General features: G+C 51.1%; 54 protein-coding genes, 1 other RNA gene and 1 riboswitch (2 of these 56 running past the window's edge). Of the genes, 29 read left to right on the top strand and 26 right to left on the bottom strand.

The annotated features are described in order from the left end of the window. Nucleotides 1-339 carry the 5' portion of a cupredoxin domain-containing protein gene (locus BLU57_RS00845; protein WP_090315042.1) on the bottom strand. It extends 114 nt beyond the left edge of the window, so 339 of the gene's 453 nt are visible here — the first part of the coding sequence; the start codon lies at nucleotides 337-339; the stop codon falls past the left edge of the window. 159 nt (nucleotides 340-498) lie between these two features. Between BLU57_RS00845 and ttcA the strand changes: the two genes are divergently transcribed. After that, the gene (gene ttcA, locus BLU57_RS00840; protein ID WP_090315039.1) at nucleotides 499-1,407 is read left to right on the top strand and encodes a tRNA 2-thiocytidine(32) synthetase TtcA; all 909 of its coding nucleotides are present in this window, start codon (nucleotides 499-501) and stop codon (nucleotides 1,405-1,407) included. Here the strand turns inward: ttcA and BLU57_RS00835 are convergent. From BLU57_RS00835 to cutA, 5 genes are all read right to left on the bottom strand, one after another. Then, nucleotides 1,402-1,773 carry a DUF2784 domain-containing protein gene (locus BLU57_RS00835; protein ID WP_090315037.1) on the bottom strand — a complete coding sequence of 124 codons (372 nt, stop codon included), beginning with the start codon at nucleotides 1,771-1,773 and terminating at the stop codon, nucleotides 1,402-1,404. The two genes, ttcA and BLU57_RS00835, sit on opposite strands and share 6 nt — an antisense overlap. Before the next feature lie 127 nt (nucleotides 1,774-1,900). Beyond that, complete coding sequence (locus BLU57_RS00830; RefSeq protein WP_090315034.1) at nucleotides 1,901-2,236, bottom strand: BON domain-containing protein; 336 nt, start codon at nucleotides 2,234-2,236, stop codon at nucleotides 1,901-1,903. 359 nt (nucleotides 2,237-2,595) lie between these two features. Continuing rightward, nucleotides 2,596-3,183, bottom strand: a complete 588-nt coding sequence (locus BLU57_RS00825; protein ID WP_090315278.1) for a TlpA family protein disulfide reductase — start codon at nucleotides 3,181-3,183, stop codon at nucleotides 2,596-2,598. Nucleotides 3,184-3,340: 157 nt separating this feature from the next. Further along, nucleotides 3,341-5,275, bottom strand: coding sequence for a protein-disulfide reductase DsbD (gene dsbD / locus BLU57_RS00820; protein ID WP_090315032.1), 1,935 nt, complete (start codon nucleotides 5,273-5,275; stop codon nucleotides 3,341-3,343). Between the two features lie 16 nt (nucleotides 5,276-5,291). Beyond that, on the bottom strand, nucleotides 5,292-5,621 hold the full coding sequence (gene cutA, locus BLU57_RS00815; RefSeq protein ID WP_090315030.1) for a divalent-cation tolerance protein CutA: 330 nt from the start codon (nucleotides 5,619-5,621) through the stop codon (nucleotides 5,292-5,294). 143 nt (nucleotides 5,622-5,764) lie between these two features. Here cutA and BLU57_RS00810 point away from each other — a divergent pair, with 143 nt between their 5' ends. Next, nucleotides 5,765-5,956 carry a hypothetical protein gene (locus BLU57_RS00810; protein ID WP_090315028.1) on the top strand — a complete coding sequence of 64 codons (192 nt, stop codon included), beginning with the start codon at nucleotides 5,765-5,767 and terminating at the stop codon, nucleotides 5,954-5,956. Nucleotides 5,957-6,170: 214 nt separating this feature from the next. Here the strand turns inward: BLU57_RS00810 and BLU57_RS00805 are convergent, their stop codons facing one another. Beyond that, nucleotides 6,171-7,139: an ornithine cyclodeaminase family protein gene (locus BLU57_RS00805; protein ID WP_090315027.1), complete on the bottom strand. Its 969-nt coding sequence runs from the start codon at nucleotides 7,137-7,139 to the stop codon at nucleotides 6,171-6,173. A 119-nt stretch (nucleotides 7,140-7,258) separates the two neighbouring features. On the opposite strand from BLU57_RS00805, the gene typA reads away from it, so the two are divergent. Then, nucleotides 7,259-9,073: a translational GTPase TypA gene (typA, locus tag BLU57_RS00800; RefSeq protein ID WP_090315026.1), complete on the top strand. Its 1,815-nt coding sequence runs from the start codon at nucleotides 7,259-7,261 to the stop codon at nucleotides 9,071-9,073. A gap of 68 nt (nucleotides 9,074-9,141) precedes the next feature. Here typA and BLU57_RS00795 read toward each other — a convergent pair whose 3' ends face one another. The 9 genes from BLU57_RS00795 to panB all read right to left on the bottom strand — a co-directional run bounded on the left by BLU57_RS00795 (nucleotide 9,142) and on the right by panB (nucleotide 21,893). Then, entirely contained in the window at nucleotides 9,142-10,200 is a 1,059-nt protein-coding gene (locus BLU57_RS00795; protein WP_090315024.1) for a PD40 domain-containing protein, read from the bottom strand. 66 nt (nucleotides 10,201-10,266) lie between these two features. Next, a complete protein-coding gene (locus tag BLU57_RS00790) occupies nucleotides 10,267-11,673 on the bottom strand; it encodes a Fic family protein (RefSeq protein WP_090315023.1) in 1,407 nt (468 codons plus the stop codon). 180 nt (nucleotides 11,674-11,853) lie between these two features. Further along, entirely contained in the window at nucleotides 11,854-13,704 is a 1,851-nt protein-coding gene (locus BLU57_RS00785; protein ID WP_090315021.1) for an ATP-binding protein, read from the bottom strand. Next, on the bottom strand, nucleotides 13,701-14,879 hold the full coding sequence (locus BLU57_RS00780; protein ID WP_090315018.1) for an SIR2 family protein: 1,179 nt from the start codon (nucleotides 14,877-14,879) through the stop codon (nucleotides 13,701-13,703). The genes BLU57_RS00785 and BLU57_RS00780 overlap by 4 nt, the downstream gene beginning before the upstream one ends. Nucleotides 14,880-15,009: 130 nt before the next feature. Then, nucleotides 15,010-17,430, bottom strand: coding sequence for a DNA topoisomerase (ATP-hydrolyzing) subunit B (gyrB, locus tag BLU57_RS00775; RefSeq protein WP_090315016.1), 2,421 nt, complete (start codon nucleotides 17,428-17,430; stop codon nucleotides 15,010-15,012). 83 nt (nucleotides 17,431-17,513) lie between these two features. Beyond that, nucleotides 17,514-18,629 (bottom strand): DNA polymerase III subunit beta, encoded by a 1,116-nt coding sequence (gene dnaN / locus BLU57_RS00770; protein ID WP_090315013.1) that lies wholly within the window; start codon nucleotides 18,627-18,629, stop codon nucleotides 17,514-17,516. Nucleotides 18,630-18,817: 188 nt separating this feature from the next. Continuing rightward, a complete protein-coding gene (gene dnaA, locus BLU57_RS00765; protein ID WP_218131618.1) occupies nucleotides 18,818-20,191 on the bottom strand; it encodes a chromosomal replication initiator protein DnaA in 1,374 nt (457 codons plus the stop codon). A 51-nt stretch (nucleotides 20,192-20,242) separates the two neighbouring features. Continuing rightward, nucleotides 20,243-21,088 (bottom strand): pantoate--beta-alanine ligase, encoded by an 846-nt coding sequence (panC, locus tag BLU57_RS00760; protein ID WP_090315009.1) that lies wholly within the window; start codon nucleotides 21,086-21,088, stop codon nucleotides 20,243-20,245. A gap of 13 nt (nucleotides 21,089-21,101) precedes the next feature. Further along, nucleotides 21,102-21,893: a 3-methyl-2-oxobutanoate hydroxymethyltransferase gene (panB, locus tag BLU57_RS00755; protein WP_090315008.1), complete on the bottom strand. Its 792-nt coding sequence runs from the start codon at nucleotides 21,891-21,893 to the stop codon at nucleotides 21,102-21,104. A gap of 279 nt (nucleotides 21,894-22,172) precedes the next feature. On the opposite strand from panB, the gene BLU57_RS00745 reads away from it, so the two are divergent. The 4 genes from BLU57_RS00745 to BLU57_RS00730 are packed head-to-tail and all read left to right on the top strand — an operon-like array spanning nucleotide 22,173 to nucleotide 26,915. Next, on the top strand, nucleotides 22,173-22,376 hold the full coding sequence (locus BLU57_RS00745) for a hypothetical protein (protein ID WP_090315005.1): 204 nt from the start codon (nucleotides 22,173-22,175) through the stop codon (nucleotides 22,374-22,376). Between the two features lie 24 nt (nucleotides 22,377-22,400). Beyond that, on the top strand, nucleotides 22,401-23,459 hold the full coding sequence (locus tag BLU57_RS00740) for a radical SAM protein (protein ID WP_090315003.1): 1,059 nt from the start codon (nucleotides 22,401-22,403) through the stop codon (nucleotides 23,457-23,459). Between the two features lie 17 nt (nucleotides 23,460-23,476). After that, nucleotides 23,477-24,724, top strand: a complete 1,248-nt coding sequence (locus BLU57_RS00735; RefSeq protein ID WP_090315001.1) for an HlyD family secretion protein — start codon at nucleotides 23,477-23,479, stop codon at nucleotides 24,722-24,724. Between the two features lie 7 nt (nucleotides 24,725-24,731). After that, on the top strand, nucleotides 24,732-26,915 hold the full coding sequence (locus BLU57_RS00730) for a peptidase domain-containing ABC transporter (protein WP_090315000.1): 2,184 nt from the start codon (nucleotides 24,732-24,734) through the stop codon (nucleotides 26,913-26,915). Nucleotides 26,916-26,923: 8 nt separating this feature from the next. Here the strand turns inward: BLU57_RS00730 and folK are convergent, their stop codons facing one another. From folK to BLU57_RS00705, 5 genes are all read right to left on the bottom strand, one after another. Then, nucleotides 26,924-27,424, bottom strand: coding sequence for a 2-amino-4-hydroxy-6-hydroxymethyldihydropteridine diphosphokinase (gene folK / locus BLU57_RS00725; protein ID WP_090314998.1), 501 nt, complete (start codon nucleotides 27,422-27,424; stop codon nucleotides 26,924-26,926). Nucleotides 27,425-27,436: 12 nt separating this feature from the next. Continuing rightward, nucleotides 27,437-28,825 carry a polynucleotide adenylyltransferase PcnB gene (pcnB, locus tag BLU57_RS00720; protein ID WP_090314996.1) on the bottom strand — a complete coding sequence of 463 codons (1,389 nt, stop codon included), beginning with the start codon at nucleotides 28,823-28,825 and terminating at the stop codon, nucleotides 27,437-27,439. An 80-nt stretch (nucleotides 28,826-28,905) separates the two neighbouring features. Beyond that, nucleotides 28,906-29,206, bottom strand: an RNA gene (rnpB, locus tag BLU57_RS00715) — RNase P RNA component class A. Nucleotides 29,207-29,253: 47 nt separating this feature from the next. Further along, a complete protein-coding gene (locus BLU57_RS00710; RefSeq protein WP_090314994.1) occupies nucleotides 29,254-30,603 on the bottom strand; it encodes a TolC family outer membrane protein in 1,350 nt (449 codons plus the stop codon). A gap of 88 nt (nucleotides 30,604-30,691) precedes the next feature. Further along, nucleotides 30,692-31,345, bottom strand: a complete 654-nt coding sequence (locus BLU57_RS00705; RefSeq protein ID WP_090314990.1) for a protein-L-isoaspartate O-methyltransferase family protein — start codon at nucleotides 31,343-31,345, stop codon at nucleotides 30,692-30,694. 64 nt (nucleotides 31,346-31,409) lie between these two features. Then, nucleotides 31,410-31,515, top strand: a riboswitch (TPP riboswitch). Nucleotides 31,516-31,550: 35 nt separating this feature from the next. Here BLU57_RS00705 and thiC point away from each other — a divergent pair. The 4 genes from thiC (at nucleotide 31,551) to BLU57_RS00685 (ending at nucleotide 36,003) form a co-directional block, all read left to right on the top strand. Next, complete coding sequence (thiC, locus tag BLU57_RS00700) at nucleotides 31,551-33,446, top strand: phosphomethylpyrimidine synthase ThiC (protein WP_090314986.1); 1,896 nt, start codon at nucleotides 31,551-31,553, stop codon at nucleotides 33,444-33,446. Nucleotides 33,447-33,480: 34 nt separating this feature from the next. Then, entirely contained in the window at nucleotides 33,481-34,305 is an 825-nt protein-coding gene (locus tag BLU57_RS00695; protein ID WP_090314984.1) for an undecaprenyl-diphosphate phosphatase, read from the top strand. A 139-nt stretch (nucleotides 34,306-34,444) separates the two neighbouring features. Continuing rightward, entirely contained in the window at nucleotides 34,445-35,044 is a 600-nt protein-coding gene (locus tag BLU57_RS00690; RefSeq protein WP_090314981.1) for a CHRD domain-containing protein, read from the top strand. Between the two features lie 278 nt (nucleotides 35,045-35,322). After that, nucleotides 35,323-36,003, top strand: coding sequence for a PEPxxWA-CTERM sorting domain-containing protein (locus tag BLU57_RS00685; protein ID WP_176776334.1), 681 nt, complete (start codon nucleotides 35,323-35,325; stop codon nucleotides 36,001-36,003). 88 nt (nucleotides 36,004-36,091) lie between these two features. On the opposite strand, the gene BLU57_RS00680 is transcribed toward BLU57_RS00685, so the two are convergent. Continuing rightward, entirely contained in the window at nucleotides 36,092-36,544 is a 453-nt protein-coding gene (locus BLU57_RS00680; RefSeq protein ID WP_090314976.1) for a rhodanese-like domain-containing protein, read from the bottom strand. Between the two features lie 102 nt (nucleotides 36,545-36,646). Between BLU57_RS00680 and BLU57_RS00675 the strand changes: the two genes are divergently transcribed. From BLU57_RS00675 to BLU57_RS00640, 8 genes are all read left to right on the top strand, one after another. Then, complete coding sequence (locus tag BLU57_RS00675; RefSeq protein WP_090314974.1) at nucleotides 36,647-37,387, top strand: pseudouridine synthase; 741 nt, start codon at nucleotides 36,647-36,649, stop codon at nucleotides 37,385-37,387. Between the two features lie 25 nt (nucleotides 37,388-37,412). Next, on the top strand, nucleotides 37,413-37,640 hold the full coding sequence (locus BLU57_RS00670; RefSeq protein WP_090314972.1) for a DUF2835 domain-containing protein: 228 nt from the start codon (nucleotides 37,413-37,415) through the stop codon (nucleotides 37,638-37,640). A 100-nt stretch (nucleotides 37,641-37,740) separates the two neighbouring features. Next, the gene (gene ettA, locus BLU57_RS00665) at nucleotides 37,741-39,405 is read left to right on the top strand and encodes an energy-dependent translational throttle protein EttA (protein ID WP_090314970.1); all 1,665 of its coding nucleotides are present in this window, start codon (nucleotides 37,741-37,743) and stop codon (nucleotides 39,403-39,405) included. 29 nt (nucleotides 39,406-39,434) lie between these two features. After that, nucleotides 39,435-39,695: a DUF4160 domain-containing protein gene (locus BLU57_RS00660; RefSeq protein ID WP_090314968.1), complete on the top strand. Its 261-nt coding sequence runs from the start codon at nucleotides 39,435-39,437 to the stop codon at nucleotides 39,693-39,695. After that, on the top strand, nucleotides 39,650-39,970 hold the full coding sequence (locus tag BLU57_RS00655; protein WP_256206038.1) for a DUF2442 domain-containing protein: 321 nt from the start codon (nucleotides 39,650-39,652) through the stop codon (nucleotides 39,968-39,970). The genes BLU57_RS00660 and BLU57_RS00655 overlap by 46 nt, the downstream gene beginning before the upstream one ends. A 77-nt stretch (nucleotides 39,971-40,047) precedes the next feature. Then, nucleotides 40,048-41,382, top strand: a complete 1,335-nt coding sequence (locus BLU57_RS00650) for a tetratricopeptide repeat protein (RefSeq protein ID WP_090314966.1) — start codon at nucleotides 40,048-40,050, stop codon at nucleotides 41,380-41,382. 24 nt (nucleotides 41,383-41,406) lie between these two features. Then, nucleotides 41,407-41,577, top strand: a complete 171-nt coding sequence (locus BLU57_RS16795; RefSeq protein ID WP_090314964.1) for a type II toxin-antitoxin system Phd/YefM family antitoxin — start codon at nucleotides 41,407-41,409, stop codon at nucleotides 41,575-41,577. Between the two features lie 4 nt (nucleotides 41,578-41,581). Further along, entirely contained in the window at nucleotides 41,582-41,920 is a 339-nt protein-coding gene (locus BLU57_RS00640) for a nucleotide pyrophosphohydrolase (RefSeq protein WP_256206039.1), read from the top strand. A gap of 11 nt (nucleotides 41,921-41,931) precedes the next feature. Here the strand turns inward: BLU57_RS00640 and BLU57_RS00635 are convergent, their stop codons facing one another. Next, nucleotides 41,932-43,080, bottom strand: coding sequence for a methyltransferase (locus BLU57_RS00635; protein ID WP_090314961.1), 1,149 nt, complete (start codon nucleotides 43,078-43,080; stop codon nucleotides 41,932-41,934). A 216-nt stretch (nucleotides 43,081-43,296) separates the two neighbouring features. On the opposite strand from BLU57_RS00635, the gene BLU57_RS00630 reads away from it, so the two are divergent. Then, nucleotides 43,297-44,664, top strand: coding sequence for a DEAD/DEAH box helicase (locus tag BLU57_RS00630; RefSeq protein WP_090314959.1), 1,368 nt, complete (start codon nucleotides 43,297-43,299; stop codon nucleotides 44,662-44,664). A 140-nt stretch (nucleotides 44,665-44,804) separates the two neighbouring features. Here the strand turns inward: BLU57_RS00630 and BLU57_RS00625 are convergent, their stop codons facing one another. From BLU57_RS00625 to BLU57_RS00615, 3 genes are all read right to left on the bottom strand, one after another. Beyond that, nucleotides 44,805-48,008, bottom strand: coding sequence for a multidrug efflux RND transporter permease subunit (locus tag BLU57_RS00625; RefSeq protein WP_090314955.1), 3,204 nt, complete (start codon nucleotides 48,006-48,008; stop codon nucleotides 44,805-44,807). Then, nucleotides 48,005-49,252: an efflux RND transporter periplasmic adaptor subunit gene (locus BLU57_RS00620; RefSeq protein ID WP_090314952.1), complete on the bottom strand. Its 1,248-nt coding sequence runs from the start codon at nucleotides 49,250-49,252 to the stop codon at nucleotides 48,005-48,007. Before BLU57_RS00620 ends, BLU57_RS00625 begins: the two co-directional genes overlap by 4 nt. A gap of 152 nt (nucleotides 49,253-49,404) precedes the next feature. Beyond that, nucleotides 49,405-50,802, bottom strand: coding sequence for an efflux transporter outer membrane subunit (locus BLU57_RS00615; RefSeq protein ID WP_090314950.1), 1,398 nt, complete (start codon nucleotides 50,800-50,802; stop codon nucleotides 49,405-49,407). 174 nt (nucleotides 50,803-50,976) lie between these two features. Between BLU57_RS00615 and BLU57_RS00610 the strand changes: the two genes are divergently transcribed. The 9 genes from BLU57_RS00610 to BLU57_RS00570 all read left to right on the top strand — a co-directional run. Beyond that, entirely contained in the window at nucleotides 50,977-51,183 is a 207-nt protein-coding gene (locus BLU57_RS00610; RefSeq protein ID WP_090314948.1) for an addiction module protein, read from the top strand. After that, nucleotides 51,183-51,476, top strand: a complete 294-nt coding sequence (locus tag BLU57_RS00605; protein ID WP_176776333.1) for a type II toxin-antitoxin system RelE/ParE family toxin — start codon at nucleotides 51,183-51,185, stop codon at nucleotides 51,474-51,476. The genes BLU57_RS00610 and BLU57_RS00605 overlap by 1 nt, the downstream gene beginning before the upstream one ends. A gap of 210 nt (nucleotides 51,477-51,686) precedes the next feature. Beyond that, entirely contained in the window at nucleotides 51,687-52,409 is a 723-nt protein-coding gene (locus tag BLU57_RS00600; protein ID WP_090314946.1) for a TIGR02391 family protein, read from the top strand. A 194-nt stretch (nucleotides 52,410-52,603) separates the two neighbouring features. Next, complete coding sequence (locus tag BLU57_RS00595; protein ID WP_218131610.1) at nucleotides 52,604-52,993, top strand: HI0074 family nucleotidyltransferase substrate-binding subunit; 390 nt, start codon at nucleotides 52,604-52,606, stop codon at nucleotides 52,991-52,993. Then, entirely contained in the window at nucleotides 52,986-53,330 is a 345-nt protein-coding gene (locus BLU57_RS00590) for a nucleotidyltransferase family protein (protein WP_090314942.1), read from the top strand. Before BLU57_RS00595 ends, BLU57_RS00590 begins: the two co-directional genes overlap by 8 nt. Before the next feature lie 220 nt (nucleotides 53,331-53,550). Then, nucleotides 53,551-55,449 (top strand): tRNA uridine-5-carboxymethylaminomethyl(34) synthesis enzyme MnmG, encoded by a 1,899-nt coding sequence (mnmG, locus tag BLU57_RS00585; protein WP_090314940.1) that lies wholly within the window; start codon nucleotides 53,551-53,553, stop codon nucleotides 55,447-55,449. Further along, on the top strand, nucleotides 55,446-56,126 hold the full coding sequence (gene rsmG, locus BLU57_RS00580; RefSeq protein WP_090314938.1) for a 16S rRNA (guanine(527)-N(7))-methyltransferase RsmG: 681 nt from the start codon (nucleotides 55,446-55,448) through the stop codon (nucleotides 56,124-56,126). Before mnmG ends, rsmG begins: the two co-directional genes overlap by 4 nt. Then, nucleotides 56,123-56,881, top strand: a complete 759-nt coding sequence (locus tag BLU57_RS00575; RefSeq protein ID WP_090314935.1) for a ParA family protein — start codon at nucleotides 56,123-56,125, stop codon at nucleotides 56,879-56,881. The genes rsmG and BLU57_RS00575 overlap by 4 nt, the downstream gene beginning before the upstream one ends. Before the next feature lie 24 nt (nucleotides 56,882-56,905). Next, nucleotides 56,906-57,671 carry the 5' portion of a ParB/RepB/Spo0J family partition protein gene (locus tag BLU57_RS00570; protein ID WP_090315271.1) on the top strand. 74 nt of this gene lie beyond the right edge of the window, so 766 of the gene's 840 nt are visible here — the first part of the coding sequence; the start codon lies at nucleotides 56,906-56,908; its stop codon lies off the right edge, out of view.

The following is a 57,671-nucleotide window of genomic DNA, read 5'->3' as shown; positions in this document are numbered from 1 at the left end:
GCCCGGCTCCAGTTGCAGCAGATGAGCTTCGGAATGCTCCTTATCAGGATACATGCGCCGCATATTAGCAACTTTTTTCAACTCTGCCATCGAACCCAGCAACATTTCATGCCGGTGATTGCCGCCATTTTTCACCACAAACCGGATCGTTTCGCCTTCATTTACTTTGACTTCAGCCGGTAAAAACATATTATCCACTTGTGTCAGCTTGATGATACGGGATACTTTGTCCGCATCACCCGGCCTGCCAATATCAACTTCAACATTGGAATAGTTAGTATTCGAGTAACTACTGGTTGAAAACAAGACCAAGACCACAAATGGTATAATCCCGTTCATAGAATGCTCCTGAAATAATTCCCGAACCTGTTTATCCGTCTTGATTAGAATCCGGCTATGCTAAATTGTTCCACTTTATTTGTCTAATATTCCACCACCAGTATCGTGCATTTTACCGGGTTAAAAAGGTCATTTTCATCCACTGGAATCTCATAAAGTATGCAACAAAAACAACAATATAATACCAACAAGCTGCAAAAACGCCTGCGGCGGTTGGCCGGTACTGCGATTGCTGATTTCAATATGATCGAGGCCGGCGACCGGATAATGGTCTGTTTGTCCGGCGGCAAGGATAGTTATGCTTTATTGGATATCCTGCGCAATCTGCAAGCGCATGCGCCATTGGAATTTGAGTTGATCGCAGTCAATCTGGATCAAAAGCAACCCGGTTTTCCTGAGCAGGTACTGCCCAGCTACCTGACGGAAATCGGTATGCCTTTCCGTATCGTCGAACAAGATACTTACAGCGTTGTAAAACGCGTCATCGCGGAAGGGAAAACCACGTGCAGTCTTTGCTCGCGTTTGCGCCGCGGCGTGCTTTACCGGGTTGCCAGCGAATTGGGCGCCACCAAAATCGCGCTGGGCCATCATCGCGACGACATCCTGGAAACCCTGTTTCTGAATATGTTTTATGGCGGAAAATTGAAAGCGATGCCGCCCAAGCTGGTCAGCGATAATGGCAAGCACATCGTTATCCGTCCGCTGGCTTACTGCAAGGAAAAGGATTTGGCAGCGTACGCCGCCATTGCAAATTTTCCAATCATTCCCTGCAATTTATGTGGATCGCAGCCTAACCTGCAACGTCAGGTCATCAAAGAAATGTTGCAACAGTGGGATAAAAAATTTCCCGGCCGGCTGGAAACCATGTTTCGCGCCTTACAAAACGTTCAACCATCGCATCTGGCCGATACTTCCCGCTATGATTTCTTCAACCTGAAAGCGCAAGATCAACCCTTCATCGGCGGCGACACGGCATTCGATGAAGAAACTTTCGAACCCAATATCGAAGAAATGCTTACCCCTACCGCGGAAGAAACGGATGATCATTCACTCGTTTCATCATCATGACCGGCGATTTCCGCGCACCGGCGGCACCCATTTGAAAGTCATCGCGACCAAACCGGCAAACACAATATAAATCGCTGTCAACACGCCTTCCGGTGCATCGTAAAACATGATGCGATGGAGCCAATGCTGAATAAAACTGCCGCCGGTTTCAACCTGGCGCAAGCTATTTTCCCATGCTGTCAACGGGCAAGCGACGCCCATCAAAGATTCCATCACGACCAATACAATCGCGCCAAGATGTAAATAACGAAACCATGGATTCCTGACAAAGCTCAGCTTAAACCACGTGCCCAGCCAAATGACGGGCAGGCTTCCAACCACAAACAGCACATACAAAAAATGGACGATCAGTACAATGTCAGCCAATGGCGTGTTTGATTGGGTAATTTTGCATTAACGATGACCGGCGCAACAACTCATCGCGCCATTGAGGCAGGAATGAATTGCAAGTTTTGTTTTCCATACAACTTGCAATTCATGGGTACAAACAAAATTAATAATCACCGGTTCCTTGGGTACGCATATCATTCTTGATGAATCTTATACCATTGATACTGCGTGCAACCGCCATGGCTTTATCGATATCGTCGCGAGAATTGACGGTGCCGCTAAGTTCGACCACACCCTTTACGGTTCTGACATTGATTTCGAAAGGCCGCAAGGAGAGTTCATCGATAATGGCTTCGTGAACCTTGGTGGTAAGGACAATATCATCGTATTGCTCTGCGCTTCCCTCATACTTAGGCGCCGATGTGCAGGCCGGGAAGAAAGCCATTTGCGCAATCAAAAAGAAAACAACGAAACGACTATTGCGATCAAGTTTTACCATGATGAGGTTCTCCTAAATGAATATTGGAAAAATATCCCTCGTCACATTTAGATTAAAGATCCTTGCGTTACTGCCTTCTGAAATTGATTCAATTCAAAATTAACAGTGTTATTGAATTTCCGGTAAGTATTCGCAAAATCAGAATGCGAGGTTTTTATGGACAGAGTAGCTCGCGTGCATACCAGTATAAAAAGCATTCTATTCCTGCAATAAATATTACCTGAATATCACGCAGTACAATTGTTTATTTGGAATACTTGCGCAATAGATCTCACTATAATTTTGCAGTTTTAGCGCTTAAGGCTAAGAAAAATTTCAACAGATAAATACAGCTTATGATCCTGAAGAAATCGGCACTATTAGCTGGTTTTTTCTGACGGCTGCGCTGGTAAAGTTTCCTTAAGCAATGGAAGAACCAATTTTTCCAGTTTTTTCAGATTGACCCGGCCTACATAGGTTTCCGCAATTTCACCAGAACGGTTAATGACCACGGTATACGGCAATACCGACATGCGGTTGCCAGCCGCCGCCGCCAGCGACCACGCGTCCATGCTGCCGACCAGTACGGGATAGTTGATGCCGAATTCCTGGCTGAACATTTTTACTTTGTCGGCTTGATCCAGCGCGATGCCGATAAACACCAATCCTTGCTCGCGGTATTTTTCCTGCGCCTCGACAAACTCAGGGATTTCCTCTTGGCAAGGTGTACACCAAGTCGCCCAGAAATTCACCACCAGGACTTTTCCAGACCACTGCGAAACGGCCTGATTTTCGCCGTGAATATCCGGTAAATTGGCTTCGAGAATCGCTTTTGCACCTTGCTGGCTTTCCGCACTGGATAATTCAACTTGATACGACTCCATCAATACGGATCGCAGAAATGAGCCTGCTCCCAGTGCAAATAATGCGACACAAACATACAAAAAAATCTGCTTAAATTTTGACATCACGAAATCCTTTGATAGTTTTCCAGCTTGAAGAAACTTGATATTGGGTTTTAGTGCGCGCAAATACAACGCAAGAAGTTTAGATTTTGGCATCGCTACTTCACTTCCTTAGATAATTTTCAATCTGCAGAAACCTGCTGCCAGGTTTAATGCATGCCTAAATCAAAACGGCGTTCAGCACAGTTAAGAAATCATTTTTATTCAGAAAACCGATCACTTTAATATCAGGCACATCGTTGCCCTGGCGATCGATAAATAGAATGCCCGGCGGGCCGAATAGCTTAAACCGCTTCAATAAAGCCGCATCATCCGGTGTACCGTCGGTCACATCGATTTGCAGCAGCACGACATCCTTCAAACGTGATTGCACTTTAGCATCGGACAACGTAAAACGATCCATTTCCTTGCAGGAAACACACCAATCCGCATGAAATCTGACCATAACGTGCTTGCCTTTGGATTGGCGGATTTGCTCATCCAATTCCGCAACGGTTTTTACCCCCTGAAAAGGTAAAGCCGGATAACTGGAAACTGCTGCCTCTTGACCGCTTGCCGCATCCGCTGCCAAGTTTAGTTTTGACAGCGGCTGCAACACATCGCGACTGCCGGATAACACGCCGATTAATAATGCCACACCCACCAGCAAAGCAATAACACCGATGCCTTTGAGAAATTTCTGCAAACCCGAAGCGCGTTCCGGCAACGGATCAATCGCATGCAGATAAATAGCCGAGATAATCAGCAACGCCGCCCACAGCAGCATATGCACCACGTCGTTAATAACCGGAGAGATCAACCAGATAGCGACTCCGAGCAGTAATACGCCAAAGAACCGCTTGATCGATTCCATCCATGCTCCGGCTTTTGGCAACAACGCACCGGCGGATGTGCCCAGCAACAGTAAAGGCACGCCCATCCCCAGCGCCATGACGAACAGCGCCGAGCCGCCCAGGATCACATCGCGGGTCTGACTGATATACAGTAAAGCACCGGCCAAAGGCGCCGCGACGCAAGGGCCGACGATCAATGCCGACAGTGCGCCCATGCCGAACACACTGGTCAAATGCCCGCCTTTTAGGTGACCGGCTTCTTCGGATAATTTGGTCTGCATAGCGCCGGGTAATTGCAGCTCATAAAAACCGAACATGGAAAAAGACAGCAGCACAAAAATCACTGCAAACGAACCCAGCACCCAGGCATTCTGCAATGCGGCCGACAGCATTGAGCCCGACAACCCAGCCGCCACACCGGCAATAGCATACGTAATCGCCATGCCCAGCACATACGCCAATGCCAGGATAAATCCATGACTTTTAGTCACGTGCTTGCCGCGATTGGCAATAATTCCCGACAAAATCGGAAACATCGGAAACACACAAGGGGTAAGTGACAACAACAAGCCAATGCCGAAAAATCCGGTCAGAATCAACCAGAAATCACCGGTTTGAAACATTTGGTCAATTTTGTACGCCTCGGTTTCAATGGCAGGCGCTTTGGACGGCATGCGGAACAATTCCGCGGTTGCATCCACCCCGGCCGCAGCCGCCGGGTTGCTCACGGCGTTAGCAACCGCGCCGATAGCGGCTTTCACCGCCGGTAACGTCAGATCGATGGCTTTATGAATCGGCGCGTAACAAACACCGATCGGCTCATTGCAACCCTGGTAAGTCGCCGATAGCGTCAGCGGTTGCTCGCTTGCGGAATCCACGCGTTTTAGTGAAATGATGGCTTGTACCGGACTGTAATAGACTTCCGTTTGACCAAACGTTGCGTCTTCTTTCATTTTGCCCGGCGGCAACGTCACCTTTTCAATCACCATGCCATCTTGCTTTGGCTCAAAAACGATTTTGTCGCGATACAGATAATAATCCTTGGCCGGAGTCAGGTTCGCGATCAGCGTGTTGCCATCGCGCACTTCCACTGAGAGCTTAAATGCCTCATCCGGTGGCAAAAGTTCTTGTGGATTGCTTTGCCCCAGATTGATACCCAGCCCCTGCAGTTTCTGGAACAAGCTGAAAGACCCGCTTTCCTGAGCGGAAACAGCGGTACTGGCCAAACATAAAATCAGTAACAAAAAGTGGATTGATCGCATCGGTATTCAGTCGTGTTTAATCGGAATCGGATAGTGGTGTTGTGTCGGCGATCCACTGCAAATAAGCAGGCAGCCCACCGGTTATAGGAACCATAATCACTTCAGGAAGTTCATAAGGATGCATCATCTTGATCAACTGTTCAACCCGGTCGTAGTGCTGCTTCCGGGTTTTGATCAAAACCGGAACTTCCCCGGCCGATTCGATTTTACCTTGCCAGTGGTAGATCGAAACACAGGGGCTCAGCACATTGACGCACGCTGCCAAGCGCTGCTCGATTAAAGCTTCAGCCAGTAGCGTAGCTGTTTTTTGATCGGGGAAGTTGGAGATGATCAGTACCGCTTCCATTGGCGTTATCAGTTAATACTCAATAGCTGATTTTACCTCGCTTAGCGCTGCAATGGACAGTTGTGATAGCAAACACGCGCACTGGGCATGCCGCGCCAATACGCATATACTTAAAAAATAATTAATCGCAAGGAGTAGAGCAAATGAAAGGACTATTTAACTTGGTTATAGCGCTATCGATTATTACCCCGGTCACTGTATTTTTTGGCTACATCCTCATGGATGAAGGCGATCAATTCACAACCGAGCATTATATGGTGACAGGATTAAGCACAATTCCCTTCATTTTCGCGCTGCTCGTCAAATTTCTGATGTCAGGCGCCGAGAAAGAATAACAAACCCTTCGCAAAAAAAGTCCTGATAAACTCGAGCAATTCCAGTGACAAAGTTGCACGAAAATTCTTTGCGTCAATCTCAATACCTCTCCCGGTGACTGACATTCCAACTGCTGAACTTAGGATCAGCAGTAAAATAATGCGCTTGCTGAAAGCGCTAAAATTTTAAACGGCCGCCCGTAATCTGTTTGTTAACCAAACAACCTCATTTTCTTTAATCCCCGGCTAGCGCGCCTTGTGAACATTCAAAGGCACGCTGATAAGCCAATCCGGCTACCGCCAGATCCCCTAGCGCCAATCCCCGGAACACAAACGCCGTGCGCTCGTCAGCCATGCAGCGCCCCGCCGCATCGCCCGTCACTAATCCGGTCAGATCGCCGTGCACCAGTGCCGGATCAACCAGCGGTTTGTCCATGCTGGCTTCCTGTTCCAAGTCATCGACGATAATCCGGTCAAACGCCGCCATGCTTTCTTGCAGCCACGGCGCGGCCAGATCCGTCATGGTGACAAAAACACCGGGTTTCAGCCAGCGCGCATCCAGAAAAGGAACGAGTTGCGGCGATAAGGTTATCGATGTGACAATCAAATCCGCATCGTGCATCGCTTCTCGCGCAGTTTCGCTGGCAACCGCCGCCAGTCCCATTTTTTCCGCGCTGCGGCAGAAAGTATCCCGGCTCGTCGTCCCGCGCCCAAACGCGCGAATCTCTGTGAGCGGAAACAACGCAGCCAGCGCCTGCAAATGGCTATGCGCTTGCACGCCGCAACCGATAAACGCAGCAACGGAAGCATCCGGCCGTGCCAGCCGCTTGGCTGCGGCTGCGCTCAATCCGGCAGTACGCACCGCCGTCACCCAGTTGCCGTCGAGCACCGCGAGCGGCAATCCGCTACGGCTATCGAGCAAAGTCACCAGCGAATTAATACTGGCCAAGCCATTTTTAGGGTTATCCGGATTCAACACCAAGGCTTTGACGGCAAGAAAAGGCGGATCGTCGGCCGCCGCCAGCGTAGCCATCATATACCGGCCATCCGGTGGTGTAATGACTGCTTTGGGCGCATTCCAAACTTGCTGCCGCTTACGGCCGAGCAACAGATGCTCAATACTGAACGAAATTTCCTGCGGCGTTAATTGCAGAGATTGCAATAAATCCCAAGATAAATACCGGATGTCAGAACTTTGCCGCACGGAACGTTGTCTCTGAAGATTCTATTAAGTTAATGGAAAATTAGCCATTTTCACGCTACGGCTGCTATAATACCGCCCCCGCCGCAACAACTAAAAGCTTATTTTTTGAGGAATTATTTATGTCTCGCCCGATCCGCAATATCGCCATCATCGCTCACGTTGACCATGGCAAAACCACGATGGTTGACAAACTGTTGCATCAAGCCGGCACCTTTGCCGCACACCAGCAAATTTCTGACCGTGTGATGGATTCCAACGATATTGAACGCGAGCGCGGTATTACCATTTTAGCCAAGAATTGCGCCATCGACTATGAAGGGGTTCACATCAATATTGTCGACACCCCCGGCCATGCGGACTTCGGCGGTGAAGTCGAGCGCGTGCTGTCGATGGTCGACGGCGTTTTGCTGTTGGTCGATGCCGTAGAAGGCCCGATGCCGCAAACCCGTTTTGTCACCAAAAAGGCGCTGGCGTTGGGATTGCGTCCGATTGTCGTGATCAACAAGATTGACCGCCCCGGCGCGCGTGCCGATTGGGTGGTCGATCAAACATTTGATTTGTTCGACAAACTGGGCGCCAGTGACGAGCAGCTTGATTTCCCGGTCGTGTATGCTTCGGCGTTGAATGGTTTTGCCACGCTGAATATTGAAAAACCCAGCACGGACATGCGTCCGTTGTTTGACACCATCCTCAACTATGTCCCCGCTCCCGATGAAAATCCCGATGAGCCCTTGCAACTGCAAATCAGCGCGCTGGATTATTCCAGTTTCGTCGGCCGTATCGGCATTGGCCGTATCCGCCGCGGTAAACTGAGACCCGGTCAGGAAGTCATGGTGTTAATGGGCGATAAGCCGCCGAAAAAAGCCAAAGTCAATCAAGTGCTCGGCTTCCAGGGTCTGGAACGGATTCAAATGAAAGAAGCCTTGGCCGGTGACATCGTGCTGATCAACGGCGTGGACGAACTCAGTATCGGTGCCACACTGGCCGATGTCGACAAACCCGAAGCGCTGCCGGTTCTCGCTGTTGATGAACCAACCCTGACCATGACGTTCCAGGTCAACACCTCACCATTCGCCGGCCAGGAAGGCAAATTCGTCACCAGCCGCCAATTGCGCGAACGTCTGGAAAAAGAATTGCTGACCAACGTCGCGCTGCGTATGGAAGAAACCAACGAGACCGATTCGTTTCTGATTTCCGGACGCGGCGAATTGCACCTGACCATTCTGCTGGAAAATATGCGCCGCGAAGGCTACGAGCTGGCAGTATCGCGCCCGCACGTGGTGATCCGCGAGATCGACGGCGTCAAATGCGAGCCGTTTGAAATGCTCACCGTCGACGTCGACGAAGCCAATCAAGGTGCGGTGATGGAAGCCTTGGGCGCACGCCGCGGCGATTTGCAAGATATGGTGTCGGATGCCAAAGGCCGCGTACGGCTGGATTACCGCATTCCGGCGCGCGGTCTGATCGGTTTTCAATCCGAATTCATGACCATGACACGCGGCACCGGCTTGATGAGCCATGTATTCGACGAATTCGCCCCGATGCGCCCGGAAATCCCGCCGCGCAGAAACGGCGTGCTGATTTCCGCCGAACTGGGGGAAGCCGTCGCCTATGCGTTATGGAAACTGCAAGACCGCGGCCGCATGTTCGTCAGCCCCGGCGACCGCCTGTACGAAGGCATGGTGATCGGCATTCACACCCGCGATAACGACTTGGTGGTCAATCCGATCAAAGGCAAGCAATTGACCAACATCCGCGCCTCCGGCACTGACGAAGCCGTGACGTTAATCCCGCCGATTCAGCTGACGTTGGAATCCGCGATTGAATTCATCGCCGACGACGAACTGGTCGAAATCACGCCGCAAACCATCCGCATCCGTAAACGCTTTTTGCTCGAGCATGAACGCAAACGTGCTTCACGCGCGGCTGCTTAATAGCTGATCTAAAACGCGCCGGTCTTGATCACACCGGCGCATTCCATTCTTTCCGTTGCAACAACTGATCAGTTCGCTTTTGTTGCACCGCTTTTCAGCAAATTAGGCGGTGGGCCGATCGGCTCAAAGCCCTTCAGCAGCGGCACATCGCTTTTATTAATCGAGCGGAGATCCATATCGTACGTGCTGTGCGGCCCCCAGCTACCGGTGAATTGCTTGCCATCCGGCGTGAACGTCCAGCACATATCCTCGCCGCCAGTGTTAACCGCATCACCGAGATTCACTGGCTCCTGCCATTCACCATTGGCATTTTGCCGGGCAATCCATTCGTCATGACCGCCGCGCGAACCCAAATCGGTGCGCATACTGGTGATGACCAAGCTTTTACCGTCCTTCGATAACCCCGTCCAATGCATATGGTCGCGCTGCGGTGAATTGATCTTCGGCCCCAGGCTCTCAGGCTTCTGCCACACACCGTCTTTCTTCTCGACCTTCCAGATATCGCTGTCCTGCGTCACGCCTGGCTGGTGGTAGCTGAAATAAATCAAACTATCGGACGCGATAATCGGGCAATGTTCCTCGCCTGTCGAAGTATTGATGCTCGGCAGCTCCGGTACGTCATTCCAGTTTCTGGCCGCTTGCCACACGCCATCGACTTTTTGCACCACATACAAATCGCCGGACAACATATTGCCCGCCTCGTAGCGAGTAAAATAAATCGCGTTGCCGTCATCGGAAAAACTCGGCTCCAGCTCCCACGCCGAAGTATTAATGTTCGGCCCCACCTTCGGATTGATCCCCGGCCCCAAATGAACCGGCTTCTGCCACTCACCATCGACCCAATGCGACATCCAGATATCGAAACTGTAATGACCGCCGGGCGACTGAACACTACCTTCGCGAGTCGACACAAAAATCGCCGTTTTGCCATCGGCGCTATAAGTAATCTCCATCTCCGACCCAGATGTATTGATTTTCCCGCCGATGCTGTTCGACACGCGCGGATGCTCCGTCGCCGCGCCGCTGCCGGAATCGTGCATGCCGGGCATGGCATGGGAAACGTTGTATGCCAAAGCGAATGCCAGCGGTACAAATAAAAGTTTTAGATTGATAAATTGCTTTTTCATTAATTGATCTCCTGTTTCAGCAAATATTTTTTCACAAGAATAGGCTGGTGTGTCTTGAGCTGCAATTCAATTTTCGTCGGTATTCTTTTCCTGCCAGACTGCAAATTCTAACGGCCGCAGGCCGAATCGAATGGCATTACCGGAATGCAGATTCTGAAATTCCTCCATCGCCAACGCAACGAAGCGCTCACGATCGGCCTCAACCACGGTACCGGGCACCTGGGCGCGGATCACAGCTAAGTCGGCTTTAGCGCCACTGCGGATAATGGCCGCGACTAGCGCTGACAATTGGGTACGATAGCGCAGACGCACGGCATCTGGCGGGATTAACTGCTGCCGCACGGCGACGTATTGCTGGCAGGAACGTTCATAGGCACGCACAAAGATGTCGCGTAGCAATTCCACACGATTAAGTTCATAGACACCGAGCAGAGCTTCAATGTAATCCTTCGCAGCAACGTCGATGAAGGACAGCGGCGAGAGGTTGTGCCGGATAAAAGGAATATTCGCGGCCAGCCGGGAAACGCGTTTATTGACGTCCTCGAACGGTTGCAGGTAGGGCAGATGCACCATCAGAAAGAAAGCCTGCTCAAAGGGATCGAGAATTTCACCCGCCATCTCGATAATGACACCGAACAACTCTTCGATACGCTGCGGCAGGGCAACCGGCAAATAGACACTTCCGCCGATTTCGACCGGCCGGTTACGCAAGCGGCCGCAAGTAGCCGGGTCGGGCATGAGGCCATCCGACAAAAAGGCATGCAACGCAATCACGGTTTCAGGATTAACACCCACATGCTCGGTATCGCGTACCAGATATTCAATCGCCGCTTTATGATTAAGGATCATCTGGGTTTCCAGCGCATCCTTTCCCGCGGCGGCTTGCCCGTATTCGATCAGTCGTTCGGTATCGAGCCGCGAATAGGTATTGCCTTCGAGTTGAGACGAGGCCCAGGAGAGATCGATCAACAGACGATTGAGAATGTCGCGGGCAAAAGTACCCGCCGGAGCATCTTCAACAGACGACGCGCCCGGACGACCGAGGTTGTGCAATTGCACACGCAGGGATTCGGGGAGATAGGCCGTACTGTTAGGGGTGTATTGCTCCAGAAAAGACTGCTTGTAACTGACCGGCGCCCGCTGTTGCCGGGACTGACGCACATAGCGCCGGATCTCTTCCCCTTCCAGAGATACCGGGATATCAACTTCGGTGCTCGGCGAATTCGCGGCTAAAGCCGGTTCATACGTCTGGGCGTCGATTATTTGGGATTGGCGGTAACGTAGCCCGGGACCTTTACCGAAGGTAAACACTCTCTTCTGTTCAATCAGGTTTGCAAGACGGCGCTGCAACGTGCGGCGGCTGACTATCTGCGCCAATGTCGCATGCAGCTCGTCAATACCGACACCTTCGATGTACCGAACAATCTCGGCTTCGATCCGCTCGCTCAGATCATCAGGCAGTTTTTTAGGCATAACAAGATTATTTGGCGCAATAGAAAGATTATTGTGCCAAAAGATTAACTTTATTGGCGCGATTTGTCAAAATTTGCGCCAATTAGAGATATGAATAGACATGATATCCCCGGCAAGGCTAACTTCAGCACATTACTTCAAAGCGTAAAAAGTTAATGTGTAACCCTCTTGAGAACAAACTTATCCAGCCATCCGTTTCGCGATCTTAGCAATTTCAGCCTCGGTTAAACGATCCAGAGTCCAACCCTTCGCAAATTTTGCAGTCTCCGACTTTGGAAGTTGGTCGTCTGTAAGATCACGAATTCGAACCCTCGCAGGCATTGAGGCTCCCTCCCCGACAAAGATCGCCTCTTGCTGAGCAAGATTCGGCAAAGCTTTCGTCATTCCAGACAGGCCATCCGGCAAGAAACGAGAAACATGTTGTTGGTCTGCTGCATTCGTAAGCCTCAAAACGAGCCAAGTCCCACACTGGGAAATCACTGTGCTTTCAACGTCTGCAGGTCTCTGGCTAACGAGCATTAACCCAATTCCATATTTTCGCCCTTCACGAGCGATTCGTCGTATAGCGGTTTGAGCCGCTGCATATTCGGCCTCGCCTCTGTCGGGCACATATCGATGAGCTTCTTCACAAACAAGGACAACTGGGTCGCGCTTTCTCTCGTCAGTTGTTTGGTAAACCTTATACTGAAATAATAGACGGGCTAACATGGCTGCAAGTGGCCCAGCCACTTCATTTGGAAGCCCCGAAATATCTAGAATTCGAATATCTTGATCGACACCACCGTCACTTTGGATCTGTCCGACTAACTGAGCAATAATGTGCTCAAGCGAAGGACTCTGATCGTTCCAATCCCGCATCATGAAACGAATCCGTGGATCACGTCTCAATACTGAGAGTTTATCCAAGATGGATTTAAATTTTGTTGCGAAATCAGAAGCCGTAACATTCTGAAGTTGGGTACCCTGAACGCGAGCTGCCTGCAAATAAAAAATGTGGTTGTAAAACTCTTCAAGGCTAAATGGCCGTGGTTTATCGTGATCAAATTCAATCAACTGTTCATGCGTCACTCCCTCTTTGGGCCTTGGTGCATCATGGTCAAGGCCATCGGCAGGTGCTACCCCACCAAATGCGGTCGGCGAGGGATCTACAAGTTTTGCCGTTACCATACGGGCATAGGTGATCGCCTTGTAGACGATATTATTCTGGGAAGTCGCTTCCTGCTCAGTTTTTCCAATAACCAACGTTCTGAATTCATCAGCCGACATCAGCCAGTAGGGAAGGCAGATCGGAGCGCCGGTCGTCTCTTCGTTTCCAAGTGGATCGTACGCACGATAAACGATCGCACGCTCCTTGAATGCCTGCCCGTATTCTCCGTGGGGATCAATAACAAGTATTCGTGGATGACAAGCTTTGTTCAGCTCTGGTCTGTGATCCAGCATGCTGTGAAGTAAAGCGGCAACTGCTCCAGACTTTCCCGATCCCGTCGAGCCGAGCACAGCGCAATGCATACCAAACATTTTATCTACGTTTGCTCGACAGATGGCATTGTCCGCACCGACGTAATAAGCAAATGGAACAAGTGGGCTATATTCGCCTTCATTCTGCTGTCCTTCAGCAGCAGAATAAATCTGAACGGTCTCTTCGCGAGTCAGCAGGTGCACGCTTTGACGGGGCAGCGGATAAGTTGTAACGCCCCGGACGAACCGAAGTTTTTGGTCCGCTGCGTTCCAGACCCCTTCGGCAAACAGTTCGACCTCCATCAGTCGTTGATCAGCATCCGGCGGAATGGGCTTAGCGATCTCAAGCAACTCCTCGGAACGCATGCGCAACAAGGTCACAAATCCGAACACGAGACGTCTTCCGAAATGTACTTTGACGATACTTCCTATCTGTCCTATGGGGTAGACCCGACCTTCGTAAGTTCGGGTGAGCTCCGTGACATCGCCAGATAACTCTACACGAATCGTAGTTCCAGACACTTCGACGATGTGACCGATCTTGAGGTCAGAAATAAGATCAAATCTGTTCATAGCACGCTGGCCCCCGCTCCACTGTTTAGCATTTTGGTGACTCCAGCAAACGTCCACCAATCTCGTTTTGCTTGGGCAGTCGGAGATGAATGAGGACCGTCCGCGCCGACATACAAGCCATCTCCGGTAATGACATAGACCCGTTTGCCCCACGGTCCAGTCCTCCATCTTTCAAGAGTGGAATTGAGGCTCGGAGCGAAGGCGAGAACCGTTGTTTTGTTTTCCGGGCGTTGAAGCGCTAGTTCAATCTCTTGGTTAATGTGCTCGTCCCCAAAGCTGTATCCGCAGGTTGCAAGAACATTCTCCTCCCTCGCGCTAAGTGCTCGGCGAAAAAGGTCAAATTGGGCAGCGAACGGGTCCCTTTGAGTCGCCAGGTATTTAGTCGATTGCGGGTAAATGAGAACACGAGAAGCCCTCTTTGGATATAGGTCGCCGTCGCGAACTCGCCAGACACGATCATCTTCCCCTAAATGCCAGTCGATCGACCCGTGAAGTTTAATTATATGGGCACGATCTCCGAGGCTTGGTTCTTCGTCACCATATCTGTGGCTTCTGTATGCTACAGCACCACCTGAGAAGCCGTCCCAGTAGGAGAAGCCACCGAGTGCAAGCGCATCCTCAAGGAGCGTGTCATAGTTGGTTGTGAACAGTCGCACTGCTCTCCGCCGCTCCGCGACCCCCGCTTGACTTCGATTGAACAGAGCAGAAACAAATGCTGAATGGTGGTCGATAACGACGATCCGGTTCGCATGTGTTCCGATCACCTCCTGGCCCACACTAGGGTTAGCAGGCTTATATCCCCATCGAATAGTCTCAGCAATCCATGTCAGAATCTTTTGGTGGAGTTTATCGAGTTCATCTACCGAGAGAGTTACGCTGTCGAATACGACGGTCTTGTCCTTGGATCGATCAGCAATCGCACGGTGATCCCCGAGCTGACTCAAGATGTGTTCGATATGCGAGTTATCAGAAAGCTGACTTTTCACAAACTGAAGAACCTTAATGTCGTTTGGCTCTTCTTCTGTTTCTGCCAAAGTGAGTACACGATCCGTTAGCGGCCCCATAAGGGGAATCCCAGCGTCAAGACTGATCCCAGCGCCGAATAGCCATGACTGATTGCTTGCTGCGAGAAGATTGTCGAGTTGGGCGAGAGTATCTTTTGTTGCTGGGTTCATAGTGAACATATCCTCAATTGTGTTTGACTACGAGCCCATAAGCCCTATCTTACTTATAGATCATTAGTTTCTACTCAATCATCAATGAATGACCCCGCCCCAAGGGACAGGGAATTAAACCCGGAAGAGACTAAATATCAATATTCGTCGCCCGCAACGCATTCTTCTCAATAAACGCCCGTCGCGGTTCGACCACGTCGCCCATCAGGGTGGTGAAGATTTCGTCGGTGAGGATACTGTCTTCGATTTGCGCACGCAGCAGGCGGCGGTTTTGCGGGTCCATGGTGGTTTCCCAGAGCTGGCTGGGGTTCATTTCACCCAGGCCTTTGTAGCGCTGCACGTTCAGGCCTTTTTTCGCTTCTTCTAGCAGCCATTCCAGCGCGTGTTTGAATTCACCGGCCGCTTGCTTGCGTTCGCCGCGTTGAATGTAAGCGCCTTGACTCAGCAAGCCTTCGAATACAAGCGCAGTTTTCTGGATTTGCGCGTAGTCGCCGCTGTCGAGAAAATCGTTATCCAGGTAGCTGGTCAGCACATTGCCGTGCGACATACGCATGATTTTGAGGCGGTAACGTTCGTGAAGATCGTCGTATTCTGCGGCAATTTCCACATCTTTGACGCGCGCTGCCAGGCGGGATGCGCTGTCCGCGGCTGCTTGCCCGCTACTCAAATCGACATCGGGTTTGCGCAGCAGGGCGTGCATGACATGGCTGTCGATCGCTTGAGTCATGCGCTCGATCACGGCTTCGGCCAGAATGTATTCATTGGCGATTTTTTCCAGCGTTTCGCCGGTCAATGAGGGTTTGCCGTCGCCGGTATGCAGTTCCGCGCCATCCAGCGCCAGGCTCAGCATGTATTGCTTTAATTCGTGATCATCCTTGACGTAGCGTTCCTTTTTGCCGTGCTTGATTTTATAGAGCGGCGGTTGCGCGATATAAATGTGGCCGCGCTCGATCAATTCGGGCATTTGCCGGTAGAAGAATGTCAGCAGCAGCGTGCGGATATGCGAACCGTCCACGTCTGCGTCGGTCATGATGATGATGCGGTGATAGCGCAGTTTGTCCGGATTGTATTCGTCCTTGCCGATGCCAGTGCCGAGCGCGGTGATCAGCGAAATGATTTCCTGCGACGAGATCAATTTGTCAAAACGCGCTTTTTCCACGTTCAGAATTTTACCCTTGAGCGGCATGATGGCTTGGAATTTACGGTCACGCCCTTGTTTGGCGGAGCCGCCTGCGGAATCACCCTCGACCAGATAGAGCTCGCACAATGCCGGATTTTTTTCCTGGCAATCGGCCAGTTTTCCCGGCAGTCCCATGCTGTCGAGCACGCCTTTCCGGCGCGTCAATTCGCGTGCCTTACGCGCCGCTTCGCGCGCTCTGGCGGCATCGATGATTTTGTTGCAAATCGTTTTGGCGTCGATGGGATTTTCCAGCAAATACTCGGTCAGTTTTTGCGACACGACTTCTTCCACCACCGGCCGCACTTCGGACGACACTAGTTTTTCCTTGGTTTGCGACGAGAACTTGGGTTCGAACAATTTTACCGACAACACACACGACAAGCCTTCGCGCATATCATCGCCGGAGGTTTCCACCTTGGCTTTTTTGGCCAGTTCGTTCTTCTCGATGTAATTGTTGAGCGTACGCGTCATCGCCGCACGCAGACCGGTCAAATGCGTGCCGCCGTCTTTTTGCGGAATATTGTTAGTGAAGCACAGCACCTGTTCGGTGTAACTGTCGTTCCATTGCATCGAAACCTCGACGGCAATGTTGTCCTTTACGCCGGTTGTATAAAAAATACTGGGGTGCAGCACGGTTTTGCTGCGATTGATGTACTCGACGAAGTTTTTGATACCGCCGGTGAAAGCAAACCTTTCATCCTTGCCGGTACGTTGGTCGATCAGATGGATTTTCACGCCATTGTTAAGAAATGACAGTTCGCGCAAACGCTTGGCAAAAATGTCGTAGTGGTATTCGACGTTGCCGAAAATTTCCTTGCTGGCGAGAAAATGCACTTCGGTGCCGTGCCGTTCGCTTTCTCCGGTAGCTTCTAGCGGCTTGACCGGAACACCCATGCGAAATTCCATCTGATGCATTTTGCCGTCGCGGCGGATGGTGAGCTTCAACCATTCCGACAACGCATTGACCACCGATACACCGACACCGTGCAAACCGCCGGAAACCTTGTACGAATTGTCATCAAATTTTCCCCCGGCATGCAGTTCGGTCATGACGATTTCGGCTGCGGAACGCTTCATTTCGTCGTCATGCTTAATACCAGTCGGAATGCCACGGCCGTTGTCCAGCACGCTGATGGAATTGTCCGGATGGATGGTGACGGTGATGTCGTCGCAATGACCCGCCAGCGCTTCATCGATGGCGTTATCGACGACTTCGAACACCATGTGATGCAAACCGGTACCGTCGCTGGTATCGCCGATATACATGCCGGGCCGTTTACGCACGGCGTCCAGGCCTTTCAGGATTTTGATGCTTTCGGAACCGTAATCGCTCGAACTGTCTTTAGGTACGTTGGGGTTTTGATCGCTCATGGGTCAGGATTTTCAGGGTTATGTACGTTGCAGGGAATGACTTCGATAGTTGCAGATTTTGCTGAGTTCTTGCTCACATGCGGTTAAATTCTCATCGGCATGACGATATATTTAAACGCATCGTTCCCAGGTATTGTGATCAGCACGCTGCTATTGGCATTTTCAAACGCGCACAGCACGGTTTCGCTATCGATATTGTTCAATAAATCGAGCAGATAGGTGATGTTCAAGCTGATATCTACTGCTTCTTCACGGTAGTTGATTTCCAGTTCCTCTTCAGCTTCTTCCTGTTCGTTGTTTTTGCAAACGATACGCAGGTTATTTTCACTGACGATTAAACGCACGCCACGGAATTTTTCGCTTTGATTAGACAATATCGATACGCGTTGCAACGCTTGCAAGAAGGTTTGGCGGCTAATTTCAAACTGTTTGTTGTTCCGGGTCGGGATAACGCGGTTGTAGTCGGGAAACTTACCGTCGATGACTTTGGACGTCAGGACAATGCCTGAAAAGGAAAACCGCACCTTGTTCTGGAAGTATTCAATGGTCACCGGCTCTTCGCTGTCTTCGAGCAGTTTGGATAGTTCATACACAGCCTTGCGTGGCAGGATGACTTCCTGTTTTTTCTGTGCTTTATCCAATGCCGCTGCGATGTAAGCCAGACGATGCCCGTCGGTGCCGACACTGATAAATTGCTTGTTATCCGTCAATAACAAAAGACCGTTCAGGTAATAACGGATGTCTTGTTGCGCGACGGCAAACTGGACATGGTGCAACAAGTCTTTTAATTCTTTTTGTTTCAGCGTAATTGCATCTTCCGATTCAGCTTCCTCAGCAACTTCCGGAAAGTCTTCCGCCGGAAGTATTTGCAGATTGAACGCGCTTTTGCCCGATTTGACGTAGAGATGATCGTCTTGCCGGGTTAATGTCACTTCGGCATCGGCGGATAGCGAACGCAAAATATCCTGCAGTTTTTTTGCGGAAACCGTTAAGGAAAAATCCTGTTTGGGCAACAAATCAAGGGTTGCAATCGTTTTGATTTGTATTTCCAGATCAGTGGTCAAAAAAGAGGTCTTTTCCGCATTTTGCCGGATCAGCACGTTTGATAGGATGGGTAATGTCTGACGTCGTTCGACAATTCCGGTAACCGTTTGCAACGGTTTTAGCAACGTATCTCGATTGGTTTTAATTAAAAGCATTTAAATAAAAATAGTAGTAATTAGATAATGTCGGCAATTCTTCTGTATAGTTTTTAACATCCGCTGAATATCAACGAGATAGTATAAAATTTTCGACTGTATGATAAGTGTATACGGCTTGGATAGTTTGTGGATAAAAATCGCGATCTTTTAAAAAAAAGAGTTATACACAATCTATTCAACCATTATCAACCTCTTAAAATGAGTATCAGCGCGTTGAAATCTCGGTTCACCACGGGGTCGGAAATCCGCAGTTCGTTGATCTTCCGGTAGCCATGCAGCACGGTGGTATGATCTCTGCCACCGAACGCTTCGCCGATATCCGGCAGGCTCAATGCAGTCAATTCCTTAGCGATAGCCATCGCCATTTGCCGCGGCCGTGCAACGATACGCGAGCGTTTTTTCGAGTACATTTCCGATACTTTGATTTTGTAATAGTCGGCAACGGTTTTCTGAATGTTCTCGATCGAAATCTGCCGGCTTTGCACGGCGAGCAAGTCCTTTAGCGCTTCCTTCGCCAGATCCAGCGTGATTTCCTGGCCGACAAAGCGCGAAAAAGCCAGCACGCGCTTCAATGCGCCTTCCAGTTCGCGCACATTGGAGCGGATATGTTTGGCGATGAAAAATGCGACATTTTCGTCCAGGCGCATTTTTTCCTGGAAGGCTTTCTTTAATAAAATCGCCACACGCATTTCCAGCTCCGGCGGCTCGACCGCAACCGTCAATCCCCAGCCGAAACGCGATACCAGTCGTTCTTCTAGTCCGGTAATTTCTTTCGGATAGGTATCGCAAGTAATGATCACTTGTTTATGTGTTTCAATCAGTGCGTTGAACGCATAGAAAAACTCTTCCTGCGTGCGATTCTTTCCGCCAAAGAACTGCACATCGTCCACCAGCAGCAGATCGAGCGAATGATAGTACAGCTTGAACTTGTCGAAAGCTTTGTGCTGGTATGCGCTGACCACGTCGGATACGTATTTTTCCGCATGCACGTAGCGGATCTTGGCGTTTTTGTTGTTTTCCTGCACGTAATTACCGATGGCCTGGATCAGGTGCGTTTTTCCCAGTCCCACGCCGCCGTAGATGAACAGCGGGTTGTACGCAATGCCGGGCGATTCGGCTACCTGAATTGCACCGGCGCGCGCGAGCTGGTTGGCTTTGCCAGTGACGAAATTATCAAATGTAAAATTTGGATTCAGACCGCTGGGATTTTTCCTGCCCGGCTGGTATGCGGCCTTGAGTTCCACTGGCGGCTCCTGTGGCGTTTCCACCGGCGCGGCTTTGACTATCACAGCTTTTGCATCATTTGGCTCAGCCAGTTTCAGGTGAAACTGGATTTTCTTACCGAAGTACATCAGCGCCATGTTTTCAATGTGCGCGATGAAATTATCTTTAACCCATTGCGACACGAAACGGTTCGGTGCAATCAATACAACTTCGTCGTCGCTATTCAGTTCCGGATCAATTTGTAAGGGTTTGATCCAGGTGTTAAATTGCTGTGCGTTGAGTTCTTTTCTAAAATGATCAAGGCAAGATAACCAGAAAGTATTCAGTGATTGCATCATTTTTTGTTCTTCGTCTGTCTGGTTTGGAAAAGCAGTCATAATGCAATGTTATTTTAGAAAAATCGGCGGTTCAATTTCCAGGTTATCAATTAATCGTGTCTTGTCGAGCCAGGCTGCCCCTAAAACGACTAAATCTTGATCCGGAGCTTGTGCCGGAAGTAGTGAACTGCGTCTATGGATGCTGATGTAATCAACTTTCCAGCCGCGCTGCGCTAGATTGTTGCTGGCGTTTTCCTGTAATGCCTGAAAATCGTTGCAGCCTGAAATGATTTTCTGCTTGATGCGCAAAAGCGTCTGATAAAGGTGACAGGCTTCTGCCCGTTGCGTGCCGTTTAAATACTGATTGCGCGAACTTAATGCCAGTCCATCAGTTGCCCGAACTGTTTCTCCAGCTACAATATTAACGGGTAAATTCAATTGTCGTACCATTTCACGCACTATATGCAACTGCTGATAATCCTTTTTGCCGAATACAGCCAGGTCAGGTTGAATAATATTGAATAGTTTCAATACAATCGTTGCAACACCACGAAAAAACCCCGGACGGAATTTCCCTTCCAGGATATCTGCTACAGGCGGTAATGCTAACAAGAATTCTTGTGGTGTTGGGAAAAGAATTTTTTCATTGGGTGCGAAAACGGTCTTGACATTCAACGCGGACAGCGCTCTGCAATCTTCTTCCAATGTGCGCGGATAGCGCTCGAAATCTTCGTGCGGCAAGAATTGTAGCCGGTTGACAAAAATACTGACCACCACGCAACCGGACAACCGGTTTGCCTGTTCGATCAGCGCCAGATGGCCTTCGTGCAGATTGCCCATGGTTGGAACGAAAGCAATGTTTTTTTCACCGCGCAGCGTTTCACGCAATGCGGCAATATCGGTCAGTATGTTCATACAGCGCAGGTGATCAAAATTCGTGTTCTTTAGCAGGAAACTGTCCGGTTTTGACAGCCTGCACATAATTTGCCACAGCTTCGGGTACATTTTTGGCACCCGGCATAAAGTCTTTGACGAAACGCGGTTTTTTACCCTGGGATAGTCCCAGCATATCGTGCAGTACCAGCACCTGGCCTGAGCAATCGGGGCCCGCGCCGATGCCGATCGTCGGAATAGATAATGCTTGGGTAATTTTTTTCGCCAATTTCGCTGGAACCATTTCCATGACCAGTAAGCTCGCACCGGATTTTTCCAGCGCCTTTGCGTCGTCGAGCAATTGTTTTGCCGATTTCTCCGTATTGCCCTGTAGTTTATATCCGCCCAGCTGATGAACTGATTGCGGTGTCAGACCGATGTGCGCGCATACCGGAATACCGCGCTGGGAAAGAAACTGGATCGTATCGGCCATGATGCGACCGCCTTCGATTTTAACCATCTGCGCACCCGCGGCGATAATCCTGGCGGCATGCTCAAACGCTTGCGCGGGTGAGATCTGATAACTACCGAACGGCATATCCGTGATGATCAGCGCCTTGTTGCTGCCGTGCGCGACACAGCGTGTGTGATAAATCATGTCTTCAGGCGTTACAGCTAAGGTAGTGTCACTGCCGTGCAATACATTGCCCAACGAGTCGCCAACCAATAACACGTCTACACCAGCATTTTCCAGTACGGCAGCAAATGTTGCGTCGTAACAAGTCAGTACCGCGAATTTTTCACGGTTTTCAACCATTTTTTGCAGGGTAAGGTGGGAAATTCTCATGTTTTTGTATCAATACCTGATAAAGACTTAGCTGTTACCGGATCATCATAGCGTATTTGTTGGCTTCCAATGGACGTTTCAATATCCGGAATGGATGTGCATTCCGCTGTGATTTTTCTCACTGCGATTCTGGGTCAATCGCGTTATCTTGAAACTGGATTGGTTGATAAATGCATTGGCAGCAGTTTTTGGCAGCGCCAAAACCTTATTTCAATTGCAACTTTGGGATCGATCAATCCGCCTAGTAATGTTTATTAAATCCTTCAAAGGAGAAAAATCATGTCTCATGAAATGAGCGGTTCTGAAAAACTGAAAGCCGAATGCCAAACCATGGCGAGCTTAACCCCGGAAGAAATCAGTCAAATCGCGGGTGGATTATCCGGTTTCGGTGCAGTTAATTTTAACACTTTTCCATCTTGGCTAATCAGGGGTATCCCGGTCGATATTTATCACGTTAACAATTCGATCAGTAACGGATTCTAACAGTTCATAAAGAGGGAGATAGCAATGGGACCAACCGGATCAGCCCGTATTTTGCAAATTCATCCAACACGGCAGTGCAATCTGAGTTGTCTCCACTGCTATTCTTCTTCTTCACCGCGCGCGCATGGCGCACTTGCGCTTGATCTTTTGTGTGAGGCCATTTCGGATGCAGCCGATGAAGGTTTCAATTTTGTCAGTCTTTCCGGTGGTGAACCGCTGCTTTATAAACCGTTGGCGCAATTATTACAGCATGCCCACACGTGCGGTATGCGTACCAGTGTGACTTCCAACGGAATGTTGCTGACGGCGCCCAATATCGAGCTGTTGTATGGCAACGTCGATGTGCTGGCGATAAGCATTGACGGCATACCCGAGTCGCATAATCGCATCAGAGGTTCGCAACTGGCGTTCGATACCATGAAAGCGCGCTTGCCGTTGCTGCGCGCAGCGAATCTGAATTTCGGTTTTATTTTCACATTGACGCAATACAATCTGAACGAACTCGACTGGGTCCGGGATTTTGCCATTAGCGAAGGTGCAAAATTGCTCCAGATTCACCCCTTGGAGGAAGTCGGTAATGCCGCCACGATGTTGCAAGGAAGCGCGCCGGATGCGACGGAAAGCGCGTATGCCTGGCTGCTTGCCCAGCAAAGCAATAACAGTGCGTTGAGAGTGCAAATTGATCTCGCATTTAGCGAAACCGTGAAACAACATCCTGAGCTGGTTTTTGCCAGTGCTGCGTCAGAACTCAAAATTAAACGGTTTGGCGATTTGGTTTCTCCGATCGTGATTGAGGCGGACGCCACCGTCAGTCCAATTCAATACGGATTTGCGCGGGATTTTGCCATCGGTAATTTAACCCAGGCACCGTTGCGCACACTGCTGAAAGACTGGCAAGTACAGCGCCTGCCAGCGTTTTATGCGCTCTGCCGGGATGTGTACGATGAAATTGCCTGTGCGCCTAAACCCTATTTCTTTGATTGGAACAATTTGATTGGCAAACGGGCGGAAGAAACGAATCATCCGTCTCCCATGAAAAAGAGCGGTCAATCGAATGTAGTGCATGCGCACAGCGATATTTGACGTCATCCATTGATCCAATGAAACACAACCTCTTTCGCACAGAAGCCTTATCCCACCAGCAAAACCGCCTGCATGGCGATGTTTTGATTGCCCGGTCTCCGGCGATCAGTGTGCTGGTTTGGGCAGCTGCGCTTTTTGCCATCGCGATCGCTGGTTTTGCATACTGGGGGGAATATACCCGTAAGGAACATGTGGTGGGTTATTTGTCGCCGACACAAGGCATGATCCGGATTTTCTCCCCGCAAGCCGGAACTGTGGTTGAAAAGCACGTCAGTGAAGGTCAACAGGTCAAACAAGGCGATGCATTGCTGACCATTACCAGCGAACGGACCACGTCGAATACGCGCGAAGCGCAGGCGGCGATGCTCGGTGAACTGAAACAACGGCGCGATAGTTTGCGGCAGGAGCAAGGTAAGCAGCAGCAAATCGATGTATTGACCAGCAGCAGTATTGCCGGACGGATCCGGGGATTGGAAACGGAAATCCGCGAAGCTTTGGCGCAATTGGCGCTTCAAGCCAGCCGCGTGGCGAATGCGGAACGCACGGTGGCGCGCTATGAAAAATTACTGACAGAGCGTTTTGTCTCCGATGCGGCCGTGCAGGAAAAGCAGGAGGCGCTGATCGATCAGCGTAATCAGCACGCGCAATTAAAACGCAGCATCACCGGCCTGAATCGCGAGCTGAGCGCGGCGCGCGTGGAATTATCGGCTTCCGGTTTGAAACAGGCCAATAATACCGCAGCGATCGAACGGCAAATCTCCGAGTTGGAGCAGCAACTCACGGAAGTGGATGCACGCCGTAGCGTTATTTTGACCGCACCGGCCGATGGCACAGTTACGACCATTTTGGCTGAAGTAGGGCAGATGGCGAATCCAGCCATGCCGCTGCTTTCCATTTTGCCCGAGGGCGCCGAGCTACAAGCGCAGTTATTGGTGCCCACGCGCGCTGCCGGATTTATTAAGCCGGAACAGCAAGTTTCCCTGCGCTATCAAGCTTTTCCCTATCAGCGCTTCGGACATCATCTCGGTGAGGTGGCCGAAATTGGCCGCACGGTGATTCAACCGGATGAATCCAGTTTGCCGGTAGCGATTCAGGAGTCGGTATACCGCATCACGGTCCGTTTGCCGCAGCAGCAGGTGCAAGCGTACGGCCAAGCGATGCCACTGCAAGCGGGCATGGTGTTGGATGCGGATATTCATATCGACCGGCGGAGGTTGATTGAATGGGTGTTTGATCCGGTGTTGTCGATCACCGGCCGGATTTAAAGGATTGATGATGCTTAATTTTTCCTTACGCCACAAAACCCCGGTTATTCTGCAAACCGAAGCGGCAGAATGCGGTTTGTCGTGCTTGGCGATGATTGCCAGTTATCATGGCCATCGCATCGATCTGGCTACTTTGCGAACACGCTATCCCATCTCGTTACGCGGATCGACACTCGCCGATTTGATGAAAATTGCCGGTCAACTCAAACTCACACCGCGCCCCTTGCGGCTGGATCTTGTACATTTGCCGGAACTGAAGCTGCCTTGCGTGTTGCACTGGGACTTCAGTCATTTTGTGGTATTGACTCGTGTTCAAGGAGACCGGGTCACACTGCACGATCCGGCCGCAGGCGAACGTGTATTGGCGTTAGCCGAATTCTCCAAGCATTTCACCGGGGTTGCGTTAGAGCTGATGCCGGCCAGCGAATTCACGCCGCGCGACGATACGCGCAAGGTAAAACTGACCACGTTGATCGGCCGTTTGCAAGGATTGAGCGGGACGGTTACCCAGATCCTGGTGCTCGCGCTGGTATTACAGCTTTTTGCTATCCTCGCGCCCTTCTATATGCAGTGGATTGTCGATCAGGCACTGGTGGCACAAGATTATGATCTCATCACCGTGCTGGGAATTGGATTTCTGTTGTTCGCCATAGTGCAAGCGGGTGTGACAGCATTGCGCGCCTGGGTGCTGATGGTGCTTGGAACAATGCTCAATTTGCAGATGATCACGAACCTGTTTCGTCATTTGATCCGCCTGCCCATGAGCTGGTTTGACAAGCGTCACGTCGGCGATATCGTGTCGCGTTTCGATTCGCTCAATGTCATACAACGTACCCTGACAACCGGATTTCTGGAAGCGTTGATCGACGGTGTGATGGCCATGGTCACGCTCGGCATGATGCTTTTTTACAGTATCAAACTGGCATTGATCGCACTGATTGCCGCTGTGGTTTATGCCTTGCTGCGGTTTGCGTTATACCGTCCGTTTCGTCTTGCCACGGAAGAACATATTGTCCGCAGCGCTAAACAACAAAGTCATTTTCTTGAGACGATCCGCGGCATGCAGAGCATTAAGCTGCACGCGCATGAATCGCCGCGTACGGCAGCGTGGCAAAATCTGACGGTCGATCAGTTTAATGCCAGCATCCGGACCCAGCGCCTGGGTATTTTGTATCAGGGACTCAATGGCTTGCTGTTTGGTGTGGAAAATGTGATTGCCATTTGGTTCGGCGCCATGCTGGTGCTGGATACCGCGAACGGCAGCGGTTTTTCGATCGGAATGCTGTTTGCTTTCATCGCGTATAAAACCCAATTTGTGCAGCGTGTCGCGGGCTTGATTGAAAAGGGCCTGGAATTGCGCATGCTAGGGTTGCACACGGAACGTGCCGGTGATATTGCGCTCACGCCCACGGAACCGCCTGATGAATCGGGAGGTATCACGGCGCCGCTTGCCGGACGGATCGAAGTAAAACATCTGGCCTTTCGTCATGCGGAAACCGATCCGCTGGTGCTGCACGATGTCAGCTTCGATATCCAACCGGGTGAGTCGGTCGCCATCGTAGGCCCGTCGGGTTGCGGTAAAACGACTTTGGTTAAACTGATGCTGGGACTCTTGCAGCCGAGCGGCGGAAGTATCGAAGTGGATGGTGCCCCGCTGGGCCGTTTTGGGATTGAACGGTACCGCAATGCGGTCGCCAGCGTCATGCAGGACGATCAATTGTTCGCCGGTTCCATCGCGGAAAACATCTGTTTTTTCGATGCGCAAGCGGATTACGGCCGTATCGAAGCAAGCGCGCGGCTGGCATCGATCCATGACGACATTACCGCGATGCCGATGCAATACAATACATTAGTCGGCGATATGGGCGCGGTTTTGTCAGGTGGACAGAAACAGCGGCTATTGCTGGCCCGGGCGCTTTACCGCCAGCCCAGTATTCTTTTCCTTGACGAAGCCACCAGTCATCTCGATATCGCGCGTGAGCACAGCGTCAACGAAGCGATTCGTGCGCTGAAACTGACGCGCATCATCGTTGCGCATCGTCCCGAAACCATCGCCAGTGCGGATAGAGTCATTGTGTTGGAGGGTGGAAAGATTATCAGCGATATGCCGGGCCAAACGTCCGCGCAAATACTGGAACTCGATCCCACCGCGCATTCCCCGGCAGAACTGCCGGTTGCCGTTGCAGGTTAAAAGCCGGGTTAGGGCGATTCCTTGATTTGTTCCAGTTGTTGTTCGTGACACGCCGCAAGCAGCGGTGCAATGGGTCCGTGACCCGGAATATCGTAATCCGGCGCAATCTCAAACAACGGTTTTAACACAAAGGCACGTTGCGTCATGCGCGGGTGAGGGATGGTCAGGTGGGTATCCTGGTATTGCAGCGCATCATACAATAGAACGTCGAGATCAAGCGTTCGCGGCGCGTTGAGCGATTCGCGTATGCGCCCGTGGCATTGCTCGATGGCCAGCAACGCATTGAGCAGATCGTGTGGCGCAAGCTGGGTTTCAATCAAGGCCACTGCGTTGATAAAATCAGGCTGATCCAGTCTTCCCACCGGAGCGCTTCGATACAGCGATGAGCAGCTGATCAAGCGGGTGCCGGGCAGTCGTTTCAATTCGTCAAATGCCTGTTGGATCTGAAAAACCGGGTTTTCCAGATTGCTGCCCAAAGCGATGAAGGCCTGGCTCGGTTTTTTATGCATGCGAGGAGTGTATTAAGAGCTTTCTTGATCCGTTGCGTTGCCGGACGGAGCAGCGGAACTGGAAGAAGATTTTTTGCGGCTGCGTCTTTTCCGGGGTTTTTTACCGGATGTTTGCGTGGGCAGCATTTTTTCCCGTTCTTCACTATCTACGGACAGGAAAGTTTTCCACCATTCGCCCAGCTCCGCGCCCAATTCACCGCTTTCGCAGCGCAGTTGCATGAAATCGTAAGCTGCACGAAAACGCGGATGGGCGAGTAAACGGAACGGTTGACGGCCGCTACGCGCTTCAAAGCGTGGTTGCATCGACCATATTTCCTGTATCACCGCGTCAAAGCGACGGGGAATCGCCAGGTTCTTGTGTTGCCGTGCAAGAATTTGATCCATCGCCTTAAATAAAGCGGGCATCGGTTTTTCGCCGGATGCTTTCAAGGTGTTCCAGTTTGCCAGCACTTCGTGCCACAACAATATGGCAAACAGAAATCCGGGTGACACGGGTTTGTTTTGCCGGACCCGTTCGTCGGTATTCTTCAGTGCGATGGTGATAAAACGCTCACCGAGCGGTTGTTCCAGGATCACATCGAGCATCGGCAGAAGACCGTGATGCAACCCGCGCGCGCGCAATTCGACCACGCAAGACAACGAGTGTCCCGACAGTAACAGCTTCAGCATTTCATCAAACAAGCGCGATGGCGGAACATTTTGCAGCAATGGCGCCAGATCACCGATCGGTTTGGCGGTTTCCGCGTCGATTTGCATATCCAGTTTCGACCCTAGCCGCACTGCGCGCAACATCCGCACCGGGTCTTCGCGGTAACGCTGCTCCGGATCGCCGATAATGCGCAGCTTTTTGGCTTTAATGTCGTCAAAGCCGCTCAGATAATCCAGAATTTCTTCCTTGATCGGATCGTAAAACAGTGCGTTGACGGTGAAATCGCGGCGTACCGCATCTTCTTCCTGACTGCCGAAAACATTATCCTGCAACAGGCGGCCATGCTGGTCGGTTAACGGGACTGCTGCGGAATCTGCCTCATCGTCCGGTGATGGTCCGCGGAAAGTCGACACTTCGACCGTTTCCATACCGCACATCACATGAACCAGGCGAAAACGGCGCCCGATGATGCGTGAACGGCGAAATAGCTTATGGATTTCTTCCGGGGTTGCGTTGGTTGCGACATCGAAGTCTTTCGGTGTCAATCCCAGCAGCAAGTCACGTACCGCCCCCCCGACGATATAGGCGGAAAATCCGCCCTGTTGCAGGGTAGTGGCGACTTTTAACGCGCACGGATTAATCTGGTTACGCCGGATGCCGTGGCGCTTGTTTGGAATGATACTCAGCGTTGCGATCGATTCGGCAGCGGGCGCTTTACGGTTGAATACCTTGCAGAGAAATTTACGGATCATTGCTAAACGTAAAGTATCAAGCGCTCATTGTGTTTTTGCATGATGGCTACAATTCAATTCGGGTCAATCTCATTAAAATTTTGTGAAGCTGGCCGGTAAGCCGGGTTCTGTCGTGGACAGTCATTCCTCTAGACGCACGGTTACCCGTGCATTCAAGCAACCTACCCGCAGGCTCTGCGAGCAACATCATCGCCTGCCTATTTGGTCTTGCTCCGGATGGAGGTTACCGCGTTTCACCGTAACTGAATACGCTCGTCTCTGTGGCCCTGTTCCTCGCCTCACGGCGGACGGCCGTTAACCGTCATCCTGCTCTATGGAGCCCGGACTTTCCTCCCCCTGCGTTCAAAAAGAACGGCAGGCGGCGACTGTCTGGCCAGCTTCGGCGGTTATTCTATCACTAGCGGGATTGGCCGTTGGAAGATTGTCCGTTACTTGATCAACATGGCGTTAATTTGTATTAACGCATCTTCGTCCAATTCACCGGCTTCCGCGCTCAGGCGCAAGCGGGACATCAGGTAGCTGTGGTAGGCCTTGGCCAGATCGCGCTTGGCGGCATATAGTTGCTGCTGGGCATTGAGCACGTCGACTTCGGTTCTGACCCCGACTTGCTGGCCGAGAATGGTCGAATCCAATTGGCTTTGGCTGGAAACCAAGGCTTGCTTGAGTGCTTTGACCTGTGCAATACCATTGGTTACGTTCAGATACTGCTGACGCGTTTGTATCGTGATGTTGCGCCGGGTGTTTTCCAGATCGTGCAAGACTTTATTTTGCAGCGCCATCGCCTCGCGTACCTGGGATTGCACCGAAAAGCCCTGGAATAAGGGGACATTGAGCTGTAAACCGATGGATTGCGAAGTGAGATCGATGCCGCGTCCGGTAACCGCCGCGCCGACGCCGATTTGATTGCTGTATTGCGCCACCAGATCCAATGTCGGGTAATGTTGCGCCCAGATTCTTTTTACGTTTTGATGCGCCGATTCATACGCGGCTTGCTGTGCTTTCAAGGTAAAGTTTTTTTCTTCCGCGGTGCGCACCCATTCATCCATGCTGCCGTATTTCAAAGTGGCCAAGTTGTTGGCGATTTCCCTAGCGCCGGAGAGATTCTCCGGGAGACGGTCGATAATGCCTTGCAACGCGCGCTTTTTGATTTCCAATGCGTTGCGCGCGGCGATTTCCTGCGACAACGTCAAGTCATAACGCGCTTGCGCTTCATTGGTATCGACGATGGTCGAAACGCCCACTTCAAAATTACGCCTGGCTTGTTCGAGTTGTCTCAGGATGGCATTTTTCTGCGTTTCGATGACTTCGACATCGATTTGCGCATCCAGTACGTCGAAATATGCTTGCGCTACGCGCAAAATGAGGTCTTGCCCGGCTGTGATGAATTGTGACTCCGCTTTGCTGACTTCGATTTTTGCCTGCTGGTAAATGACGATATTTTGCATGCGGAAAATCGGCTGCGTTGCGGAGATCGTAATCCCGCCGCTTTGAACGATATTGGCGCCGGGATTGATGGCCAGCCCGGTTGTCGAATTGACGATTTTGCCAGCATCGACTTCCTGCACTTGGCGTGTGCCCGACAAGGTGATATTCGGTAAAAAACCGGCCCTGCCTTGCGGTATTTTTTCCTGAGCCGCTTCATAGGCGGCCCGCGCAGACTTGAACTGGGCGTCTTGTGTTAATGCTTCCTGATAAATATTCATCAGGTCGGCGGCTTGCAGCGTGGCATGCGATAGCATCCCGATGCAGGCAACCCAAACGAATGGCATAAATTTCATAGCGATTTCCGGCAATTGCCCGGAGCCGGTGATACTTCAGCTATAGGTTGATTGCTGTGGCCAATGACGCGCGTCAATGCTGTGATACTCAAAAGCTGAACCTTACGGGTTGCTGGGCATTCACGAGTGCTACCGTGCTGGTTTCAAATAATTGTTCGGTGGTGAATTCACCGGGAGCCACGCAGGTAATCAATAATGCTTCCATGACGGGATCTTCGCCGACAATCGCAAACAAACGTCCGCCGGGATTCAGACTGTTTTGAAAAGCAGCCGGTAACACCGGGGTCGATGCGGTTAACACAATCACATCGTACGGTTCATGCTTGGACCAGCCGCGCGCGGCATCGCCTTGTTCGACGGTGACATTGGTGATGTTGTGCGCTTTCAGATTGTTTTCCGCCATCGCTTTCAGTTCGGGTATGATTTCGACGCTGTACACATGCGCGCCTCTGTCCGCTAGTAACGCTGTCATGTAGCCGCTGCCGCTGCCCACTTCGAGAATTTTATCTGTCTTCTGAACGTGAAGTTCCTGCAGAATGCGCGCTTCCATTTTCGGCGTCAGCATGACTTGGCCGTAACCGAGCGGAATTTCCATATCGACAAAAGCGGCGGCACGATTTTCCGCCGGAACGAATTCTTCACGTTTTACTTTATATAGCAGATCCAGCACGTTATCATCCAATACATACCATGTGCGAATTTGCTGCGCTACCATGTTAAACCGGGTTTGTTCAAGGTCCATTTCTATTCCGTATTCTTAAATTGACATAAGACTTGCAATTATTTCACATTTCCATTAGCTTCACAGCATCAGCTAGGGGTCCGTTTTCAGAATTGTCTGATATTTGGTGAGAAAGTCCCTTATTACCTGACGCGGATAATGCCGCCGTAGGGAAGCTGGGATTCATCCTCCCGCTCTTTATGGCATTTCTATTAAGGAGCATTTTATGAGCATTACAGTTTTAAATCAGAAAAGTTTTTCCAGTTCCACAGCCGAAGTCGACGCCGCCGCCATCAAGCCGCTGCCGAATTCGCGCAAAATCTACGTGCAGGGTTCGCGTGCCGATATTCAAGTGCCGCTGCGCGAAATCCAGCAGAGCGACACAACCACGAGCATGGGCGGGGAAAAAAATCCGCCGATCTGGGTTTACGATACTTCCGGTCCCTATACCGACCCGGCAGTAAAAATCGATATCCGTTCCGGATTACCGGCACTACGGGAAAAATGGATTGCCGAGCGTGATGATACCGAAATCCTGGCAAGTCATAACTCCGCTTACAGCCAAGCCCGTTTGAATGATCCGAAACTGGCGGATATGCGCTTTAATTTGCAGCGCCAGCCGCGCCGCGCCAAGACGGGACTGAATGTCTCGCAAATGCATTATGCCCGCCGCGGCATCATCACACCGGAAATGGAGTATATCGCCATTCGCGAGAATCAGCGCGCGGAAGCGTTCAGCGCGCAGCATCATGATTTATTGACGCGCCAGCATCCCGGGCAGGATTTCGGCGCGTCGCTGCCGAAAACGATCACCCCGGAATTCGTGCGCGATGAAGTGGCGCGCGGGCGCGCCATCATCCCGGCGAATATCAATCATCCCGAATCCGAACCGATGATCATCGGGCGTAATTTCCTGGTGAAAATCAATGCTAATATCGGTAATTCCGCATTGGGATCGAGCATCCAGGAAGAAGTGGAAAAAATGACTTGGGCGATCCGCTGGGGCGGCGATACCGTGATGGATTTGTCCACCGGCAAGAACATTCACGAAACGCGTGAATGGATCATCCGCAACAGCCCGGTGCCGATCGGCACGGTGCCAATTTATCAGGCGCTGGAAAAAGTCGATGGCAAGTCCGAAGAGCTGACTTGGGAAATTTTCCGCGACACGCTGATCGAACAAGCTGAGCAGGGCGTGGATTATTTCACGATTCATGCCGGTGTGCGTCTGGCGTATGTGCCGATGACCGCGAAACGTATGACCGGCATCGTGTCGCGCGGCGGCTCGATCATGGCGAAATGGTGTCTGGCGCATCATAAGGAAAGCTTCCTGTACACGCATTTCGAGGAAATTTGCGAGATCATGAAAGCGTACGACGTCAGTTTTTCGCTCGGTGATGGGCTGCGTCCTGGTTCTATTTATGACGCCAACGACGAAGCGCAGTTTGCCGAACTGAAAACGCTCGGTGAATTAACGAAAATTGCTTGGAAACACGACGTGCAAACCATGATCGAAGGCCCTGGCCATGTGCCGATGCATCTGATCAAGGAAAACATGGAATTGCAGTTGAAACATTGCGATGAAGCGCCTTTTTATACCTTGGGACCACTGACCACCGATATTGCGCCAGGTTACGATCACATCACCTCCGCCATCGGCGCGGCGATGATCGGCTGGTATGGCACGGCGATGCTGTGTTACGTAACACCGAAGGAGCATCTCGGTTTGCCGGACAAAGACGACGTCAAGGATGGCATCATCACGTACAAGATCGCAGCACATGCCGCAGATCTGGCGAAAGGCCATCCCGGTGCGCAAATCCGCGATAATGCCTTATCCAAAGCGCGCTTCGAATTCCGCTGGGAGGATCAGTTCAACCTCAGTCTCGATCCCGATAAGGCGCAGCAATTCCACGATGAAACCCTGCCGCAGGATGGCGCCAAAGTTGCGCATTTCTGTTCGATGTGCGGCCCGCATTTCTGTTCGATGAAAATCACTCAGGACGTGCGTGACTACGCGGCTAACCAAGGTGTCGCCGAGGATGAAGCCTTGAAACTGGGAATGGCTCAAAAATCGGCGGAATTCAAGGAAAAGGGCGCTGAGATTTACAGTAAGCTGTGATTTTCAATTTTATGAAGGCATAACAAAAACGCTTATGGATTTAGCCTTATTGCTAAAAGCGTTGATCCTGGGCGTTGTTGAGGGATTGACCGAATTCCTGCCGGTTTCATCGACCGGTCATTTGATCTTGATCGGCGATTTGCTCGACTTCACCGGCGAACGCGCCAAGGTGTTCACTATTGCGATCCAATTGGGCGCGATTTTGGCGGTTTGCTGGGAATATCGCGCTAAGGTGATCGAAGTGGTTCGTGGTATTGGCCGCAGTGCGGCGGCGAACCGCTTCGTCATCAACCTGATGATCGCATTCCTGCCGGCTGCGGTGATGGGATTGTTGTTCATCAAAACTATCAAATATTATTTGTTTCACCCCATTCCGGTGGCTACCGCTTTGATTGTCGGCGGTTTGCTGATTTTATGGGCGGAGCGCAGAGAACATGTCATTGAAGTCGAGCAAGTCGATGACATGGATTGGAAGCATGCGCTAAAAGTCGGCTTGGCGCAGTGTTTGGCGCTGATTCCCGGCACTTCGCGCTCCGGCGCCACAATTATCGGCGGCTTATTTTTCGGTCTGTCGCGCAAAGCGGCTGCGGAGTTTTCTTTTTTCCTGGCGATTCCCACTATGTTCGCCGCCACTTTTTACGATCTCTATAAAAACCGTGAACTGCTGGATTGGAATGATTTAACGCTGATCGCAGCAGGTTTCGCTGCCGCCTTCTTCAGTGCTTTACTGGCCGTACGCGCTTTGCTGCGGTTTGTCAGCAATCACGACTTCACCATTTTTGCCTGGTACCGGATTGTGTTTGGCATTGTGATACTGGTGACGGGGTATACCGGTGTGATTGGCTGGTCGGAGATGTGAGTGAAAAATTAATCCTATAAAAATAGACGATTAAGTTTTTTTATTTTCTCTGATCGAGCATCAACGTGTTTGACCGCCAGTTCGACTTTCAGTACAGTCGCAAGGGGAATTTTTTCCCTATAACTTGGAGGGACAAATCATGAATATTAATAAATTAATTTTAGGCTTCTTTGTTTTTTTCAGCGCAACATTACCGGTAGCGGCGCACGAGGCGAAATACGCCGCGCCTTTGCTCGGTAGCAGTGAAGCGCCTGCAAATGGGTCACCTGCCACCGGTTCGGTGCTGGTTACGATCGATTTCGACTTAGTGACGATGCGGGTCGAAGCCAATTTCAGCGATCTGCTGGGAACTGTGACTGCAGCGCATATCCACTGCTGCACGGATCCGGGAACCAATGTCGGTGTTGCAACGCAAACCCCATCTTTCTTTGGCTTTCCTCTGGGGGTGACAGCCGGTACGTACGATCATACTTTCGATATGGCGCTGTCTTCCAGTTATAACGCAGCATTTATCACAAATCACGGCGGCTCGGTGAGCACAGCTTTCAACGATTTGGTCGCAGGTCTTGATACCGGAAAAGCTTATTTCAATCTTCACACGAGTGTATTCACGGGCGGCGAGATACGGGGATTATTGAGCCCGGTGCCGGAGCCTGAAAGCTATGCGTTATTGCTGGCCGGTCTTGGAGTTTTAACACTATTCGCGCGCCGTAACAAGCGTGAAACTGCTCACGGTTGAGTGGTTTTTGACGGAAGCCAATTCGGCTTTTCTTAATAGAAAAAAGCTACCCAAAACTAGTATAAATATACTAGTAAACTAGGAAGATAATCCATTGCGTAAAATTGCTCCCACCGATATTGTCATTAAAAATTGTCTGGTTATTGGCATTTTTTATAAAAGAAATATCGGGAGCGACTTTTATATAGTTAGCTCAAAGAGGAAATTTGAACACTACGTGGATGGAATCTAAAGCAGGATTCGTCCGAATTGGATCAATGACAAAAAGGAATAATAAAATGAATAAAATACGATTTACGGCGCTATTCGCGCTAACTGCCTTTATCGGCACATCAGCTGTAGCTGCGCCGGTGCTGTTTGGGCCCTCTTCTTATCTATCGGATGCTGATATTCCCGCCGGTTTTTATCAGGGTGGCGCACCGGCATTTCTGGATAACTTTGAGGATGGTCCCGGCATTGGCGGTGGCTTGACGGCTAGCGCTGGTTCCCGGATTGGAGTGGGAGTATTTGACGGCATCCGTGATTCAGTCGATGGCGATGACGGTGCTATTGATGGATCAGGCGTAACTGGTTCAAGCTGGTTCAACGGCGCAGGTGTTGTGCAATTCACCTACACAGGTAGCGATCTGCCGACGGCCTTTGGATTGGTGTGGACTGACGGTGGTGGCTCCATTACATTCGAAGCCTTTGATGGTAGCGACACGTTGCTGCTTTCACAGACTTTCAGTGGCATACCTGACGGTAGCTTTGGTGGTGGAACCGCAGAAGACCGCTTTTTCGGCCTAACGTTCGATGGCGGTATTAAGTCGATCTTTATTTCGAACAGCGGTGGCGGCATTGAAGTGGATCATGTGCAATACGGCACCATGTTTGCCGCACCGATACCAGAACCCGATACCTGGGCGTTATTGATAGCTGGTTTGGGGTTGATTGGTGTTGCTGTACGCCGACGCAGTTGAGTCTTTAAGCTTCAAACTGTTACTATCAGCCGCCTGCCGGATTAAAGGCAGCGCGGCAGTATTGCTAAAATCACCGTTTTCTTAATTCTTAACTTTGCACCCACGGCAAACCGGCGGCCTTCCAACCGGAAGCCTTGCCGCGCTGACCGTTTTCATCGCGATCGCCTTCAAAACCTTCCAGGATGTTGTAGCATTCAGCAAAATCCATGTCCGTTGCCATCGCGGCTGCTTGGTTTGAACGCGCGCCGCTGCGGCAGATAAACAGCACCGGCAGTGTTTTATCGGTTTGCTGTATGAGCTGATCCAGGAAGTTTGGATTGGGTTGCATATTGGGATACGAGCGCAATTCGATTTCCGTTGCACCGGGAATGCGTCCGACCCAATCCAGTTCGGCGCGCGAGCGCACATCCACCAATTGTGCTTGCGTATGTTCCTGTAACACACGGTAAGCTTCCATCGGCAGTAATGCGCCTTTGTAGGGAAGCCCCAATTCTTGCGCGCGTTGTTGCGCTTTTTCCAGTATTGCTACGGTAGTTTCCATAAATGATCCTAGCGATGTTATTAAAAATGATCGATTGATTACCTTTATAATAGCGGTAACGCCCACTTTTCATTCCTCGAATTTCCAATATTATAGCGCTTCATGGAAAAAATCCGCTTATCCAAACTGATGTCCGAGCAAGGTATCTGTTCGCGCCGTGAAGCGGACCGGTACATCGAGCTGGGTTGGGTATTTGTTGACGGCGAACGGATTTCCGAGCTCGGCACTAAAATTTTTCCAACGCAAAAAATCACCCTGAACAAAGCCGCGCAAGCGCAACAAACCCAGCAGGTGACGATATTGCTCAACAAGCCGGTCGGTTATGTATCCGGGCAACCGGAACCGGGTTATCAACCCGCCGTGGTATTGATCAAGCCTGAAAATCAGTTCATTCCGAAGCAACCGGTGCAACCCGCTAAAAGATTTCAGCCTGCGCACCTGAAAAACCTCGCACCTGCGGGGCGGCTAGATATTGATTCGCAAGGCTTACTGGTGCTGACACAGGACGGCCGCATCGCCAAGCAGTTGATCGGTGAAGAATCCCGTATTGAAAAGGAATATCTGGTGAGGGTCGAGGGTGGTTTGCCACCGGCCAAACTGGCATTGTTGAATCATGGTTTGAGCTTGGACGGTAAAGCTTTAAAACCGGCGCAAGTGAGCTGGCAAAATCAGGATCAACTGCGCTTTATCCTGCACGAAGGCAAAAAGCGCCAGATCCGCCGCATGTGCGAGCTGGTTGGTCTGAAAGTGACCGGTTTGAAGCGGGTGCGCATCGGCAAAGTCAAACTGGGCAACCTGCCCGAAGGCCAGTGGCGCTATCTGGAGGATGGCGAGAAGTTTTGATGGTGTTTCCTGATTGAGGCTGTTTATGCATCAACACCTGCACGTTGTGCTTAAAATTCCTGCGCATCAATTGCTGTACTACTACGAAGGTGCAGTGGATACCGTGGCGGCCGAGGCAATCGATGGCCGCATCGTTCATTTTCCGGCCAATGTATTGCGCTCCGTAGTACGGAACAACGGGGTGTACGGCACGTTTGAATTGGTTTTCGACGAAAACAATAAGTTTGTATCAATCAAGCGCATGGGCAGTTGAGCAAATCCCTTCCATTTGGCTATCATTGCCGCGAGACGTGCGCTAAACTCACCGTCTATTCGTTTCTTAATTTTTTTCATATCAAACAAAGATTAAACCCATGGCTCAATATGTAATGTCGATGCTCCGCGTGAGCAAAATCGTTCCACCCAAACGTCAGATTATCAAGGATATATCGCTCAGCTTTTTTCCCGGCGCAAAAATCGGCCTGCTCGGTTTGAATGGCTCCGGCAAATCGACCGTGCTGCGCATCATGGCCGGTGCGGATAAGGAATTTGACGGCGAAGTGCAGCGCCTGCCGAACATCCGCATCGGCTATCTGCCGCAGGAGCCGCAGCTGAATCCCGAGCACACCGTGCGCCAGGAAGTCGAGGAAGGCATGGGCGAGGTGATGCAGGCGCAGAAGAAGCTGGAAGATGTCTATGCGGCGTACGCCGAGGAAGGCGCCGATTTCGATGCGCTGGCGGAAGAACAAGCGCGCTTGGAGGCGATCATCGCCACTGCGGGTAGCGATACCGAGCACCAGATGGAAATCGCCGCCGATGCGCTGCGCCTGCCGCCGTGGGATGCGGCGATCAGCCACCTATCCGGCGGGGAAAAACGCCGCGTCGCGTTATGCAAATTGCTGCTGGAAAAGCCGGACATGTTGCTGCTTGACGAGCCGACCAACCATCTGGATGCGGAATCGGTCGAATGGCTCGAGCAATTTCTGGTGCGTTTTCCCGGTACCGTCGTCGCGGTGACGCATGACCGCTACTTCCTCGACAACGCTGCCGAATGGATTCTCGAGCTCGATCGTGGCCACGGTATCCCGTGGAAGGGCAATTACTCCAGCTGGCTGGAGCAGAAAGAAGCGCGCCTGGAGCAGGAGCAGAAGCAAGTCGATGCGCATATGAAGTCGATGAAACAAGAATTGGAATGGGTGCGGCAAAATCCCAAAGGTCGTCAGGCCAAATCCAAGGCGCGTCTGGCTCGTTTTGAAGAACTCAATTCGCAGGAATACCAAAAGCGCAACGAAACGCAGGAAATTTTCATTCCGGTCGGCGAGCGCCTCGGTAACGAAGTCATCGAGTTCAACGGTGTGTCGAAATCCTACGGCGACCGTCTGCTGATCGACAATCTGAGCTTCAAAATCCCGCCGGGCGCGATCGTTGGTATCATCGGTCCGAACGGCGCGGGTAAATCGACGCTGTTCAAACTGATCACCGGTAAGGAACAACCCGATTCCGGCGAAGTGAAAATCGGTCACACCGTCAAGATAGCGCACGTCGATCAAGCGCGCGACTCACTGGAAAACGATAAAACCGTATTCGACGCCATTTCCGGCGGCAACGATCTGCTGGTGGTGGGCAAATACACCACCCCGGCACGCGCTTACCTCGGCCGTTTTAACTTCAAAGGCAGCGACCAGCAAAAAGTCATCGGCCAGCTCTCCGGTGGAGAACGCGGCCGCCTGCACCTGGCGCAAACGCTCATTTCCGGCGGCAACGTGCTGCTGCTCGACGAACCCTCCAACGACCTCGACGTGGAAACGCTGCGCGCATTGGAAGACGCCCTGCTCGAATTCGCCGGTTGCGTGCTCGTCATCTCACACGACCGTTGGTTCCTCGACCGCATCGCCACCCACATCCTCGCCGCCGAAGGCGAATCGCAATGGACCTTCTTCAACGGCAACTATCACGAATACGAAGCCGACAAGAAAAAACGCCTGGGCGAGGAAGGGGCGAAACCGAAACGGATACGGTATAAGCCGATTAGCCGGTGATTATAAAATTTTTACAGTGAAGAAAGAGGATGCCAACGATCAGCCAGTTTTTTGGAATCGTGATTCAAATGTTCTGGCGCGAACATTCGCCAACGCATTTTCATGCGCTATACGCGGAATATGAAGCATTAATTGATATAAGAACATTGGAGATCATTAAAGGTAATCTTCCAAAAAGGGCATTGGCAATGGTTCTGGAATGGGCAGTACAACATCGCACTGAATTGATGGAGGATTGGAAATTATGTCAACAGAAACAGCTACCCAAGAGCATCGCTCCTCTGGAATAAAGGCTGTAGCGCCATGGCGTATAAGTTCAGTGACTGTACTGCCTGATTATTGCCTTTCAGTCACTTGTAGCGATGGCACGGCTGGTACCGTCGATATGTCGCAGCTTATTTCCAGTGAGGAGGCGGGCATCTTTGCATCACTCAAAGATGAACAATTATTCAATCAGGTTCGTATAGAGTTAGGTGTGCTCACGTGGCCGAATGGTGCTGATCTTGATCCGGTATGGTTGCACGAGGAGATTGGGAAAGGTGGAACTTGGTGTGTTCCAAGATAATCACTTTTATTTCTTCTTGGCTATTACAAAAACAAAACAAAAAAGAATTCTAATCCTAAGAGGCGTAAGTACGGCAAGTGCAATCACCTAGAGATATTGCTCAATTCTTAGAAGAATATTGGCACAAAAAAATCGGTTTAATCAGTGCTGAAATTTTTTCTATATGTTCAGTATCTTTTCTTTTAATATCGGCTAATGCGGAGCTTACTTGGTGGATTTCAATACCAGTGATTAGCTTCGTTGTTTGGTTTTTATGGTTTTATACGACGAAACCGCCAGTTGTTCCAAAAAACAAAATCGGATTCTTGGTATGTATTACATGTTCGGATGAGAAAGAATTAAAATCGGTTACTGAGGATTTTATTATTCCGCTTAGACAGCTTATTAGAACCGGTACAAGCGGGAATTCTTTTCACTTTATCGAGATGCCTCAGCGATTGGCAAATCAAGTGATTGATGTAGATTCTGCCCTTGAAATGCGAGTTCGATGTAAAGCGCATTTTATGATTTATGGGCGCGTACGTCGAAAAATTATCAACAAGCAAGAGAACCACATTATTGAGTTAGAAGGGGCTGTAGCTCATCAGCCAGTGTCAGATGAAGTTCGTGAAAATTTGACCGCAGAATTCTCAGAACTTTTACCAAGAAACGTCCATATACCAATTGAGAACGATCTTTTTGCTTTTCAGTTTACCTCTGAATGGGCTGAGACTGTAGCTCGTTACATAATTGGCGTTGCCGCTGCCTACTCAGGGGATATTAATTATGCTGAAAATTTATATCAGGATGTTTTATCACGCCTTCAAGGCAAAGATCAAAATTTTCTTATTTATAGGAAACTAAAAGAACGTATTCCACATAGATTGGCAGAGCTATATGAAGCCATGGCCTCTACTTATTTTTCCAAATGGTCTGAAACGCGCAATTTTGATTATTTGACCGAAGTCGATGAGTGGCTTGATAAAATTGATGAAGTGGTAAAAGATAATAAAACGGTTTTATTTCTGAGAGCAATTACTACATTTTTAACTACTCGCTCTGTTGAAAAAGCTATCGACATGTTAAAAAGAGTGAAGGAAAGTGATAATCAAATTTGGCAGTGTAATATGGCTTTCTTATACGCGTATAAAGGGGATTTAAAAAAAGTCATTCAACATTATCGCTATGCTGAGCAGTGTGATTATCAGCAAGAAAAATTATTTCAAATTGAAGATTTCATTCACTGGTTAATTGAACAAGAGCCTACTAAATATCAACTATATTATTGTCTTGGTTTTATAAATATGGGAATCAAAGGCGATCAGATTTTGGCGGTAGAAAACTTTAAGAAATTTTTAGAAATGTGCGATGAATCTGAATATGTTAAAGAAAAGGATTTAGCTCAAAATTGGGTGAGAGAATTGCCTGTTTAAAATACTTTTATAAATAGTATTTCTATGAATACAATTAATTACTCAACCATCTGCACCAATTTAGCCCAAACAATGAAACGGGTTTGCAACGATCATGTGTCTGTCATTATTACCTGGAAAGAGGGAGCGCCAGTTGTTCTGATCTCTCTCGAAGATTATCAGGCGTTGGAAGCTGGAAAAGGCGCCGTGCGATAACAGATTGAAAAAATTGAACGACATCCAGCAACTCACCGAGACGTTACGCAAATTCCGCGATGAGCGCGATTGGGCGCAGTTTCATAACGCCAAGGATCTGGCGATGGCGCTGAACATCGAGGCGGCTGAGCTGCTCGAGGTTTTTTTGTGGAAAGCACCGGAGCAGGCGGATATCGATAGTGTCAAGGAAGAGCTGGCTGATGTGATCGCGTTTGCGTTGCTGCTGGCCGACAAATACGATCTCGACGTGAAGCAGATCGTACTGGAAAAAATGGCGAAAAATGCGCTGAAGTATCCGGTCGAGAAATCCAAAGGCAGTGCGAAAAAGTACACTGAGTTATAGCAATTCCCCGGCTACTTTATTGCTAGCCGCCATAATGACGTGAGTTCCGCAGCCCGGGCGCTGTGCAGCGGATCGCTGGTATCCGAAACGCGTGGATGGTGCGGTTTAATATCAGTGCGTCCTAGCACTTTCAAGCCCGCCGCATCGATCATGTGCAGCAATTCTTCGCGCGTGCGCAATCCCAAATGTTCGGCAAAATCCGACAGAATCAGCCAGCCTTCGCCATCCGGCAGCAAATGATCGCGCAAACCTTGTAGAAATCCGCGCAGCATGCGGCTTTCCGGGTCGAAAATGGCATGCTCGAGCGGTGAGCTGGGGCGCGCCGGGATCCACGGCGGATTGCAGACGATCAGCGCCGCTTGTCCTTGCGGAAAAAGATCGGTTTGCACTAACTCGACATGATCGATCAGATTCAAGCGTGTTAAATTGTCGCGTGCGCATTGTAATGCGCGTGGGTCTTGATCGGTCGCGGTAATGTGTTGCACGCCGCGCAATGCCAATGCGGCGGCCAATACGCCGGTGCCGGTGCCGATGTCGAAGGCGATGGACTGTGTGGCTAGCAGTTTGGGTAGCGGTGCTTGAGTGACCAATTTGACATATTCGTTGCGGATCGGTGCAAATACGCCGTAATGCGGGTGTATCGTCATACCCAGCGCGGCAATTTCAATCCCTTTCTTACGCCATTCGTAAGCGCCGATCAATCCCAACAGCTCGCGCAGCGAGGCAATATACGCTCCGGTGCAAGCGCCATAGGCTTCGAGGCAAGCGGCATGCACATCCGGTGCGCGGCGTAGCGGGATACTGTGATCTGCATTAAAAGGAATCAATAATTTTTCCAGCGTGCGTGCGCGTTGTGATTGCACCAGACGGTGCCGGTGAAATGCTTCGGCGGGCGATACAATGGCTTGCTGCTTGGGCTTCTCCGGCTTTTTTTTATCCACACGCCGCGCCAATGCTTGCAACAGTTGGCGCGCATTTTGGAAATCACCGCGCCATAACAACGCCGTTCCTTCACAAGCCAGACGATAAGCAGTATCGGCAGGCATGCGGTCGTCAATAACCTGCACCCGTTTAGGCGGCGGCAAATCCTTTTCCGAACACCAGCGTGCTGATTTTTCTTCGTCCGCTTCATGCCAGCGGATGACGGGATAATCACACATTGTGAGAATTGCAGCAGGATAATAGGGCCACGGAATAGAAGTATAAATGCATGGGAAGTATGAGAAATTTATTAATTATAGTTGAGATTTTAAGTTCAACCCATATTATACTCATCATAAGTTTAAGTTCTGGATTTATGGCAGTATCCTTCATCCGCTTACCTTGATTGTCATGCGATAGTCGCTATGACAGACCGTTAACCCTCCTGGATTTTTATGTCTTTCTCAAATTTCGGCTTGTCCGATGAAATTATCCGTGCCGTCACTGAACGCGGCTATACGGTTCCTACCCCCATTCAAACACAAGCCATTCCAGCCGTATTGGCTGGCGGTGATTTATTGGCCGGTGCACAAACCGGCACCGGAAAGACTGCTGGTTTTACTTTACCCATTTTGCATCGTCTTTCCGACAAAAGTATCAAAGGACCATCCAGCGGGCGGCCACCGATACGAGCGCTGATTCTTGTGCCGACGCGTGAACTGGCCGCGCAGGTGGAAGAGAGTGTGCGTGATTATGGCAAATACCTGAAATTAAGCTCGATGATCATGATCGGCGGCGTGAATATTAATCCGCAAATCACGCGCCTGAAAAGCCGTGTGGATATATTGGTCGCCACGCCGGGACGGTTACTCGATCATGTGCAGCAAAAAACGCTGAATCTGTCGCAGGTTGAGATTCTCGTGCTGGATGAAGCCGATCGCATGTTGGACATGGGATTTATCCGCGATATTAAAAAAATTCTCGCACTACTGCCCAAGCAGCGGCAGAATTTATTATTCTCGGCCACTTTCTCGGATGAAATCCAGGCACTGGCGGATAATTTACTCAACAAGCCGGTAATGATTGAGGTTGCGCGCCGTAATGCGACTGCTGACAAGGTCACGCACGTGGTGCATCCCGTAGATCGTGACCGCAAAAAAGAGCTACTTGCGCATTTGATTAAACAACATCGCTGGTCGCAAGTGCTGGTATTTACTCGCACCAAACATGGTGCTAATAAACTAACTGAATTTTTGGCAGCAAACGGCATTTCAGCGCTTGCCATTCATGGAAACAAAAGCCAGTCGGCGCGTACTCAGGCTTTGGCAAAATTCAAGGCGGGTAGCCTGCAAGTGCTGGCGGCCACCGATATTGCCGCGCGCGGCATTGATATCAGTGAGCTGCCGCACGTTGTTAACTTTGAATTACCCAATGTGGCTGAGGATTATGTGCACCGAATCGGCCGCACAGGCCGTGCCGGTGCGGAAGGCGATGCGGTGTCGCTGGTGTGTGTCGATGAAACTAAGTTACTCACAGCAATCGAAAGATTGATCAAGCGTGAGTTACCCAGTCAAGTAATTGCCGGTTTTGAACCGGATCCACGCATTAAAGCCGAGCCGATAAAAAATGGCCGTGGCGGCGAGCCGCGTGGTGCGCCATCTTCACGAAACGCACCGCGTAGCGCACCAAAAAATGCTCCAAGCAAAAAACCAGCCGCTAAGAAACCTGCTGGGTTGGGTGGCTCTGCGCATCCGGCGGCCAATCGGCCATCCGCTCAGCGCCGTGCTGGGGGTGGAGGACGGGGACGTCATGGCAATGTTTAGCAGGCGCCGTTGAAAAACTATTTGCGTTGCCGCTGTGGTGTTAAAACAGGCTGAAAATGCTCATTTATTAAGCAGAAACTGCGCTATCGCCTGTTTCTGCCTTGCATCGGCTGTCTCGAATACATTGACGGTGTAGCAGTTTACTTCTGATCACCGCTTGGATGATGATCCTGATTTTCCTTTTGTGGCGCAGGATCTTTGGCCTCAATGCGTTCGCTCTCAGCGGGTGGAAGTTTGCCGCGGTGACCGATCTTACCGATCAGCACAAAAAACAGCGGCACGAAAAAGATTGCCAGAAATGTCGCCGCCAGCATACCGCCGAATACCCCGGTACCGATCGAATGACGGCTGGCGGCACCGGCGCCGGATGCGACCACCAAGGGAAATACGCCGAGAATGAACGCCATTGAGGTCATAATAATCGGGCGGAAGCGCAGTCGCGCGGCATCCAGCGCCGCATCGGTGAGCGTTTCTCCGGCGGCGTGGCGCTGATTGGCAAATTCGACAATCAAAATGGCGTTTTTGGCCGCCAAGCCGATCAAAGTCACCAAGCCGATCTGGAAATAAATATCATTGCTCAAACCGCGCATCCATATCGCCAACAGCGCGCCGAGTATGCCGAAAGGAATCGCCAGAATCACCGCCATCGGAATCGACCAGCTTTCGTACAGAGCGGCCAGTACCAGAAACACCATCAGAAGGGCAAATGCAAACACCATGACCGATTGTCCGCCCGCTTTGCGCTCTTGCAGCGAAATACCGCTCCAATCGAGCGTGTAGCCGCGTGGCAGCAGAATTTCATCGGCGGCTTGCTCCAGTGCGGCCAGCGCCTGCCCCGAGCTGTAGCCCGGCGCGGCGCCGCCCAGCACCAGCGCGGAATTGGCGCCGTTGAAGTGCGTTACCGGATCGGGGCCGCTGTTGAATGTGGTATTGACGACCGAATCCAGTGGAATCATGGTCGACGTTGCGCCGCTTTGCGCACGCACATAAATTTTGCTGATATCGTCGGGATTGGAGCGGTATTCCGGCAATGCTTCGGTTTGCACCCGGTAAATGCGGCCGAATTTGACGAAATCATTGATATAAAAATTACCGAAATAGGCCTGCATGGTATCGAAAATTTCCGAAATCGGCACCCCTAGGGCCTTGGCGCGTTCACGATCTACCGTTACATACAGTCTTGGTGCACTGACCCGGAAATTGGTGCTGGCCACGGCAATCGCCGGATTTTCCATGGCCTTGGCGGTGAATTCCTGCGCCACCGCAGCAAACTCGGCGAAATCGCCGCCGCTGGGATCTTGTATCTGCACCGAAAATCCGCCGGTCGATCCCAATCCGCTGATCGAAGGCGCATTGAAAGCCAGAATCAGCGCCTCGGGAATCTTGGCGAATTCCTGAAAAGCCGCGCCGATCAAGCCGTGCACTTTTTGTTCGGGATTCGGGCGCGTATCCCAGTGATTCAGCGGAACGAACATGGTGGCTTGATTAGCGCCGCGCGTGCTGAACACAAAGTTCTGGCCCGCCAGCACATCGGTGGAATGCACCGCCGGATTCGCCTGAAAATAGCTTTCGATTTTACTCAACACTTCCCGTGTGCGCGTCATCGAAGCGCCGTCCGGCAATTGCACCACGGTGATGAAATAACCTTGATCTTCTTCCGGCAGAAAACTGCCTGGCAGAATTTTGAACAAACCGATGATACCGGCAATCATCACCGCGAAAAGCGTCAGCGCGATCACCGAACGCCGTATGATCGTTGCTACGGCACCGATATAGCGGGTCTGCATCCAATCGAACGAGCGGTTAAACAACTGCCAAACCCCTTGCGGCGCTTGATGCGCAGGTTTGAGCACCAGCGCGCATAAAGCGGGACTCAAGGTTAGCGCGACGAAACCGGATATGGCGACCGACAACGCAATGGTGATGGCAAATTGCTTATACAATTCGCCGGTAATACCACCAAGGAAAGCGACCGGCAAAAACACCGCGGCCAGCACCAGCACGATCGCGATCACCGGACCGGATACTTCCTCCATGGCGCGTTTCGCCGCATCCCTGGGGGACAAACCGCCTTGATTCATGTGCCGCTCGACGTTCTCTACCACCACAATGGCATCGTCGACCACGATACCGATCGCCAGCACCATGCCGAACAGCGTCAGTGTATTGATGGAAAATCCCAGCATTTCCATACCGGCCAGGGTGCCGATCAAGGAAACAGGAACGGCCACGGCGGGAATCAACGTAGCGCGCCAGCTTTGCAAAAAGACAAAAACTACCAGAATCACCAGCAGTGTCGCTTCCGCCAGCGTTATCAACACTTCTTTAATGGAAACATCGATGAACGTGGTCGTGTCATAGGGAATATCGTACGACACCCCGGCCGGAAAGCTTTTGCTTAAGCGCTGCACTTCCGCGCGGATACCTCGCACGGTCTCGAGCGCATTGGCGCCGGGCGCCAGGAAAGTCAGCAAGAAAGTATTTGGCTGACCGTTCCAGCGTCCCTCCAGATCGTACGATTGCGCTCCCAGTTCGATGCGCGCCACATCGCGCAGCCGCACCATCGAGCCGTCCGGGTAAGCGCGCACGATCATGTCCTCGAATTCCTTGACCTCGCTCATGCGTCCGTGGGTAATCACCGGAATGGTCATTTCCGTGCCTTCCGGCGTCGGTTCACGTCCGATCCGTCCCGCCGGAAAATCGCGATTCTGTTCGCGCACCACGGCGGCGATTTCGCTCGGTGTCAGGTTCAGTTGCGCCATGCGCACCGGATCGAGGATGAGCCGCATGGAATAATTCTGGCCGCCGAAAATGATGGCGTCGCCTACGCCGGGTAGGCGTTTGACATTATCGAGTATGCGCAGCAACGCGTAATTAGACAGAAAAACGTTATCATGCTTGGGATCGGTGGAGCTCAGGATGACCACAGCGAGCAAATCCGGCGATGTTTTTTTCACCGTCACGCCCTGCCGCACCACTTCGTCCGGCAGCTGCGGCTCAGCCAAGCGTTGCCGGTTCTGCGTCTGCACTTGTGCGATATCGACATCGGTACCGATCTCAAAGGTCAAGCGCAGCATCATGTGCCCATCGTTGGTACTGACCGATTCGTAATACAGCAGATTATCGATACCGGGTAACTGCACTTCGATCGGGCGCGCCACCGCTTCGGCAACGACTTCTGCGCTGGCGCCGGGATAATCCGCGTCGATCTGCACCATCGGCGGTGTGATTTGTGGAAATTGCGCAACCGGTAATTTCTGCAATGCCACCAAACCTAGCACGACGATGATGATCGACAATACCGATGCGAAAATAGGCCGGTCGATGAAAAAATGTGACTTCATGGTGCGACCTGCTGAGCCGGTTGATCGGATGTCTGAATGGCAGCGTTTTCCTGCAGTTGTTGCTGCTGTTCAATCGCGTGCACTTTTACCCCTGGCAGGATGCGGAAAAATCCTTCCACCACTACGCGTTCTCCCGGCTGCAAACCGCTCTCGATCAACCAATCCTTGCCACGCCAAGCGCTGGCTTGCACCGGACGCAGTTGTGCGGTTTCCTCAGCGTCGATCACATACACGAATGAACCGTTGGGACCTTGCTGCACCGCGCGTTGCGGGGTCAGCATGGCGTTATTGCGGATATAACCCTTGATACGGACTCTGACGAACTGACCGGGATAAAAATAGGAATCTCCCGGCGCCATGCCGCCTTCCGGATTGGGAAATTTGAAACGCCCCTGCAACGATCCGCTTTGCGGCCGTATCGTGACATCGGCGAAATCCAGTATGCCTTCATGCGGATACACGCTGCCATCGGAAAACGTCATGACGCCGCGTAGCTGGAAAATGTCGGGCCGTTCCACCTTATGTGCAGCCAATTCGCGGCGGCGGCGCAGCAAATAGCTTTCCGGTACATTGACGTTGACATACATCGGATCGAGCTGATCGATCGTGGCGAGTAGCGATTCCTGCGCGGAAACCAGACGCCCTTCGTAAAACTGGCTGCGGCCGATACGGCCGTTGACCGGTGCGGTGATCAGTGTGTTATCGAGATCGAATTTTGCTTTGATCAGATCGTTTTGTGCGGCTTCCAGCGTCGCGCGGGCTGCCAGCATTCCGGCCTCGGCGTCATCGACGTCTTTCTTGCTGACGGCTTGCTTTTCCAGCAACGGTTTGACACGCGCCAGATCCTGCTTGGCTTGGGTCAGGCGTGCTTGGGATTGTGCAACTTTTGCTTTGTTGCTAAGGTAAATGGCCTTAAAGGGCACCGGATCGATCAGGTATAGCTTGTCGCCTTGTTTGACATTCCGCCCTTCGGTGAAATGAATTTTTTTGATAATACCGCTGACTTGTGGGCGAATCTCAACCGGCCGGAAAGCTTCGGTCTGCCCGATGAATTCCGGCTGATCGTCAACCGTTTGCGGCACTATGGTAATGACCTCGACCTGCGGTGGCGGTGGCGCCGGATTTTCCGGCGGCTGGCCCGAACAGGCTGTTAACAGCACGAGCAACAAAACCGTCAAACAATATGCCGTGGTGGAACTGCTTCGAGCTTCACGGGCATTGATCCATTGAAATATTTTCTGCATAGCGTCGACTCTGGGTTATTTTGATTATTTAATGGAGAAGCAGGTCAGGAAAAATGTACTTAAACTGCTGCCAGACTATTTAAAATTTTATGTTTTAACTGGCGCGCGATAAGTTCCAGCTGCTTACGTGCTCGCCTGCTACAGGCCGGTGCTTACAGCAACACCCATCCGCCACCCAATGCTTTGTAAAGCTGCACGATCGATACCAGATGCAGGCGATGGGTCGCCATCAGCGCGAATTCCGCGTCGAACAAGTTGCGTTTGGCCAGCAGCACATCGACATAACTGGTAATGCCGCCGTGGTAACGTAGATCGGCTACCTGCAATGCCGAGCGCAGCGCCTCCACTTGTTCTTGCTGCGCCTTGCGCTGATCGTTGGCGGTGCGCACCGCTACCAGGGCATCTTCAACTTCCTTGAAGGCCACCAGAATGGTCTGTTCGTATTGCGCCAACGCCTGCCGCGCTTGCGCTTCCGCTGCGCGCTGCTCGAATCCCAAGCTTTGCGCGTTTAACAACGGTACGGCCAGACCAAGCCCGCCCGCGCCGAATTCACTGCCAGAAAGTAGCAGATTGGAGATCGCTGGACTGGCCACGCCAAGAAAACCGGTAATCGAAATCTTGGGAAAGCGCGCCGCTTTAGCCACGCCGATTTTTGCCGTCGCCGCCGCTAGCATATGCTCGGAACGTACAATGTCGGGACGCCGCTGCAGCAATTCCGATGGTAACCCGGCGGGTACTTCCGGCGGCATGACTTGCTCGATCAAGGTATGGCCGCGCGCCACCGGTGCCGGATTTTTTCCCAGCAGCACGCTGAGTTCGTTCTCTTTTTGCCGCATTTGCCGCTCCAGGTCGGCAATGCGAGCGGCGGCATTGGCGCGTTCGGCTTGGAATTGATCGAAATCAAGGCGGGGAATGATGCCGCCGAGCAACTGCGCCTGCGCAATGGCGACAGACTCTTCCCAGGAATTCAAGGCTCGCTGGGCGATCTCACGCTGCATGTCGAGTTGCAGCAGATCGAAGTAAGATTGCGCCACCGCGCTGACCAGCGTCAGAATCACGGCGTGCCGGTTTTCCGCCTGCGCCAGCAGATCGGCGCGCGCTGCCTCGTTGGAGCGGCGGATTTTGCCCCAGATATCCAATTCCCAATTCAGCGTGGTCTGGCCGTAATAGTTGAACGGCGTCGCAAAGCCCGGACGCAGAAACCCGCCGAGCGTGCCGAAAGCCGGCGCATTGGCATCGGCGCCGATGTTCGGAATAAATCCCATGCGCGTGGTATATAAACGCGCCTCAAACTCTTCAACAGTAGCCACCGCTTGCTTGAGGTTTTTGTTTTCCTGCAAAGCCTGCCGGATTAGCTGCTGCAACGTTTCATCCTGCAACAACTCCCACCAGCGCAAATTGGCAACCGATTCACCCTCCATCGGCGCCATGCGGAATTTCTCCGCGACATCGACCTGCGGGCGAATATAGTCCGGCCCCATCGCGCAGGCAGTGAGCAGCAGGATAGGAAGGATAGATAAGGTGCGAAGCCAGTTTTGCGTTTGTTTCATTTCGGGACTGGAGATTAGCCTTTTTTATGTATTGCTGAAATCGGTCATTGTTTGATTATAGACTATAGACAACATCTGGACATGTTGATTGCATGGACTACCCGTTAAGTATGAAATGCGGCTATCATTAATAGTAGTAACATCGCGGAAATCAATAAGAAGGCAGTCATCGCCATGGACAAAAAAGAATTAATAGCAGAAGCAGTGAAATTACCCCCAGCCGAGCGCTTTGCAGTGATCGATGAACTTCTGCATAGCCTCGATCGTATTGATCCCGAGCTGGATCGTATTTGGATCGAAGAAGCCGAGCGTCGTCTGCAAGCTTATCGCGAAGGCAAAGTTAAAGGTATTCCGGCCAGTGATGTCATCGGTGAATTCTGATGCATGTCGAGTTTTCACTCGAAGCCAAGGCGGAATTTGAAGACGGTGAACGTTACTACGAATGCCAAGTGCAAGGATTGGGCGCTCAATTCCGCACGGATGTCAGAAATGCACTGATTCGAATACGTAATTGGCCGCTGGCTGCACAGGTTGAGCAAGGCGATATCCGGCGCATGATGCTAAGCCGCTTCCCCTACAAATTGCTATATTCCGTCGAAACCGACCGGATTTATATTATCGCGGTAGCTCATTTGCATCGCGCACCGGATTATTGGATCAACCGTAGCAAATGACAAATAACCGCCTGAATAGACGCTGCAATATTGAATTGGTTCGAGCGTCCTTGCTGATATTCTCATCGAGTGTGTTGTATTGAAAATATTGCTGACGCATTATTTTTAGAAAGCTGAAGTAAATAGCATACTGTTTTTATTTGTTAATTTTATTATTGACGCATTATATTGTGTCATTTCGGTCGTATAATTCTAGTTAGGGTCTATCCAATGGCAACGCTGTTCGAAATAATATCGGATGCAAATGCAGTGCTAGAACTTGAGCCAGAAGAATTGGCGGGTCTTGCTCTAGAGCTAATCAACTCGGAAAGCCCAAATACGGCGTCTAGATTGCACCCGACTAGTTTTACTCATCTAGATACTTTGGGAGCATTTGATCCGAGTATTCGAGATCAAATCGCGTTTGCGATGGCTGAAGGATGGCATTGGCTTGTCCAGGAAGGATTAATTGCTCCAAAACCTGGTGATGCATTCGGTTGGCATTTCATTACCCGGCGAGGTAAAAAGATGCGAAATCGAGCGGAGCTGTCTGCTTACACAAATTCTGTAATTCTTCCACGTAAATTACTACATCCGACGATTGCAGAGTCATGTTGGTCGGCTTTTTTACGCGGGAGCTACGACACGGCCGTTTTTCAAGCATTTCGAGAAGTGGAAGTCGCAATCCGTGATAGGGGTGGCTTCAACGCAACCGATTACGGAGTTGATCTCGCTCGCAGAGCATTTCATCCTCACAATGGGCCTCTTTCAGATACGTCTAAGCCGATAGCTGAACGGGAAGCTCTAGCTAGCCTTGCTGCCGGTGCATTAGGGTCTTATAAAAATCCTCATAGTCATAGGAAGGTCGATCTATCTGCGACTGACGCGGTTGAAATGATCATTCTTGCAAGTCACTTACTTAAGATCATCGACTCAAGGAGCCATCCTAGATGATGGGTCCTAACCTTTCGGTCAACGTGACGGCCCAAAGCTGTGCTTTGGGTTCCCTCCGTGCCTATGGCATTCCGTTCGCATGTTACCGCCAATGTTAAATGTAATATTTAAGAGTGTTGAGTGTTGACGATTTATTGAAATTTGATCTAAAACTAAAATTTAGCGCTCCGCTCATGCCTCTCGATATTTCTTTTTTGACGAACGCAATTACCCGGTTGGCGGAAGGCTGGGTGCGCTATCAATCCGATATCAATGATACGCAAATCCGCGATGGCTTAATTCAGCGCTTAAAAATTACTTACGAGCTTGCGCATAAAATGCTCAAACGCTACCTGGAAGCATCGGCAGCCAATTCGGTGGAGTTTGACCAAGCCGATTTCCATTATTTGATTCGTTCCGCCAATGAACAGGGTTTGTTGCTGGGAGATTGGGTGCAATGGCGGCGGTATCGCGATATGCGGGCAAAAACAAGCCATACTTACGATGAGGCGATTGCTCGCGAGGTAGTTGATGCGATTCCGGGTTTTCTGAAAGAAGCGCAATATTTGCATCAGCAATTAATGCAACGCTTGTCGAATGAGTGACCAGCCGCTGATCGACGTATCCGAAGCCGATTGGCTGATCATACGAAACATTTTGCGTGCGCATGTTCCGGATTGTACCGTGTGGGCTTTTGGCTCCCGCGCTACCGGCCGTGCCAAGCAATATTCCGATCTGGATTTGGCGATCAGCGGGAATAAACCGTTTGGATTAGATTTGGCAGCGCAATTGGCGGAAGCATTCGCGGAATCAGATCTGCCGTACAAAGTGGATATTGTCGATTGGACGACGGCGAGCGAGGTTTTTAGAAAAGTGATCGAGCGGGATAGAGTGATTGTGCAGTCAGAGTATAGCTCTGACGCAAGAATGATGGGGGCTTGAAAGTGTAATGATTAATGGCCCTCCTAACCTGGAGAATTGCACTATTGCTCGAATTCGCCATTTCTTTGTAACATCGGCTTGCTTTCATTATTTCCTGCCACCTATAATTGCACGCGTAAATTTCACCCTTTTAGCTTACAATGAATGCAGGCAAGGTTTCACGTGAAACCAATCGATTAAATTCTTCTTGTGCTGTCTGAATTATCAATCATCTAACACTATGAGTAATCACATGGATTTTGACATTATTGTGGTCGGCGGTGGGCATGCCGGAACCGAAGCTGCGCTGGCGGCGGCGCGCATGGGCTGCAAGACGTTGTTGCTGACACATAATATCGAGACCATCGGGCAAATGTCGTGCAATCCGTCGATCGGCGGCATCGGCAAAAGTCATCTGGTGAAGGAGATCGATGCGTTGGGCGGTGCGATGGGATTGGCGGCGGATGAGGCGGGGATTCAGTTTCGTGTGTTGAATTCGAGTAAAGGTCCGGCGGTTAGGGCGACGCGCGCGCAAGCCGATCGTGTGTTGTATAAGCAAGCGATCTGCAGCCGTGTGGAGAACCAGCCGAATTTGCGGGTAATGCAGCAAGCGGTCGACGATTTGATTATCGAGCAGGATCGCGTGGTCGGTGTGATCACGCAGTTGCAGCTCAAGATACGGGCGCGCGCGGTGATTTTGACGGTCGGCACATTCCTGGCCGGATTGGCGCATATCGGCAAAACCCATTTCAAAGCGGGCCGGGCGGGCGATCCGCCATCAATCACGTTAGCGCAACGCTTGCGTGAAATGGAATTTCCGGCCGGCCGGCTGAAAACCGGTACGCCACCGCGCATCGACGGGCGCAGCATGGATTATGCCAAACTGCTGGAGCAACCCGGTGATCAACCGGCGCCGTCATTTTCGCTGATCGATACCGGCATCCGGCATCCGCGCCAGATTTCCTGCTGGATCACGCATACGAATGCGGAGACGCACGATATCATCCGCGACGGCTTGGTCGATTCACCGCTGTTTACCGGAAAAATCGAAGGTGTCGGGCCGCGTTACTGTCCTTCTATTGAAGATAAGGTGGTACGTTTTTCCGCGCGCGAATCGCATCAGATTTTTCTTGAACCGGAAGGTTTGGGCACGCATGAAATCTACCCGAACGGCATTTCAACCAGTCTGTCGTTTGACGTGCAGGTTAAGCTGATTCATTCGATTGCCGGTCTGGAAAATGCGCATATCACGCGGCCCGGTTATGCCATCGAATACGATTATTTCGATCCGCGCAATTTGAAACGCTCGCTCGAAACCAAAAACATCGGGAATTTGTTCTTCGCCGGGCAAATCAACGGCACGACCGGTTATGAAGAGGCAGCCGCGCAAGGGTTGCTGGCGGGTGTTAATGCCGCGTTGAAAGTTCAAGAGAAGGAAGCATGGTTACCGCAACGCCACGAGGCGTATCTGGGTGTGCTGGTCGACGATTTGGTGACTTCCGGCGTGACCGAGCCGTACCGGATGTTCACCAGCCGCGCGGAATACCGTTTGCAATTGCGCGAAGACAACGCCGATTTACGTCTGACCGAAACCGGCAGGAAGTTAGGTTTGATCGACGATCAGCGCTGGGAAGCGTTTTCTAATAAACAGGAAGCGATCGAGAAAGAACAACAGCGGCTCGATTCGATTCGCGTGTTGCCCGGTACATTGCCGGAGCAGGATGCCATTCGTGTGCTCGGCAAAGGCATTGAGCGCGAATACACGCTGACTGAATTGCTGAAGCGCCCCGATGTGACGTATGCGACATTGATGACCTTGCCCGGCGCGGGCGAATCGGTTGCGAGCGCGCAAGTCGCCGAACAGGTTGAAATCCAGGCCAAGTATCATGGCTATATCCAGCGGCAGCAGGAAGAAGTGTCGCGCCAGGCGCAATATGAAAATACCTTGCTGCCGAAGGAAATCGACTATTGCATGGTCAAGGGATTATCCAACGAAGTGCAGCAGAAACTGAATCAACACAAACCCGAAACCATCGGCCAGGCATCGCGCATTTCCGGCGTTACACCGGCGGCGATTTCGTTATTGCTGGTGCATTTGAAACGTGGCTTTGCAGTCAATGACAAAAAACAAAGCGCATGACCTTGCAGCAGCAGATTATGCACGGCTTGCAAGCGCTCGGAGCGGATTTTACCGCGACGCAAGAACAGCTTGCCGGAAGCATCGCGCATTATTTATTGCTGATCGAAAAATGGAACAAAATCCATAATTTGACCGCGATCCGAAATCCGCATGACATGCTGGTGCAGCATGTGCTGGATAGCTTGGCGGTGTTGCCGCATATTCATGGACCGCACATTATCGATGTTGGCACCGGCGCAGGCTTACCAGGCATTCCGGCCGCGCTGGCAAGACCGGATTGGCAAGTGACCTTGGTGGAAAGCAATCAGAAGAAAGTGGCTTTCTTGCGGCAAGTTAAAATTGAACTGGCATTGCAGAACGTGGAAATCATGGCGCAGCGCGTCGAGGAGGTCCGGCTGGCTGGCAAGGTGGATACCGTTATTACGCGCGCATTTTCGGAATTAGGTGAATTTATCGCATTAACCCGGCATTTGCCCGCGGAAAATTCTGCCAATTGCCGCTGGGTCGCAATGAAGGCGAATTGCGCTGAAAATGAACTGAAACAGATCCGCACTCCCTTTGGCATTGAAAAGATTGTTGCGCTGACAGTGCCCGGATTGGATGCCGCCAGGCAATTGATCATCATCAAAAAGAGCAATTTTGATTCAGCTCCACAAACGCAGGAATCAGGTCCGTGACGAAAATTCTAGCCATTACCAATCAAAAAGGCGGTGTCGGCAAAACCACCACCAGCGTCAATTTGGCGGCAAGTCTGGCGGCTGCCGATAAATGCGTGCTGTTGGTCGATCTCGATCCGCAAGGAAATGCCACAATGGGCAGCGGCACGAACAAACAGACAGTGAAAACCACGGTGTATCACGTGTTGCTCGGTCATGCGGAAATACAACAAGCACTGGTGAGCGGCACGCAAGGAAAATACGATCTGATCCCCGCCAATCGCGATCTGGCCGGTGCGGAAGTCGAAATGGTTGATTTTCCGCAACGCGAAGCGCGACTCAAGACCGCATTGCAAGAAATCCAGCACGAATACGATTACATTCTGATCGATTGCCCGCCTGCGCTGAATTTGCTGACGCTTAACGGTTTATGCGCGGCGCACGCGGTGATGATTCCGATGCAGTGCGAATATTATGCGCTGGAAGGCTTGAGCGATCTGGTCAATACCATCAAACGCGTGCGTGGCAGCTTTAATCCCGTGTTGCGCATCGAAGGGCTGCTGCGCACCATGTTCGATCCGCGCAATATTCTGGCGCAGCAGGTTTCCGATCAATTACAGAAGCATTTCGGCGATAAGGTTTACCGTACGGTGATACCGCGCAATGTGCGTCTGGCCGAAGCGCCCGGTTTTGGCTTGCCGGTGTTGTATCACGACGGGCAATCCAAAGGCGCGCAGGCTTATTTGGAGCTGGCTAAGGAAATACTCAACGCGTGACCGCAACGTAAGGGAATGGGTAATATGACAAAACAAAAAGGATTGGGGCGCGGACTGGATGCTTTATTGTCGGGCGACGGCAACGCCGCGCTGGCGGAAGAATCGTTGCAGAATATCGGAATATCCAAATTGCAGCCCGGTAAATACCAGCCTAGGACCAATATGGATCAAGCAGCGCTGGCGGAACTGGCCGAATCGATCAAGGCGCAAGGCATCATGCAGCCGATTCTGGCGCGTCCCATTGACACGGATCGCTTTGAGATCATCGCCGGAGAACGCCGCTGGCGTGCTGCGCAATTGGCGGGATTGAGCGAAGTGCCGGTATTGATCCGCAAAGTTGCCGACGAATCGGCGCTGGCGATGTCGCTGATCGAGAATATCCAGCGTGAAAACCTGAATCCGCTGGAAGAAGCCATGGGGATTCAGCGCCTGATCAATGAATTCGGCATGACGCACCAATCCGCCGGAGAAGCCCTGGGCAATTCGCGCAGCACGATTTCCAATTTACTGCGCTTGCTGAATTTGTCCGCACCGGTGCAGGAATTGATGATGCAGGGTAAAATCGATATGGGGCATGGCCGCGCGCTGCTGCCGCTCAATGCTGCGCAGCAAGTTAGAATTGCCAATATGATCGCGCAAAAACAATTGTCCGTGCGCGAAACCGAAAGGCTGGTCAATCAGCTTGAGCATCCGGCACCGAAAAAAATGCAGAAGCCTGACCGCGACCTGTTACGGTTGCAGGAGAATGTCTCCGAGCGCCTGGGCGCGCAGGTGGCGATCAAGCCGAAAA

This window comes from Nitrosomonas oligotropha (assembly GCF_900106555.1).
Taxonomy (GTDB): Bacteria; Pseudomonadota; Gammaproteobacteria; order Burkholderiales; family Nitrosomonadaceae; genus Nitrosomonas; species Nitrosomonas oligotropha_A.
Note: the sequence above shows the minus strand (reverse complement) of the source record. Positions and strands in the feature narration are given on the sequence as shown.

Excerpts from the sequence above, each read along its gene's own strand:
- ttcA (WP_090315039.1), top strand. The coding sequence starts at position 499 with ATGCAACAAAAACAACAATATAATACCAACAAGCTGCAAAAACGCCTG.
- BLU57_RS00830 (WP_090315034.1), bottom strand. The coding sequence starts at position 2,236 with ATGGTAAAACTTGATCGCAATAGTCGTTTCGTTGTTTTCTTTTTGATT.
- BLU57_RS00825 (WP_090315278.1), bottom strand. The coding sequence starts at position 3,183 with ATGTCAAAATTTAAGCAGATTTTTTTGTATGTTTGTGTCGCATTATTT.
- dsbD (WP_090315032.1), bottom strand. The coding sequence starts at position 5,275 with ATGCGATCAATCCACTTTTTGTTACTGATTTTATGTTTGGCCAGTACC.
- cutA (WP_090315030.1), bottom strand. The coding sequence starts at position 5,621 with ATGGAAGCGGTACTGATCATCTCCAACTTCCCCGATCAAAAAACAGCT.
- BLU57_RS00810 (WP_090315028.1), top strand. The coding sequence starts at position 5,765 with ATGAAAGGACTATTTAACTTGGTTATAGCGCTATCGATTATTACCCCG.
- typA (WP_090315026.1), top strand. The coding sequence starts at position 7,259 with ATGTCTCGCCCGATCCGCAATATCGCCATCATCGCTCACGTTGACCAT.
- BLU57_RS00795 (WP_090315024.1), bottom strand. The coding sequence starts at position 10,200 with ATGAAAAAGCAATTTATCAATCTAAAACTTTTATTTGTACCGCTGGCA.
- BLU57_RS00790 (WP_090315023.1), bottom strand. The coding sequence starts at position 11,673 with ATGCCTAAAAAACTGCCTGATGATCTGAGCGAGCGGATCGAAGCCGAG.
- BLU57_RS00785 (WP_090315021.1), bottom strand. The coding sequence starts at position 13,704 with ATGAACAGATTTGATCTTATTTCTGACCTCAAGATCGGTCACATCGTC.
- BLU57_RS00780 (WP_090315018.1), bottom strand. The coding sequence starts at position 14,879 with ATGAACCCAGCAACAAAAGATACTCTCGCCCAACTCGACAATCTTCTC.
- gyrB (WP_090315016.1), bottom strand. The coding sequence starts at position 17,430 with ATGAGCGATCAAAACCCCAACGTACCTAAAGACAGTTCGAGCGATTAC.
- dnaN (WP_090315013.1), bottom strand. The coding sequence starts at position 18,629 with ATGCTTTTAATTAAAACCAATCGAGATACGTTGCTAAAACCGTTGCAA.
- dnaA (WP_218131618.1), bottom strand. The coding sequence starts at position 20,191 with ATGCAATCACTGAATACTTTCTGGTTATCTTGCCTTGATCATTTTAGA.
- panC (WP_090315009.1), bottom strand. The coding sequence starts at position 21,088 with ATGAACATACTGACCGATATTGCCGCATTGCGTGAAACGCTGCGCGGT.
- panB (WP_090315008.1), bottom strand. The coding sequence starts at position 21,893 with ATGAGAATTTCCCACCTTACCCTGCAAAAAATGGTTGAAAACCGTGAA.
- BLU57_RS00745 (WP_090315005.1), top strand. The coding sequence starts at position 22,173 with ATGTCTCATGAAATGAGCGGTTCTGAAAAACTGAAAGCCGAATGCCAA.
- BLU57_RS00740 (WP_090315003.1), top strand. The coding sequence starts at position 22,401 with ATGGGACCAACCGGATCAGCCCGTATTTTGCAAATTCATCCAACACGG.
- BLU57_RS00735 (WP_090315001.1), top strand. The coding sequence starts at position 23,477 with ATGAAACACAACCTCTTTCGCACAGAAGCCTTATCCCACCAGCAAAAC.
- BLU57_RS00730 (WP_090315000.1), top strand. The coding sequence starts at position 24,732 with ATGATGCTTAATTTTTCCTTACGCCACAAAACCCCGGTTATTCTGCAA.
- folK (WP_090314998.1), bottom strand. The coding sequence starts at position 27,424 with ATGCATAAAAAACCGAGCCAGGCCTTCATCGCTTTGGGCAGCAATCTG.
- pcnB (WP_090314996.1), bottom strand. The coding sequence starts at position 28,825 with ATGATCCGTAAATTTCTCTGCAAGGTATTCAACCGTAAAGCGCCCGCT.
- BLU57_RS00710 (WP_090314994.1), bottom strand. The coding sequence starts at position 30,603 with ATGAAATTTATGCCATTCGTTTGGGTTGCCTGCATCGGGATGCTATCG.
- BLU57_RS00705 (WP_090314990.1), bottom strand. The coding sequence starts at position 31,345 with ATGGACCTTGAACAAACCCGGTTTAACATGGTAGCGCAGCAAATTCGC.
- thiC (WP_090314986.1), top strand. The coding sequence starts at position 31,551 with ATGAGCATTACAGTTTTAAATCAGAAAAGTTTTTCCAGTTCCACAGCC.
- BLU57_RS00695 (WP_090314984.1), top strand. The coding sequence starts at position 33,481 with ATGGATTTAGCCTTATTGCTAAAAGCGTTGATCCTGGGCGTTGTTGAG.
- BLU57_RS00690 (WP_090314981.1), top strand. The coding sequence starts at position 34,445 with ATGAATATTAATAAATTAATTTTAGGCTTCTTTGTTTTTTTCAGCGCA.
- BLU57_RS00685 (WP_176776334.1), top strand. The coding sequence starts at position 35,323 with ATGAATAAAATACGATTTACGGCGCTATTCGCGCTAACTGCCTTTATC.
- BLU57_RS00680 (WP_090314976.1), bottom strand. The coding sequence starts at position 36,544 with ATGGAAACTACCGTAGCAATACTGGAAAAAGCGCAACAACGCGCGCAA.
- BLU57_RS00675 (WP_090314974.1), top strand. The coding sequence starts at position 36,647 with ATGGAAAAAATCCGCTTATCCAAACTGATGTCCGAGCAAGGTATCTGT.
- BLU57_RS00670 (WP_090314972.1), top strand. The coding sequence starts at position 37,413 with ATGCATCAACACCTGCACGTTGTGCTTAAAATTCCTGCGCATCAATTG.
- ettA (WP_090314970.1), top strand. The coding sequence starts at position 37,741 with ATGGCTCAATATGTAATGTCGATGCTCCGCGTGAGCAAAATCGTTCCA.
- BLU57_RS00660 (WP_090314968.1), top strand. The coding sequence starts at position 39,435 with ATGCCAACGATCAGCCAGTTTTTTGGAATCGTGATTCAAATGTTCTGG.
- BLU57_RS00655 (WP_256206038.1), top strand. The coding sequence starts at position 39,650 with ATGTCAACAGAAACAGCTACCCAAGAGCATCGCTCCTCTGGAATAAAG.
- BLU57_RS16795 (WP_090314964.1), top strand. The coding sequence starts at position 41,407 with ATGAATACAATTAATTACTCAACCATCTGCACCAATTTAGCCCAAACA.
- BLU57_RS00635 (WP_090314961.1), bottom strand. The coding sequence starts at position 43,080 with ATGTGTGATTATCCCGTCATCCGCTGGCATGAAGCGGACGAAGAAAAA.
- BLU57_RS00630 (WP_090314959.1), top strand. The coding sequence starts at position 43,297 with ATGTCTTTCTCAAATTTCGGCTTGTCCGATGAAATTATCCGTGCCGTC.
- BLU57_RS00625 (WP_090314955.1), bottom strand. The coding sequence starts at position 48,008 with ATGAAGTCACATTTTTTCATCGACCGGCCTATTTTCGCATCGGTATTG.
- BLU57_RS00620 (WP_090314952.1), bottom strand. The coding sequence starts at position 49,252 with ATGCAGAAAATATTTCAATGGATCAATGCCCGTGAAGCTCGAAGCAGT.
- BLU57_RS00615 (WP_090314950.1), bottom strand. The coding sequence starts at position 50,802 with ATGAAACAAACGCAAAACTGGCTTCGCACCTTATCTATCCTTCCTATC.
- BLU57_RS00610 (WP_090314948.1), top strand. The coding sequence starts at position 50,977 with ATGGACAAAAAAGAATTAATAGCAGAAGCAGTGAAATTACCCCCAGCC.
- BLU57_RS00605 (WP_176776333.1), top strand. The coding sequence starts at position 51,183 with ATGCATGTCGAGTTTTCACTCGAAGCCAAGGCGGAATTTGAAGACGGT.
- BLU57_RS00600 (WP_090314946.1), top strand. The coding sequence starts at position 51,687 with ATGGCAACGCTGTTCGAAATAATATCGGATGCAAATGCAGTGCTAGAA.
- BLU57_RS00590 (WP_090314942.1), top strand. The coding sequence starts at position 52,986 with ATGAGTGACCAGCCGCTGATCGACGTATCCGAAGCCGATTGGCTGATC.
- mnmG (WP_090314940.1), top strand. The coding sequence starts at position 53,551 with ATGAGTAATCACATGGATTTTGACATTATTGTGGTCGGCGGTGGGCAT.
- rsmG (WP_090314938.1), top strand. The coding sequence starts at position 55,446 with ATGACCTTGCAGCAGCAGATTATGCACGGCTTGCAAGCGCTCGGAGCG.